Source organism: Streptomyces sp. NPDC058240 (assembly GCF_042882135.1).
Taxonomy (GTDB): Bacteria; Actinomycetota; Actinomycetes; order Streptomycetales; family Streptomycetaceae; genus Streptomyces.
Window position 1 is genome coordinate 1 of sequence record NZ_JBHVWT010000044.1, and the last position, 46,376, is coordinate 46,376.

Sequence of the window (46,376 nt, forward strand, 5' to 3'; positions counted from 1 at the left end):
CTCAACGCCTTCGACATCACCTTCGACGGCCGGCTCTCCGCAGCACGCCAGTAACTCCAACAACCTGAGTTACACCGCTCGTTTGACAGACCCCCGCCAGCGCGCGGAGCGGTCGCCGGTTCTGGAGCACGGAGCCGTCGGGCCACTGTCTCGCCAGCTCGTTCTCGGGGCGCTGACCTGCACGGTCATTCTTCGATGACACAAGCCGTCGTCTGTCAGTCTTCGGTGGCAATCGGTCGGGGTCCGATGGCGCAGGACAGCGAGTGTCCTGTGCGGTTGGAGCTTGATCGTTGATAACGAAGACTGACCTTGCCGATTCGATCCCTACGACATCGACCGGCTCGACTGTGTGTCTGCCTCTTTGAGCTGATACAGCTCGGGCACGGAGACCTTGATCGGCTCTTGGGTGGTCCGAGCGATCACGACGACTGCGGGCTCATTCGGGTCGGGGTTCTCCTCTCGGTGCGGGACGTACGGGGGGACGAGGAAGAAATCGCCTGGGTCGGCGGCGAGCCGTACCTCCTGTGTGCCGTCGTGGTAGACGAACACGGGGTGACCGCTGACCACGTAGATACCAGCCTCCGAATCGCCGTGATGGTGGTTGTCCGTCGAGCTCAGCGGCGGGTTCTCCACCAGGCCCATCCAGAGCTTCTTCGAGCCGACTGTGCCTCCGCTGATAGCGGCGTAACCGTCCAGCTCGCCAGATGCAACGTGGTGGACGCGGTTGTTGATCGGCGCGCGGTCACCGGAGTCTGGTGCGGGCCCGGCGCCTTCATGGGTAGTCATTGTGCAGCCTTTCGGTTTCGATTGCCTTGACCGGAACCAGACTGCAACTCCCTTACTGAAGCATGCAATTACTCTTGCTGTTCCGGCAAGGTGCACACGTCCGGCACATGGGAATCCGATCAGCCAACCCGGTGGTGGTCTCACCTCGAAGCCGATACCGCTGTACGGACGGCGGGGATGTCGAGCAGCAGTACGGTGAGGACGCGGTTGAGCCAGTCGACGATGTCGTCAGCGGTCTGGGGTGGGTGGCAGTCTTCGCCCGCTTCCAGGAGGAGTTCGCCGAGCCCGGAGGCGTCCGGCTCTCCGTCCCGTGCACGCTGCAGGGCGACATGGACTTGCCACAGGGCGTCGTTCCCCCACGCGGGCACCGCTCGGAGAAACACCGTGTCGGTGTTCCTGGGGCCGGTGGCGAGCGAGTCGGCGGGGGCCTGGGGAAGGGGGTGGCGAGGTTGTTGATGGCGTCTGCCGCGGCCCGGTACGGAGCAGCTGAAGAAAGAGCTGTCCACGGCCGCGAAGGCCGCCGCCGGCGGCGCATTGTCGGCGGTAGACGCGTACTGGATGCGCACATTCGGGTTTCGGTGCGCAACGAATACGGAACGTGACTGCTGGTCTGCGGCGGGATGCGGTCTCGGGTGTGCCGTGATCCACTGAAATGAGCAGACGTGATGGCGTCCGTACGAGGGCGTGGGACGAAACAGCCGACCCGTAGGGTGTCGGAAGGGGCGTCCACATGAAGATCGTTGTGGATCTTACGCGGTGCCAGGGATACGCCCAGTGTGCTTTTGCCGCGCCGGATGTCTTCGCGATACGCGGGGACGAGGCGCTGCTGTACGACCCGGATCCGGACCACGCGCAGCGGGAGAAGATCGCGCGAGCAGCGGCGGCCTGCCCGGTCCAGGCCATCTTCCTCGACCGTGAGGACGCCGGGCACCGGCTGCCCGAGGCGCAGGTGGCCGCCCCACGCCCTGAGGAGGCGTGCAAGCGGACCGGCAAAATTGTCATTGTCGGGGCGTCTCTGGCTGGGCTGCGGGCTGGACTGGTGCTGCGCCGGGATGGCTTCACTGGCTCGCTGACCATGATCGGGGACGAGCCTGATCCCCCTTATGACCGGCCGCCGCTGTCCAAGCAGGCCCTCATGGGGCAGGTTGATGCGCGTCGGACCGCACTTCCCCGCCGTGAGGAGTTCGACGCACACTGGCGGCTGGGAGTCGCGGCCACGGAGCTTGACCTGGGCGGCAAGCAGGTGGTTCTGGCCGACGGCGAGAGGGTGGGGTTCGACCGGTTGCTCATAGCCACCGGGGTGCGGGCCCGACCGTGGCCGAATGAGGCAGAGGCCGGGCTCGACGGGCTGTTCGTGCTGCGCACCCAGGCCGACGCGGAAGGGCTGCGGCGGCGGCTGGAAGCACGACCCGGCCGGGTGCTGGTCATCGGTGGCGGCTTCACGGGCTGTGAGGTCGCCTCCGCCTGCCGCGAGCTGGATGTGCCGGTGACGGTCACGGAGCGGGGCCTGACCCCGCTGGTTGGGGCGCTGGGCGCGGTGATCGGCGGCGTCGCGGCGCAGATGCTGCGTGACCACGGGGTCGATCTGCGGTGCGGGGTTCAGGTCGAGGCGCTGGAAGGCGATGGGGCCGGGCGGCTGCGGCAGGCCCGGCTGTCCGACGGCAGCGTCCTGGACGTCGATGTGGTGGTGGCCGCGCTCGGCAGCGTCCGCAACGTCGAATGGCTGGAAGGCTCGGGACTGGCGGCAGGCGTGTGGGGTGTGGCGTGCGATGCGGGTTGCCGCGCTGTCGACGTCAACGGCGTCGTCACCGACGATGTGTTCGTCGCGGGCGACGTGGCCCGCTGCCCGCACCCCGTCTACGACTACCAGTACCTCTCCCTGGAGCACTGGGGCAACGCCGTCGCCCAGGCTCAGATCGCCGCACACAACATGATCAGCGCCGAGGGCGAACGATGGCCGCACCTGGCACTGCCGGAGTTCTGGTCGACTCAGTTCGGCACCGAGATCAAGTCGGTCGGCGTTCCGACCTATGCCGACCAACTCGTCATCGCCCAGGGATCGGTGGCCCAGCGCAGGTTCGTCGCCGTCTACGGCTACCACGGGCGCATCACCGCCGCAGTCGCCTTCAATCAGTCCAAGTGGCTGGAGTTCTACGCGGGGTTGATCGACCGGGCGGCGCCCTTCCCGCCGTCCTTCCGCATCACCGACCAGCCCACCGACGCACGGCCGGTCGCGGCCGAGGTTCCGGACCGGCCCACCCCTCACGCCACCGTTGTGGTGACCGGTCACGGACCGAGCGAGCGGCGGGCCACCTTGGTCCGCAGAACGTACCTGTGACCCATGCGCGAGCCGCTACACGTCCGGACCTCCGAGTTGCGGGAGATGCCCCCATGACCCAGACCAGCACCTGGCAGCAGATCCTCGACTACTCGCACCGTGCCGACCCGTACCCGCTCTACGGCGAACTGCGCAGGACACCCGTGGCACGGATGGAGGACGGGAGCTATGTCGTGAGCACCTACCGGGAGATCGTCGCCCTGCTCCACGACCCACGGCTCAGCTCGGACATGCGAAACCTTCCCGAGTTGGCCGCCGACACGCCGGCCCAAGCGGCCGAAGAGGGCACTCCCATACTCCCGCCCACCTTCATCCAGACCGACCCTCCCGAGCACGACCGACTCCGGCGCCTGCTGACGCGGAACTTCGGCCCGCCCCACCGTCCTGATCGCATCGACAGCATGATTCCCCACCTGTTCGAGATCGTGACGAACGAGATCGACGGCTTCGCGGGGAAGGAGTGGTCGGGCACGACCCGGGTCGACATCGTCGACGACTTCGCCTACCCGTTCCCGGTCACGGTGATCTGCCAACTGCTGGGAGTACCGCGTGAGGACGAAGCACGATTCCAGGCAATGTCCGACGCGGTCGTCCAGGCCACCGACCCGACCACCGGTGGGATCGCGGAGCGGCAGCGCCGACGCGCGAAGGCCATCGCCGACCTCGGTCAGTACTTCGCCGAGCTCCTCGGCGCTCGCCACGGCCAACGGGGCGACGACCTGCTCTCCGGGCTCCTCAGTGGCGACGGCGACGAGGCGCCGATGTCACCCGAAGAGATACTGAGCAATGCGGCACTGCTGCTCGTCGCCGGCCACGAGACGACCGTCAACCTCATCACCAACGGCATGCTCACCCTCCTGCGGCACCCCGAGGTGCTGGACCGGCTACGCCGCCGGGAGGAACCCGATCTGGCTGCCCGGGTGGTCGAGGAACTCCTGCGCTACGAACCACCAGTGCAGTTTCTGTCCAACAACCGGAACACCCTGGACGACATCGAGATCGCCGGCACCACCATCCCCAAGGGCTCACCGGTCACCCTCGTGCTGGCCGCCGGCAGCCGCGACCCCGACTTCGTCCCGGACCCCGACCGTTTCGATCCTGATCGCGAGCACAACGAGCACCTCGGCTTCGGCGGAGGCATCCACTACTGCTTCGGTGCCCCGTTGGCCCGTCCCGAGACGCAGATCGCCCTCGCCGAGCTGACACACCGGCTGAAGAGCCCCCGACTCGTCGCCGACCCACCGCCCTACCGCGCGAGTCCCGGTCTGCGCGGCCCCCGCCACCTTCTGGTCGAGATCGACGGCGTCAACCCCGCCCACCCATGACCGCGCACCGCACCCACCTGCGCACACCCCGCCGTACGTCGACTCCTGGTCCTCACGATGGACGCGTACTGGCAGCTCCCTCCTCGGCTATGACCTCGCTGTCGGCGATCGCGTAGAGATGCCCGACGCGGGCCTTCTTGGCCGCGTAGTCCGGATCGCGGGAGGTCTTCCAGGTCGTCAGGCGTTGAAAGGAGACGCCCTCCTCGCGGAGCAGAAGGTGCAGGCCCTCGTGGCTGATGTCGTCGACCACCCCCTCGGTGACCAGGAAGTCGGCCGGTTTGGTCAGGCCCAGGTCGAGAACGGCAGATCATGCTCGGTCGGCTTGGACTTGGCGATCTTCTTGATCTCGCGGCGCTCGGGCAGCGTGAAGGTCCTCGGCCGGCCGCCGGAGTACTTGGGGCAGAGCGCGTCGAAACCGACGGCGTTGAAGTCGTGGATCACGTCGCGGACCGGTCGTCACTGGTAAATGACACCTCGGCGATCTTCGCGACCGGCATGCCCTGAGCGGACAGCGGCACCATCTGCGCGCCTCGCCAGGTCACCACCGAGCCCGTGCCTCGGCGGACTGTCCGAAGTAACCGCCGGCCCTCGTCGTCATCGATATCGCGAACACGCACTCGTATCGCCACCTGCACAGCTTGGCGGCCCGATGCCGCTGGAGCGTCAGGTTCAGGAGGAGTCGTTGGAGTCGGCCGTGAGCGTCTTCCCTACAGCTCCTGACCGGGTGACGCCGTCGACTGTCACACAGATACCAAAGACACGATCGTGGCTGGTCCAGCCGTTGACGCGGCCACGGTTATTGCTGATCTGCACCCGCTTCCTGGCGAGATCCACGGACGACACCAAGTGCAAGTAGACCGTCCCGGCGACACGGGCGAGGACGATGTCCCCGACCTCCAACTTCGACGGGTCGACCGGAGCAACGACCACCTGCTGCCGACTGCGTATCAGCGGGACCATCGAGGAGCCGCTGGGCCGGAACGCCACGGTGGCCCCGCCAGCAATCCTGCCTGCCACTGCATTCAATGCACCCATCCGATGATCGTGGCAGATTCCCCTGTATCACCCCACCGATTTACTGCTTCGCACTCCACCAGCGAGGCGAACGTTGCCTGACGACAGGGCCTAGCTGTCCTCACCCTGTACCTGACCTGCTCGAACTGAGGTTGAAAAGGCTCACTGCTGGGCCGGTACGAACTGCTCCCACCCGTGCCGCTGCGCGCTTACCCATCGCCCGAGGTCCTCGCCCTGGACGACCACCTTCCCGGCCGCCATGGGCACGGTCCCGCCGCCCTGGACGTGGGCCTGGACGAGTCGGAAACACCGCTGCCACCCTGCATCCCAGGCTGGGCGCCATCCCGGATCGATCTCTTCCAGCACTTCGCGCCGCGCCTCGGGCAGGGCACCCGCGCTGGTCTCGACGGGGAGGCTGGCTTCGCGCCGCTGCGCGATCTGATCCGCGATCCGGGCAGCGAACCGCAGATTCTTGGCCCAGGTCCCGACTGGGTACCCGTGCTCACCGACCGCGGTGGCGGGCGGCAACAGGTGACCATGCACGGTCGCCCAGGCGTGGGCGGCTGCGAGGCCTCCTCGAACGCGACGCCCTGGTGTGACCAGACCATGCCGAGCCCGTCGAGCTGTTTCACCCGCTGTCGCTGGTCGTTTCTTGTGCGCAGCGTGTCCGTACGTGAGCTGGGGTCTTCTCAGTTTTAGCGGCTGGTTGCGTTGTTGAGCGTGGCGGCTGGGGTGGGCGGGGAGAGGTACTTCGGGCTCTCGGCCTGGGGGTGTGCACTTTGTTTGGGTGGTGTGCAGGTGGTCTGGGCCGCTACTTGAGGAGTGGGGCGCTTGCGTTCTCGGTCGGTCGGGGTCAGGAGAGGGAGGCATGCGCCGCCGCCCTCTCCCGCAATCTCGCCGAGCTGGCCGGCGCCCGCTGACCGGCGGGACGGGGTCGTGTCCGCGAGGTCCCGCAGAGATGGTGTCAGTGCGCGAGCGCGCTGTGCCCGCAGCTGAACAGCGGTTCGGAGGTGTCGAACGGGACGTCCTCGCGGGAGTCCTCGACGGCCCGCATGGAGGACGGGAGGTCGAAGGGGAGGCTTCCTTCGGCCACCGCGCGGCCGAAGGCCACGTCGAGGACGATGTCGTCGTCGGCGCCGAAGCTGCCCAGGAGCAGGGCCGCCTTGGTGGCGAGCCCGGTGAGGATCGCGGGCCGGTCGAGGTACACGTCGATGACGGTGGGGACGGCCGCGCACAGCGCCCGCAGCCGGGCCAGTTCGGCGGCGGGAAATTCGAGGGACCCGGCGTGGAAGTGCTGCTCCAGGAATCCCTCCCGCTTCTCGTACGGGGCGGTCAGGCGCAGCACCGCGAGGTCGGCCTCTTCGGGGTGGTCGACGAGGCGGCCGTACCGGGCGACCGTCTCGGGGGCGATGTTCTCCACGTAGAGGGCCGGCACCTCGGGCAGTGTCCTCGAAGTCTTCGCGCGGCCGGTGAGCTGTACGAGGGATCGCAGCTGGACCCGGCGGCCCAGGAGACGGGTCTCGGTCGCGCCGACCAGGGTGCTTGCCTTGTCGGTGTCGACATAGGGATCGTCGAAGAGGCCGAGGCGGAACTTGTCGCGCAGGATGCGGCGTACGGAGGTGTCGATGCGTTCTTCGCTGACGGCGCCGGAGCGGACGGCGTCGACGATCCAGTCGGGGCGGGTCTCGCCGCCGAGCTGGTCGATGTCGGCGTCGAGCTGCATGAGGACCTGCTCGGCGAGGGAGAGGTGTTCCACTCCCCAGTTGCGGGGCGGGAGTTGGACGATGCCGGGGATCTCCATGCCGGTGAGGGAGTTGAAGTCGGTGCACACGACGCCGTCGAAGCCGTAGCGGCCGCGGAGCAGCCCGGTGATCACTTCGCGGTTGAAGTTGGCGGCGACCTCGGGCAGGCCGCTGCCGGTGGGGATCGAGTAGCAGGGCATGACCTGGGCGGTGCCGGCGGCGAACGCCGCTTCCCAGGGCTTGAGGTGGTATTCGAGGTTGTCGCCGTGGAACGCCTGGTACTTGCCGTAGGCGAAGTGGGAGTCCTCCCCGCCCGCCTGCGGGCCGTGGCCGGGGAAGTGCTTGGTCATGCAGGCCACGCTGTCCGGACCCAGGGTGTCGCCCTGCATGCCGCGGATGTAGGCGCCGAGCATTCGCGCGGCGCGGTCGGCGTCCTCGCCGAAGGTGCCGCTGATGCGGGCCCAGCGCGGTTCGGTGGCCAGATCGGCCATCGGATGGATGGCCAAGCGGATTCCGACGGAGCGCAGTTCCCGGGCGGCGGCCGCGGCGAACTCCTCGACGAGTGCCGGATCGTCGGTCGCGGCCAGGCCGATCGGTTCGGGGCCCGGGCTGAATCCGCCGTCGGTGTGGGCCGTCATGGGGTTGGCGGTGAATCCGTGGCGGGGGTCGGAGGAGAGGGTCACGGGGATGCCGAGGCGGGTGGCGGCGGCGAGGTCCTGGACGTGATTGTTCCACGCGGCCATGGTGCCGGCGGAGGGGACCTGGATCATCGCGAAGTGGGTGATGTGCCGCTCGGCTATGAGGTCGGCGCCGGACGGCATGAAGGTGTTGTCGCCGGCGGCCATCCGGCCGTGGCACATCTGACCGGTCTTCTCCTCCAGGGTCATCCGGCCCAGGAGGTCCTCGACGCGGTCGTCGACGGGCAGGCGGGGGTCCTCGTAGGGCTCCATGGTGCCGTTGTGGTTGAGGTCGCGAAACGGTGTGCCGTCGGGGTGGAGGAGGCGGGAGGTCACAGTCGTGCCTTTCGTCGCAGGGCGCAGGGCGCAGGGGTGGGGGTGGCGGGTGTCAGTCGCGGGTGAGGCGGGGGTGCCGGATCAGCGGGGTGAGCGCGACAGCAGCGAGCGCGGCGAGGGTTCCGCCGAGGTAGAGGGCGAAGTAGTTCTTGCCATCGGCCGCCGGTCCGACCGGGTCCGTGCCGAGGCCCAGGAGGAGCGGGGCGAGCAGGGGGGCGATGGACTGAGGCAGGGATTTGGCGATGTTGAACACGCCGAGCCAGCGGGCGGCGTCGGTGCTGGTGGGCATGACGCGCAGGACCAGGGCCATGTCGACGGCGTAGAAAGCGCCGAGACCGATGGCGGCGACGGAGGTGGACAGGTAGATCGGCCACACGGACGCGGACAGCATCTTGATGGTCATGGCGGCAGCCATCAGCAGGCCGGAGCCGACGACGAAGGCCCGGTAGGCGCCGGTGCGGGAGGCCAGCTTCCCGAACACCGCTGCGGCGACGACGTTGCCGGCGACGGAGAGCATGCCGGTGGTCGAGACGAGGGCGGCGGCCTCGGCCGTCGACATCTCCAGGCGGGACATCAGGTAGTAGAGGCCGAACGTGCCGATCAGGGCGTTGGCGCCCTGGAGCAGGAAGCGCTGCAGCCAGACCGCGGTGAAGGCCGGGGAGGTGCGCGGGTCGAACAGCAGGCTGGTGAAGACCGAGCGCAGGCTCACCTGGGTCCGCCCCCCGGCGGGGACGGCCTTCTCGCCGCGCAGCAGGGTCCATGACACGGTGGCGCCCGCGGCACCGGCGATGCCGGGGATCAGCAGCAGGGCCGCGGTGTTGTCGGGTATGAGGCCGACGAGGAAGAAGGCGGGGAAGACGGAGGCGAACTGGGCGGCGCCGAACAGGCCGGACACGGTGGCCTGTTGCGCGGCCGGCACCCGGTCGGCGATCACGGCAGCGAGAGCGGCGAGCGCCGCGTTGTACGCGGCCTGGGCGAGGATCCAGCCCAGCATCAGCTGGGCGGGCGAGGATGCCGTGGCCATCACCACGGCGGCCGGCAGCCCGGCGGCGAGACCGCCGAGAATCCACGGCCTGCGTCTGCCGAAGCGCCCTGTGGTGCGGTCCGACAGATGGCCGAAGACCGGGTTGAGGAGGAACGCGGTGACGGCCCCGGCCGCCATGACGGCGCTCAGCACGCTCTCTTTGGCGTCCGGTGCGATCTCGTTGACCTTCAGGCTGAGCGAGGCGACCAGCGGCATGGCGAAGCCGATCCCGATCAGGAGCTCGGTGAAGACCAGTCCGGCGATGACCCGGCGCGGAGCCGGTACCTCGTGCCCGGGAAGGCGGTCGGAGGGCGGTGGTTCGGGGGCGGGGGTCTTGCGCAGCATGTCAGTCATGCGAGGGGTTCTCCTGCCGGGCGGGAGGGCGATGGGGAGGCGGAGGCGGAGAGGGCGGGCCGAGGCGCCGCAGCGGCGGTCGCGGGCAGGGCGGCCTCGGCGGCAGCCTTGGCACGGAAGCCGTCGATGGCCGCCGCCTCGACCCCGCAGCCCAGCAGGAAAGCCTCGGCGCTGCCGTGACGGACCCGCATGGTCTTCAGGAAGACCTCGATCGCTTCGCGCGGGGCCTGGAGCAGCGGCGCGGGAACGACCGGCCGTCCCGCGGCCCCGTACCCCTCGTCGTCGCCCGCGCCGTCGTTCAGGGCGATGCGGTGCCGGGTGGCGAGAGCGGAGAGGATCTCCGGGAGCGCCGTGGCCGTACGGACGTAGTCGTCGGCGATGTTGTCGTCGGGCACTCCCGCGAGTTCCAGCAGCAGCGCCACCAGGAGGCCGGTGCGGTCCTTCCCCGCGGCGCAGTGCACGAGTGCCGCGCCCGGTCCGGCGGCGGCCCGGACCGCGTCGGCCAGGGCCGTGGGGGCGGACTCGGCGAGGTCGGCGTAGAACCGGCCCAGATCGGCGGAGGTCCGCAGGGAAGCGATGCCCGGGCCGGCGATGGCGTCGGTGTCGTCCGGAGCGACGGGCGCCCGGACGACGGTGATGCCCGCAGCTTCGGCGGCGGCCCAGTCGTCGTCGCCGCGCTCGTCGGGGCTGCGCAGGTCCACTACGACGCGGATACCGTGGGTGTGCAGCTCCCCGACGGTGCCGGCGTTCGCGACGGGATCGGGCTGGGCTGAGCGGAACAGGATTCCCGGGCGGATACGGTCGCCCCGGGGGTCGGCGACGGAGGCCGGGTCGCGGAAGTTCAGCAGCGGCATGGGAGCCTTCCTGAGTCGGGAACTGCACAGAGACGAGCAAGACATCTAGATGTCTATATGCCCTGGGTGGGGTTCCGTGTCGAACTCAGTGGTCGCTCCGCTGAACCTTGGATGAACGGGCGGTCTGCCGGGCCCCCTTCGTGCGCGATCGCGCAGGTCGCCCGCCACCTCGGCTCGTAGATCCAGGGGTGTCGAACCGCAGAAGAACCGCCCCGATCTACCTGCAGCTCGCCCGGAAGATCCAGGACCGGATCGACTCCGGCGACCTCCCGGCCGGCTCCCGGCTGCACAGCGAGCCGGAACTGTGCGAGGAGTTCGACGTCAACCGGCTGACAATCCGCCAGGCCATCGCCGAACTCGAACGCGCCGCTTCGGTCGAGATCCGCAGGGGAGTGGGAACGTTCGTCCGCGCCCCCATCGCGCGGGTCTCGATCGCGGTCGACCCGCGAAGCCAACGCTTCGACCTGGGCAGCCTCACCACTGCCACTCCCCGCGGGGCGGCCGACGCCGGTGACGCAGGGGACAGCGGCGAGCGGATCACCGCCGTCATCCCCGCGCCCCGCACCCCGGCCGACACCGAGGCCGCGAGCCACCTGCGGTGCGACCCCGCCGAACTCTCACGCCTGGAGAGCATCATCGTCATCGGCCCCGAGCCGTGGGGCGTCAGCAGCTATTGGCTGAAGTCCTCTCTCCTGCCCGAGGAGTTGTCCGCCCCCGGACGAGTGGACAACGTCGTCCGAGTCCTGGCCCAGAGCGCCGGCATCGTCCTGGAATACGACTGGCGGGCCTTCAGTGCCATCGGAGCCGACATCGGCGACGCCGACCTCCTCGGCGTCCCGGCGGGCACCCCGCTCCTCGTTCGCGAAGGCGTGAGCTGCACCCCAGACGGGGAGCCCGTGCTGTTCGTACGGCGCCGCATCAACGGCGAACGCGCCCGCTTCGTCCTCAACTTCCGCCCGGACGTCAAGAGTTGATGGAAGGAGCGGGCGGCGGTCTGTCCCACAGGCGCGGACCAGGGCACCCTCGGTGAGCTCCAGATCGAGCGGGGGATCGCCCCGGGGTGCCCGCGTATCCGGGAGCGCTTCTCCGCGCTCGGCTGCCGGCCCTGCCCGGTTCGGGGCGAGTGCATCGACTCAGCTACCGCCACTCGCCGTGAACTGCGGCTGCGGCACTACGATGAGCACCACGCGATCCGTGCGGCCAGGGCAGAACAGCAGACCGGGCCTCGTCACCATCGGCGAGTGAGCCATTTAGGTCGTCGCCCCCGCGCCCGCGGGGATGGTCCGCCCAGTTCTCCATCGGCTACCGCGTCCCACCGAGTCGCCCCACGCCCACCAGCTGCCCCCGGTGAGCGTGCACCGGGGGCAGCTCGTGGGCGTGGTGACGGCCTCTGAGATGACCACCTCGGTCCGCAAATGCTGCAGCGGTCGGACGGGTTGGCACCGAAGTTCCAGTGGAGGAGGGCGCCCCCCCCATACCCCTGCATCACGAGCAGAACGGGAGAGCCTCAAGTGGTCTGCTGCTCGCCGAGGATGGCCGAGTTGAACAGGATCTCGGCCTCCCCGTCGGCCAGCGAGAGCGCCAGTCCAAGTTCTGCGAGGACCGGCTGGCGGGCGTGCTTGAGCATGTCCTTCTCCGCTGAGGAAAGCGCGCGCGCCTCCTGACGTCGCATGAGGTCACGAACGACGCCGGCGGTGAGCAGAAGGTCGCCGACCCGGAGTTTCTCACTGTTGCTCTTGAACCGCCGCGACCAAGCTTCCTCCTGCTCACCTGTGGGAGCCCTCAGGACACCGAGCAACTCTTGTACCTGTGTCGCGGCGTAGACCGATCGCAGTCCCACCTCGTCGGCCTTCTCGACCGGAACGGCGATGCGCAGGTCGGTCCGGTGGATTTGGAACTGGACGTATCGCCTGCTCCTGCCGTTGACCGAGCGATCGAGAACCTCGGTGACGGTGGCCGGACCGTGCTGGGGGTGGATGATTGTCTGCCCCTCGGAGAACTGCATGCTGTTCAACCCTCGCTGTGCGTGCGGCGCCGCGCTCGGCCGTGCCTGAGTGTGTTGCAGGGCGTACGGCCGTCCCACCGCCCAGTCCCGGCCGCAGACGGCCGGTAGCGGGCAAGTGTGGGAGCGCAGAGATCGGCGCGGTCATACGGATGAGCGCGCAAAGCCTCTGCGAACCAGCTCTTCCATTTTCCCACTTCGCCGCGCGTGGCTATGTATGTAATTCCGGTCACATCCTCGGAAACGCACCGGGTCGAAGAAGGAACTCGGGCAGGTCGTAGGCATCAGCGATGAGTCGATGGGAGGTGAGTTGCACCTCAGATGGACGGATCCGGCGCAGAAGACCAGCGCCCGCACGCCTTTGGCGCGGGCCTTCTGCGTCATCAACGTGTGGCGGAAGCTGTTGGCTTGTGCGGCATGGCACTCTGCTTTGTGGTGTCTGTGTACTGAATACCCCTGCGACGCTTGCGTACTGGCCGGACACCTCGCAACAGCCGACTGTGACGCTCTATTGATACTCTGTGAGAGACACGCATATCGATGAGATGCGCCTCACTGCACGCACGCACGTGCGTGCGCGAGTCTTTCTCCTCCGCGTCGGGACCCGCTGTCATGTCCTCCGGGCGACAGCCGTGCGGAGCGAAGAGTGAGAAGTGGGATTGCGCATGGCTGACAGGGACAAAGCGCTGGATCTGGTACTGGCGCAGATTGAACGGCAATTCGGCAAGGGCGCGGTGATGCGCCTCGGTGAGCGGCCGAACGAGCCCATCGAAGTGATCCCCACCGGGTCGACCGCCCTCGACGTGGCCCTCGGCGTCGGCGGCCTGCCGCGCGGCCGTGTGGTGGAGGTGTACGGACCGGAGTCTTCCGGTAAGACGACGCTGACACTGCACGCGGTGGCGAACGCGCAGAAGCTCGGCGGCTCGGTCGCCTTCATCGACGCGGAGCACGCCCTCGACCCCGAGTACGCGAAGAAGCTCGGCGTCGACATCGACAGCCTCATCCTGTCCCAGCCGGACAACGGCGAGCAGGCTCTCGAGATCGTGGACATGCTGGTCCGCTCCGGCGCCCTCGATCTGATCGTCATCGACTCCGTCGCGGCGCTCGTGCCGCGTGCGGAGATCGAGGGCGAGATGGGCGACTCGCACGTGGGTCTGCAGGCGCGTCTGATGAGCCAGGCGCTCCGGAAGATCACCAGCGCGCTCAACCAGTCGAAGACCACGGCGATCTTCATCAACCAGCTCCGCGAGAAGATCGGTGTGATGTTCGGCTCGCCGGAGACCACGACCGGTGGCCGGGCGCTGAAGTTCTACGCCTCGGTGCGCCTCGACATCCGCCGGATCGAGACGCTGAAGGACGGCACCGACGCCGTCGGCAACCGCACCCGCGTCAAGGTCGTCAAGAACAAGGTCGCGCCGCCCTTCAAGCAGGCCGAGTTCGACATCCTCTACGGCCAGGGCATCAGCCGCGAGGGCGGTCTGATCGACATGGGCGTGGAGCACGGCTTCGTCCGCAAGGCGGGTGCCTGGTACACCTACGAGGGTGACCAGCTCGGCCAGGGCAAGGAGAACTCCCGCAACTTCCTCAAGGACAACCCCGATCTCGCCGACGAGATCGAGAAGAAGATCCTGGAGAAGCTCGGCATCGGTGTTCGCTTCGAGGAGTCCGCAGAGCTGGTCCGCCAGGGCGTGGTCGACACTTCATACGCCCAGAACGAGTCCCAGCCCTCTGCCATGCCGATCAGGGCTGCCCTGCCGCACCGCACGGACGTCGCGGCAGAACCATTGCTCACACTTTCTGTGAGAGGTCAAGTGTCACTCATGCGTTCTTCTCGCCGCTTTTTGAATCAACTCAGATTTCCTCTTGTGCGCGCGATGAACTTCTCTGTCAAGGGCGATATTTTCCACGCAGGGCTGGTTCTGGAAAGTGGGCTTGGCGTGTGACGGCACGATGTTACGGTTGGTCTCGGCTAGTTCTCGAAATCGCCTGAGGTTCACGAAGTGATAAATCGGCTCGTCGTCAAGGGTGCACGTCAGCACAATCTCCGTGACGTGTCCGTCGAACTACCCAGGGATGCGCTTATCGTGTTCACGGGCGTATCCGGATCCGGAAAGTCAAGCCTGGCATTCGATACCATATTTGCCGAGGGGCAGCGGCGATATATCGAATCCCTCTCCGCATATGCGCGGCAAGTTTCTCGGGCAGCTCGACAAGCCCGACATCGATGCCATCGAGGGACTGTCCCCGGCGATCGCCATTGATCAGAAGACGTCGAATCGGAACCCGCGCTCCACGGTGGGCACCATCACCGAGGTCTACGACCACCTGCGCCTGCTGTACGCCCGGATCGGCCACCCCCACTGCCCCGAGTGCGGCGAGCCGGTCAGCCGGCAGACACCGCAGCGCATCGTCGACCTGCTGCTGGACGAGGATGAGGGAACCCGCTTCCAACTGCTGGCCCGGTCGTTCGCGACCGCAGGGGCGAACATGTCGAGATCTTCCGGCAGTTGTCAGCCGATGGGTTCAGCCGGGTCCGGGTTGACGGGACGGTTCTTGCGCTGGCCACGCCGCGGCCGGCGGACTCGTGGTGGCCGTGGCAGACCCCGGCCCAGGACGCGAGGTGCTTGGCGGTGGCGAACCGCGTCATGTCCTCGCCGGTCTCCGCGATGATCACTTGGGCTGTGGCCTGGTTGATGCCGGGGATGGTGTCGAGCAGGTCGAGGGCGTCACGAAAGGGTGCCATCGCCTCTTCGATCCGTCCGGTGAGCTGGTCGATCATTGTTGTGAGCTGGTCGTACTGGTCCAGGTGCAGGCGGGTCAGGAACGCGTGGTGTTCGCGGAAGCGTCCGGTCAGGGCCTCGGTAAGTTCGGGGATCTTGTTGCGGAGCTTGCGTTTGGCCAGGTCCGCGAGGATGTGCGGGTCGGCTTCGCCGCGGATGAGGGCTTCGAGCATGGCCCGTCCAGAGACGCCCATGATGTCGGAGGCGACCGCGGAGAGTTTGATGCCGGTGTCCTCAAGCAACTTCTCCACCCGCTGGACCACACGGCCGCGTTCACGGGTGGCGGTGGTCCGGGCGCGGTTCAGGTCCCGCAGTTCGCGCACCGGCTCGGGCGGCACGAAGGAGGGCCTGACCAGGCCGTGGGCTCCGAGCTGGGGCAGCCAGGCCGCGTCCGAGACGTCCGTCTTGCGGCCGGGCAGATTCTTGACCTGCCGCGCGTTGACCAGGATCACGTTCAGGCCCTCGGCCAGCATGTAGCAGAAGGGCTTCCAGTAGTCCGAGGTCGCCTCGATCACCACCAGGGTGACCTCGGCGGAGGGCAGGTGGTCCCGCAGGTCGAGGACCGCGTTCGTGGTCGATCCCCACGTCGTGGTCTCGGTCGTGAAGGAACCCCGCCGCTTCGTACTCGGGGTTCGGACGCACACCTTGGCGTCCTTCTTGCTGATGTCGAGGCCGGCGCAGCGTTCGTGCAGTACGTCCACGGCCTTGCTCCCTCCCTGGCCCTCCCGGACCGACCGTCGTATGCCGTTCCGGGAGGGCCAGGGTGAATCAGGAATTCTGACGCACGTGCTTCGCAGCAACACTCCACGGTTCCCGTGGATGGCCCCCAGCACCACGCTGACCTGCGAGCTCACTGGCATCACAGAGGCATCGGTTTCGGCCGGAACGAACTCCTCCAGCGTCCCGGACGGCAATCAGCCCTCGTAAGGGCAGACAGAAGTACCTTCGGCGCGCGCCACGGGATTTACCACGCCCCCGGCGCGCACCGAAGGTGCGCTGGATCGCTGACCTGCAAAGACTCACGACTTAGTTCGGTTAACGGACCGCTGACCAGCCACGAAATCATCGTCCAGTCCATCGCCGCAACCACCACCCGCACCGGACTGCGCGTGAAGGCCGCACTCGACACCAACACCTACCCCACCGGAGTCCGTATCGCCGACGCGGAGATGGCGGCCCTGCCACTGACCCGGCACGCATTTCACGGCGACTGGAACCATGCCCTGCACCCGCAGCCATGCCCCGCCGTCCCGGCGGCCCGGGCTCCGCAGAAACCGCCCCCGCCGCGGGATCAGGTCCTGCTGTCCGATCCCGCCCTGACCGGGATGTCCCGGCAGCAACTGGACGCGCTCGCAGAGAATCTGGCCCCCGACGGCGATGCCCGGCGCGGCCGACCGCCCCGGCTCACCTTCCCCGAACATGTCCTGGGCACTGTGCTCAGTCTGCGGGCCGCCCTGGCCGCAGAACCTCGCGCCGTCCTGTTCGGCAGCAGCCGTTCCGCGATGCACCGCACTCTCCTGAAGAACAGGAAACTGCTCAAGGCACACGGCATCACCATCCCACCCGCGACGACACCACCCGTCGTCCTCGCGGCCCTCCAGGCGAGGGTCCTCGCCCAAACCGCCGAGTCCCACAACAAGATCAAGACGACGTGTCAATGATCTGCAAGCCCTTTAGTATTTATCTTTCATGATTGGCTGTCAGCTCTGGCTGGCGGCCAATCTGCGTTTGGCGGTGTTCCCCGGGCATGACGGCGACCCGACTGTCGCGTCGGGGGGCCCGCCCGAGCATCTGGGAGTCGGGAGATTTGCGATGCCGCGACACGACGCGGCCCGTACCCGGCTCGGCCCTGCCTCGTCGTCCCCGAGCAGGTGGCGGGGGACGATGGCCGACGTCAGTGTTGCGGAACGGGATCGGCGGGCGACATGAAGCACGGTGAGGGGCAGGACGCCGGGATCCCTGGCCGGCTGGACCGCAGGCTCTTCCTCGCTGCGGCGGCGAGCGGGGTGATGGCTGGCGGTGTGGCGGTGACCGGTTGCCACTCCTCCGGGACCGGCGGGTCCACCCCGCCCGGCGCCGGTCGCCGCGCCGAGAGAGGGGAGAACGCCCGGGCGGGGGACTCCGACTGGCGGGTCCGTTCGATGGGACCGCCCGGGGCCATCGAGGGTTATGCCGACAAGGTGAGTGTGCTGCCGGGCGAGGAGCTCGGCCTGTACGTCTCCACCACCGCCCCGGCGTTCCGGGTCTCGGCCTACCGCGTCGGCTGGTACGACGGGGCGCAGGCGCGACTGGTCTGGCGTTCGCACCGTGTTGCCGGGTCGGTCCAGGGCCGTCCCCGGCTGGTCCAGGCCACCCGTACCGTACGGGCGGACTGGCAACGCACACTCCCCGTCCGCACCAGCGGCTGGCCGGAGGGAGCGTATCTGCTCCGGCTGGACTCGGACGACGCCCACCAGCACTATGTGCCACTGATCGTCCGCTCGGCGAGCGCCGCTGGCAGAATCGTGTTGATGCACGCCCCGGCAACATGGCAGGCGTACAACCTGTGGGGCGGCTACAGCCTTTACCAGGGCGAGAACGGCGCGTACGGCACGCGGTCGCTCGCCGTTAGCTTCGACCGGCCCTACGACGGCAACGGCGCCGAGAAGTTCATGGTTTACGAACGGGCGGTGGTGGTCCTGGCGGAGAAGCTGGGTATCCCGCTCGCCTACACCACGGGCCTGGACATCCATCGCGACCCCGACATTTTCCACAACGCGGCCGGAGCTGTCTCGCTGGGACATGACGAGTACTGGACGCCGCAGCAACGGGCGTACGTCACCCGGGCGCGCGACACAGGCACGAACGTGGCCTTCCTCGGGGCCAACACCTGTTTCCGCAGGGTCAGGCTGGAGCCGGACGCCACCGGCGCCGACCGCACCGTCGTCTGCTACAAGACCAACTACCGGAGCGACCCGTACCTCGCCGACCACCCGGACATGCCGACCAACAACTTTCGCCAGCCACCCGGCGCCTCCCCCGAGTCATCTCTGACCGGTGTCCTCTACGAGGGCTATCCCGTGGACGCCCCGTATGTCGTCCGCCGGAGCGACCACTGGCTCTTCGAGGGGACAGGCGTGAAGCGAGGAGCCTCCTTCGACCATCTGGTCGGGGTGGAGTACGACCGGGTCACTCCCGGCATGCCCACCCCGGCACCGCTCGAGATCATCGCCCATTCCCCCCTCGTTTGTAAGGGCAGGCCCAGTTACGCCGACTCCGCCTACTACACCGTGCCGAGCGGGGCGGGCGTCTTCGCCTCGGGGACGATGCGGTGGGTCGAGGCTCTGATGGCGGGAACCCGCGAGAACGGACGCAACCACGGCATGGACGCTCGTACGGGAGCTTTCGTCACCCGCAGCACGGAGAATCTGCTCCACGCCTTCGCGGCGGGCCCGTGCGGCCGGAACAGGCCAAAGCCCAGGGACGATGTGAGAGACGTGTACGCGTCCGCACCACGCTGACACCAGCGGTACCACCCCGCCGGAGAACACCGTTCCCACGGGCGCGGTCGAGCACGGCCGGATCGTGCGGCCACAGGCCAGCCACCTGCGGGAGGTGAGGACGGTGATCCGGTCGTTGCCGGTCAGCACGGTGACCTGGTGGCCGATCGCGGCGGGGTCGGTGACGACGAACTCCTCGCCGCTCCAGCGCACGACAAGCTCCCGTGCCACGGCCGGACCGAGGCGTTCATGCAGCGCGTGAACGAGGCGGGCGCGGTTCTGGACGCAGCGCACGATGCCCTCCAGCGTCATGGGCAGCTGGCCTTCCGCCTCGCGCAGGACGACGTCGGCGAGCGCGTTGGGCCCGCTGTCGGCCTGCTCTCCGTTGTTCCCCATCCTCGGTTGTTCCTCTGCGTTCGGGGGTTGTGGCCTCATGGTCGGGGCAGGGTGCTCGTCACGGCGGTGCGTTGACCCCTGTGGCCCTGGCAGTGAAGGATTCGAGACCACTGCCACCGGGCAGTCATCGACCTGCAGCAGCTCGCCGACCTGTCGGCCGGTGGTCAGGTTCCGCACCCGCACCGTCTCGTCGGCGCTGCTGGTAACGGCGACCGGGTGTCCGTCCACCGCCGCCGTCGCCATCGAACACATCCCCTTGCAGGACCGCGAAGAACCTGATGGGGCGGCTCGAGTCGCTGCCCCGCTTCGTAGGTGAACCGGTGTTCATCCAGTGCTCATTGACGGTGGTCGTCCGCCGCTGCTGTAATCCACTCGCCCCTGAAAAAACGATGTTCCGCATTGCAGAACAAAGGGAGGGTGGAATCAGATGAAGCTGGGCAGGATCTCGGCGGTCGCGTTAGTCGCGGCCGCGACACTCATCGGGAGTGCGGCGTCTCCCGCAATGGCCGCGACCTGGGCACGGACGGCGGACTATCAGCGGTGGACAGGGCTCAATGCGCTGGAGCGCGGGCAGGGTGTGGCGACGGACGGGTCGTATTTCTACTATGCCGGGCCCGGCGGGATGGTGAAGGCCACCGTCGCCAACGACTCCGAGGTCGCATCATCGGTGGCCCCGATTCCCCGGGAGCTGAGCGGGACGTACGGCAGCGATCACATAGGGGACGTGGAGTACTACGGCGGCTATGTGATCGCGCCGATCGAGGATGGTGACAGTGGCTACCAGCATCCGCTGCTGGCGCTGTACAACGCGAGTGACCTGAGCTACACGGGTCGCTATGTGCAACTGCCCCTTGCGCAGATGCCGGGCGGCGTGCCGTGGGTCGCGGTGGACGCTGCTGCGGGACTGGTCTACACCTCGCCCTGGGATCAGGATGCCGCGCAGGGCACGAACAAACTAGTCGCCTATAGCCTGAACGACCTGCTGAATCTTCCGGCCGGCTCGACGCTTCCTGTGGTGAGGACCGTGACGCTGTCACAGCCCCTGAGTAGGATCCAGGGTGCCGCGATGTGGCAGGGCAAGCTCTATGCCTCCGTGGACGACTCGGCGAAGTCAGTTCACTCGATCGACATCAACTCCGGTCAGGTTGCCTACGAGTTCCATCAGGACGTGGAGTCCGGAGATGAGGTTCAGGGGATCACCGCCTGGGACTTCGGTCCATCGGGCGGTCAGCTGCACATCGTCAACGTGGGTTCGGGCTGGAAGTCGATCTTCCTCTATCTGCAGCACTACACCCAGACCGGCTGAACCGGCGCAGCATCAGGAATTCATGGACGAGCAAGGTGGTGTCCTATATAGCGATCGCGCGTTGTGCTGTCCACGGGGCGGGGCACTTGGAGTTGGATTGTTCCGGACGGGCTGTGGGAGATCGCGAAGCCGCTGATCCCGCCGTCGAGTGTGCGTCCGCAGGGCGGCGGGACGCAGGACACCCCTGATGAGACGCTGTTCGCGGCCATTATCTACGTGCTGGTGAGCGGGTGTGCCTGGCGGGCTCTGCCACCGTGCTTCGGGATCTCGAAGTCCACCGCCGAGCCGGGTGGTCTGAACCTGATCCGGCTGTATTTGGCACTGTCCTGCCCGACTCTGGCCTGCTCCTGACTGTGGATCAGGCCGATGTACGGCGCCAACCTCATGGCAGTGCAACCGATGGCACGCACGTTGCGCACGAATCCGCGTCGCGGTGCGCATGGCGCGAGCAGACGCGAGAGGGGCCTGGATCCACATCGGATCCAGGCCCTCGTGCGTCTGCACCCCATTTGTCTACCAGCGCATACCGAGCGCATCCAGATCCGCCCGGCGCTGCCCGGCGAGCTTCCCGGCCCGTTTGTGGACCGGCCGTCGAGCGGACCTTCGCCTGGCTTCACCAGTTCAAGCGGCTCCGGATCCGCTACGAGATACGCGCCGACCTCCACCTCGGCCTACTCCAACTCGCCTGCAGCATCATCTGCTTGCGACGCCTCCGAACCTCGTTCTGAAACGATCAGTAAGGGCTGTCCCGAACCGGGTCCCGTGCGGTTGTGGCTCCGATCGGCTTGCTGTTGCGTGCCGCCAACTCCTTTGTCGATACCGCCACTTGAAAAAAGTTCTGCCGATGTCGATTCGTTTCCGCAGCTCACCGGAGTGCAGATTGGTCTAGACCACTAACGAACCGGAAAACTGTTTACCGCGCGCACGCCCCTGTGGCTCACTGTGTCGTGTCCGCGTCAATCAACTGCGCGAGATCCCTCTGCGGGAAGCGAGCGGCCGACTCCTCCAGACCGGACGCACACCGACCTTTCTGTTTGCCGCGCCGCTCTCACACTGGTGCGCCGAGATCCACCGCACCGAAGGACCACTCGGCGCCACTGCATTTCCCCCCCCACCAAGCAGGAGGAAGCCTTGTTCCCCCGGAGCCTTTCCCTCAAATCCACACAGCAAAGACTCACTGCGGCCGGTGTTATCGGCATGAGCGCCGCACTGGCCCTCAGTCTGATGTCGGGCACCGCCTCCTCGGCACCGCTGCCGTCGGACGGCGGCGTACCGACGGGTAAGGGCTACATGGGCGTGGGCTACGTCCAGGACAGCAAGGACTTCAAGCCGGACACCCGGCAGCTGCACCTTGACGCGACGCCGGATGCGAACCTCCTGGCGAACCCCGTGGGTGTGGACGTCTCCAGCTGGCAGGGCAGCATCAACTGGGGCGCGGTCCGCGGCGCGGGCATCGAGTTCGCCTGGATGAAGGCGACCGAGGGCACCTCGTACAAGGACCCCACGTTCAGCGCCAACTACCTGGGCGCCTACAACGCCGGCGTGATCCGGGGCGCGTACCACTTCGCGCGGCCCGACGTGTCCGGCGGCGCGGAGCAGGCAAACTTCTTCGCCAGCAACGGTGGCGCCTGGTCCCGCGACAACCTGACGCTCCCCGGCGTGATGGACATCGAGGGCAGTTGCTACGGCAAGACGCCCGCGGCGATGCAGTCCTGGATCCTCGACTTCTACAACACGTACAAGGCCCGCACCGGCCGCGACGTCGTGATCTACACCAGCCCGAGCTGGTGGAACTCCTGCACCGGCGGCTGGACCGGCATGTCCACCAGGAGCCCGCTGTGGGTGGCCCACTGGACCTCCGCAGGCAGCCCCAGCATCCCGCAGGGCTTCCCGTTCTGGACCGTCTGGCAGTACACGTCCACTGGCTCGGTGAGCGGCATCTCCGGGAACGTCGACCGCGACCGCTTCAGCGGCGACCGCTCTCGCCTGCTGGCCCTGGCCAACAACACCCCGTGACAGCGGGTGCCAGTACACGGTGACCACCTCCGGGGGTGTGACCCCGGCGTGATCGGTACCGCGGTCGGAGCAGGTCAACTGACCTGCTCCGACCTGGAGTTCCGGCCGACGGCCCGGCCGGGCGCAATGACAGTTCGCGAAGGAGCAAGTCATGAACCCGACCCCACAGCCCCTCAGCAGGCGCGGCGCTCTGCTCGCCGGAACGGCGGCCCTGGCCGGCGGGCTGGGGCTGGCGGGCAGTACGGACGCGGCCGTGCGAATTCCCGAGAGGTCGCGCTCCCGCTTGCCCGCCCTGACCCCGGCACAGCGCGCCGGGCAGTGCGTCATCCACTCCTACCCGGGACTTACGCCTCCGGCCCGGCTGATGGACGCGATCAGGGAGGGTCGTACGGCCGGGGTGATCTTCTTCGCGGAGAACATCAAGAGCCTGAGCCAGATCGAGGGCGTCATCCAGGCGATGAACGAGGCGAACACCTCCGCCCCTTGAAGACCCCGCTGCTCCTGATGACCGACCAGGAGGGTGGCATGGTGCGCCGCCTGCCCGGCGAGCCCGTAATGTCCGCGAAGGACGTCGGCGCCTCCACGGACCCGGAGACACAGGCGGAGTCCACCGGCAGCGGTGCGGGCATGAACCTCGCGGGCGTCGGCATGAACGTCAACCTGGCGCCGGTGCTCGACGTGTACCGCACGGCCGGCGACTTCACCGACCAGTACGAGCGGTCGTACAGCAAGGACCAGGAGGCGGTCGGCACCTGCGGCTCGGCCTTCATCACCGCGCAACAGAACACCGGGGTGGCGGCCACCGCGAAGCACTTCCCCGGCCTCGGCCCCGCCTCCGCGAACCAGAACACCGACCTGGTCCCGTCACCCTCACCGCGTCCGCGTCCACGCTGCGCAGCGTCGACGAGGTGCCGTACCGAGCGGCGATCTCGGCCGGGACCAAGCTGGTCATGCTGTCCTGGGCCGTCTACCGGGCGTTGGACGCCGACCGGCCCGCCGGCCTGTCCCCGACCGTGGTCGGCGAGCTGCGGAACCGGCTCGGTTTCTCGGGCGTGACGGTCACCGACGCCTTGGAGGCCGGGGCTCTTCGGGCCTATGGCAGCACGGCGGAACGCGCCGTACTGGCTGCCGCGGCCGGCATGGACCTGATTCTGTGCTCGGCCCGCGACGCCGCCCAGGGGGAGGAAGCAGTGACCGCACTGAGCGAGGCCCTGGCGGCCGGCACTCTCGACGGAACCGCCTTCGACGCGGGCGCCGCGCGCGTCAACGCCCTTCGCGCCGGCCTATCCTGACCGGGCACAACACCCACGCCGGTCAGGAATCCTTGGCGCGCCGGGTCAGGCGATGTCGTCCGGTGCGAGGTCGGGGCGCAGCCGGTGGCAGGAGGGTGTCGCAGCAGTCCCGCGCGGGTCCTGGCGGTGTAGCGGACCTCGCCGACCACGCGGGGCAGTACCCACCGCGCTCCGGTCCCCCCAGCGCCTTCTCGAAGGGGCAGTCGTCGATCCCCGCGACTTCGAGCAGGGCGGCGAGTGTCGTGCGTTCGGTGTTGCTCCATCCGGTGCCGACACTGCCCACGTCCCGCAGTCCGCGCCCATACGCCTCTCCCACCAGCAGGGCGCCGGGCAGGCCGGTGAGCCGGGCGCGGCCGGGCGCCCACCCGCCCACGATCACATCGACGGTCCGGACGTGCGGGACCTTGACCACGAGCGGGAGCGGATCCCGGGTCCGTGCACGGACGCAAGCTGCTCCGCGAGCACCCCCTCCAGCCCCGCAGCCGGGGTCATCTCCGGCGCCTGCGTCCCGTGCCCGACGACCGCTGCGGGCGTCGGGCACCGTGCCTCGTCCAGCCCCAGGCCCTCCAGCAGAGTGCGGCCACCGCATTGGAGGCCAAGCAGGACGGGCAGCGGTCCATGGTGTATCTGCCGAACGAGGGGCCCACGGTCCTGCGGTCCCGGTCCGGGGCGGACATCGCCACCGCCTACCCGGAACTCGCAGCACTCGGTTCCGCAGTCGGACAGCCCGCGTTCCCGGACGCGCGCGCCGAGGATGCGCCCGGGGAGCCGAGCCGTCTCACGCGCGCGACAGCATTCTCGGACGGCTTCACGTCCGGTTGTCGCCGGTCACGACGCGTCTCCGCTGGCCGGGAGTTGCAACGAGTGTTCTGGCTCCCGATGGCGGAACAATGCGCGCCGGAATTATCCACAACGTACTTAACTTGAGGTATCTCCGTAGAGGCTAAGGACAGCGCGATGGGCGCATCCACTGATGACGCTTGGGATCGGTCGTTCTCGTTCGACGACATCGCGACGGCGGTGCTCGACGATCAGGGCATCGTGCTGCGCTGGTCCCGGGCGGCCGCAGACCTGCTGGAGCACACAGCCGAGGAAGCCTGCGGCTCCCCGGTGTGGAGCCTCCTCGCCTACCCCTCCCACGGGCGGTGCCAGGACAGCCCCCAACGGTCCGGGATCCCGTTGGCGGGCCGCGCGGTGCTCCGCCGCCCCTCCGGTGACCAGGTCGAGGTCATCTTTCGCGCGGTGCGGCTGGAAGGCTCGTCGCAGAGCCTCGTCCTGGCCCTCCCCGCCCAGCACCTGGACCTGTGGAACCAGAACACCGCCCTCGCGCGGGCACTGTTCGCCCAAAACCAGATCGAGATCGGCATCCACGGCCTGGACCTGGGCACGGTGCGCACCAATGCCGCCACCTCCGGGACGTCCGGCGGTTCCGCCGCGCTCGTGGGCGGCCTCCTGGGGGAGGCGCTGTCCCCCCAGGACGCGGAGGAGGTCGAATCGGTGCTGCGCCGGGTCCTGGACACGGGGGTGCCGCTGATCGGGTGGGAGCAGCGGGTGGGGCCCCCACAGGTTCCCGGCCGACAGTGGTCCCTGTCCGCCTTCCGGCTGGAGGATGCCCAGGGACAGCCGACGGGTGTCGCCACAATGCTCACGCCCTCCGCCGCCCAGCAGCGGGACCTCCACCACCTGGATCTGCTTCACGAGGCATCCGAGCGGATCGGTACCTCCCTGAACGTCCTCCGCACCTCCCAGGATCTGGCCGAAGTCCTCGTCCCGGCTCTCGGTGACATGGCCTGGGTGGAACTCGCGGAGGCCGTGTTCCAGGGCGACGAGCCGCCCAAGCTGGTCGGCGCCGGACTGTGGCACCTGCGCCGCGCCGTGGTGGTCTCGGCCACCGGATCCGTCCCCAGCGGCCTCCTGCAACCGGGCAAGGCCGTCCCTCCGTTGCCTGACCCACCCGTTCTGCGGAAGCTGCGGTGCGGAGAGACCGTCCTGGCCTCCGTGCAGGAGGCGAGCGAGCAATTGGGACCTGAATTGGCTCCCCTGTTCGTCCCCGAGCGCGGTCACTCGGTCCTCTACTCTCCTCTGTTCGCGCGCGGCCTGTTGCTCGGCGCCGTCGTGGTCTGGCGAACCGACCGGCCCGACCCCTTCGTCGAGGAGGACCGGAGACTCCTGGCGGAGATCGCCTCCCGCGCCGCGCTGAGCGTGGACAACGCCCGCCGGTACACCCGGGAGCACCGCGCCTCCGAGGCACTGCAACGGCGCCTGCTGCCCCGTACCACCAGCGACATTCCTGCGGTCGAGGCGGCGGGCAACTATGTGCCCGCCGGAGGCGGGGCCGACATCGGCGGTGACTGGTTCGACGTGATCCCGCTGCCGTCGTTCCGCGTGGCGCTTGTTGTAGGAGATGTCGTCGGCCACGGTCTGCACGCCACCGCGACCATGGGGCGGTTGCGTACGGCGGTGCAGACCCTCGCGGATCTCGAACTGGAACCCGACGAGCTGCTCACCCACGTCGACGACCTGGTCCAGCAACTCGCCGAGGAAGCCGACCCCGCCCAGCCGAGTGTCGCGGGCGCGACCTGCCTGTACGCGCTGTACGACCCGGTCAGCCGCCAGTGCGCGCTGGCCAGCGCCGGCCATCCGCCACCCGTTCTGCTCCACCCCGACGGCACGGCCCAGGTGATCGAGATCGACCCCGGCCCACCCCTCGGGGTGGGCGGCATGCCGTTCGAGGTCACGAACCTCCGACTGGAGCCAGGCAGCATCCTCGCCCTGTACACAGACGGGCTCGTCACCCTCAACGGGCAGGACATCGAAGACGGTATGTCACAGCTGGTCGAAAGTCTCGCGACGCTATGTGATGGCGACGGGGTGCCGTCCCTGGGCGAGGTCGGCCGGTCCCTGCTCTCCCGGGCAACCGAGGTGCCGTCCCGCGACGACGTGGCCCTGCTGCTCGCGCGCACCAGGGCGCTGCCGGACGACTCGACCGCCGCCTGGCAGTTTCCCGCCGACCCGGCCATCGTGGCCGAGGCCCGGGAGGCCGCCACAGGGCAACTGGCTGCCTGGGGTCTGGACCACCTCGCATTCACCACAGAACTCATCGTCAGTGAACTTGTCACCAATGCCATCCGCTACGCGGGCGGCCCGATCGTCCTACGGCTCATCCGCGACAACGTGCTGATCTGCGAGGTGTCCGATCCCAGCAGCACCCAGCCACGGCTGTGCCGGGCCCGCTGGACCGACGAGGGAGGCCGCGGTCTGTACCTCGTGGCTCAGCTCACCACCCGCTGGGGCAGTCGCTACGGCCAGCGGGGCAAGACCATCTGGAGCGAGCAGCCCCTCGCCTCGGCCGTGGAGTAGCCGGCGCGCCGCGTACGCGGCCGCGAGGTCCCCCAGGTGCGTCTCAGTGATGCGCGCAGGCCGATCGCGGCGGCGTCCCCGATTCTCACGAGGGCGAGCTCCGAGGAAGGTGGTGGAAGAGCTGTACCACCCACGAACGCACCTGCCCCCGGTCCTGCGGTGTGTTGAGGGCGAGGGCGGTGGCGAGTGCACGGACGGCGGGGGTGTCGAGCAGCAGGACGGCGAGAACGCGGCTGGGCCGGTCGACAATGTCGGCAGCGGACCGGGGTCGCCTCCCGCAGGACTTCCCTGGCCCGGGCATCGTCGAGCATCACGCGTCCCGATCGGCAGTGCTGCGACGGAGCATGGTGACAGATCATGCCGGCGCAGGATCCGGAGGGCGTGACGACGGTGTCGTGTCCGGTAAAGACCTCTGCGAAGCGGCTCACCGTGGGCAAGGCTTCAGGGCGGTAGCCGGTGATGAAGCGCATCTGCCCGCAGCACGTAGCGCGACCAACGACACACCACCACCAAAGTCACTGGTATTGGTACTAGACGCTGTCCTATGTGGGAGTCGGAGGAGTCGTTTGTAGCAGCAGAGGGTGGCGGCGAGGCCGAGGAATGCCAGGTAGTTGCGGGCGATGCGGACGCCGATATGTTTTCCGCGGAGCCATTTCCGCAGTTCAGGTATGTCGTAGCCCCGGTAGCCCCGGAGAGGGACCCTCGACAGGCTCCAGGGTTCACTGGGTGGGGCCGAGGCGCAGGAGCGGGCGGTGGCGGAGTGTGGTCCTGGCGAGCGGGGCGCCGGATGGGTCCTCGACGTGGTGGACGCGGGTGCTCCCCAAGTGAGCCGAGGGGCTGTTCGGTCGTCACCCGCGCGATCGGGGGCCGCCCGTCGGGATGTGGAAGGTGCGCAGTGAGCGAGGGGCGTCACGGCTCAGGGCCGCCTGGGTCACGGCAGAGACGGCCGACTTCACGGGCCGCGTCGCGCCGTTCACCTTCGCCCCGGCTGACGACGACTGGTGGAGTCGTCGCGTATGCCATTCGGTACCTCACTCGGCCTTGGGAAGCGTCCTGTTCTCTCCCGTTCTGCGGCAGCTCGGGGGCCGTCATGATCTCAACTCGGGGTGACCGCCCCGCGGCCGAGGAGATTCCGTGCCGTGAACCCGAGCAGCCTGCGCGCGGCCGAGGTGTCGACCGGCGCCGTGCGACCCGGCAGCGGGCGTCGCAGCACGGTGGTGGGGTGGTAGCGGCGCAGCAGTTCCTCCGTCGGGTACGGCACGATGATCTCGGGGGCGCAGAGGTGTACCGTGTGCGCCGCACGGCCGGGTACGTCCAAGGCCAGCAGCGCGGCCCTCGCCGCGTCATGGACCTCGAGGTACGTCCACAGGTCCCTTGCCCCCGCGGCCGGGTCGGCCGTGAGCCGGGCGGCGTGCGCGTGCAGCCGTTCCTCGAATCCGCCCACGTACGGATAGCGCAGGCACACCACGCTCATCCCGTGCCGCCGCGCCATCATCTGCGCTGTCAGCTCGTCGACCTGTTTGGACAGGCCGTAGGGGTCGGCCACCTGGGAGGCCATCGCCTCATCGACCGGTGCGTACGGTGGATGCGGATCCTCCGCGTCTGTCCAGGGCAGGCCCGTGACACCCCAGGAGCTCGCCACCGCCGCATGCCGGATCCCGGCCCGACCGGCCTCCTCCAGGACGGTGAAGGTCGAGAGGCTGTTGCCCGCGAAGACCTCGAATGCGGTGTTGCGCGCGGGAGTCGGGATCGCCGCCAGGTGGATGACCGCGTCGGCGCCCTCCAGAGCCGCCCGCACGGTCTTCGCATCGGCGGCGTCACCGGTCACGACCAGGCGCGCCGCGAGATCACCGGGATCATCGAGGACCAAGGCGTTCGCCTCGATCCCGCGCTCGGCGAGCAGCGTGAGGACCGCTCGCCCGATCCGCCCGGCGGCCCCGGTGACCATCGCTCTTCCGACCATCCAGTCACTCTCCTGCGTTGTGCTTCTACTCGTAGGCGCGCACGGCGACGACGTGCGCCGACGCCGCCCCGTTGGTGGCTTCGACGACGACCCGGATCGCCGATGTGGTGACCGGCTCCGCCGGCGTGTGCGTCTCGCGTCGCCGCCGATTCTGCGCCGCACAGGCGATGACGCGCCAGGTGCCGTCAGTATCCAGTGCCTCGACGCGGTAGTCGCGAAGGAGGGTGGGGAGGGTGTCGAAGGGCGTGCGGTGGTGGTGCAGGTTGATCAGGTCCTCGTTGACGTCGTCGTCGGCGATGACCTCGATCCGGCCCAGAGCGACAGGTTCGGGCCAGGCCAACTCGATCCAGGGGGAAGGGGCGTCCGCCAGTGGTGCGGAGACCCACATGTGCGGTCCCGCGTACGGGCGGGCATAGCCGTCGATGGCCTTGGCGGGGGAGTAGGCCGCGGTCTCTCCCGTACGGAAGCAGAAGGTGCGGCGCAGCAGACCCATGTCCGTCCACTCGCGCAGCGGCTGCGGCGATTCGTCCGACGGGCGCAGCGGGACCCGCGTGAAGCACAGGACGCCGGGGGTCGGGCGGTCGGAGCGGTGCAGGGCGAGGGCGTCGTTGGCGCGGACGACCAGGAAGGCGTTGCGCGGGGTTTCGGGAGACCAGTCCAGGCCCGTTTTGAGCCATTGCCGGGCACCGGCGGCGACGGGCAGGGTGGTGGAGGTGACGAGGCGGCGCGGGACGTAGTTCTGGCCGAGTTCGGGGTCGTACAGATCGATCACGATCTCGGTGTCGCGGTCGGCGTCGACGAGCAGCTCCACCCCGGAGAGGTCCGGGTCCGCGGGGAGGACGAGTCCGGCGTCCGCCGCGAGCGGCCATGGCTCGTCGGAGTCCTCGACTGCCAGGCTGCTCAAGGTGGACGATGCCGTGGCCGTCGCCCGCAGGGCCAGGTCCTCCGGGTCCGTCGAGGCGAGGCCGATGAGCGAGGCATCCTGGCACAGCAGCGCCCGGTGCAGCTCGGGTACGGGGAGTTCGCGCGGGGTGACATCCCCGGTGGCGCAGAGCGCCGCCGCCGTGCCGGCCGCCTGGCCGATCGTGGCGCAGGTCGCCATGACGCGGGTCGAGCCGAAGGCGACATGGCTGGCGGAGATGTTGCGCCCGGCGAAGAGCAGGTTCTCGGTGTTCACCGAGTAGAGGCTGCGGTACGGAATGTGGTAAATGCCGTCCGCGTAGAGCTGTCTGGCACCTGCCTCGGTGGCGTACATGCCCTGCGGCGGATGCAGGTCGATCGACCAGCCGCCGAAAGCGACCCGGTCGGCGAACTCGGTCTGGCCGAGGATGTCGCCCTGGTGCAGGACGTAGTCGCCGAGGAAGCGCCGGTACTCCCGTTTACCGGGGATCGAGCCCACCCACTCCAGGGTCATGTTCGCCGCGTCGAACTCGCCGGAGTTCTTGATGTGGTCCCAGATGCCGTGGATCACCGACCACAGCTCGTCGCGGATGCGTTCGTTGTCGTGGACGGTGTCGAGCTCGCCGCCGAACTCGATCCACCAGTACGCGCAGCCGTTGTCGCCCGCCTTGATGATGCGGCGCTGCGGGATGGAGGTCCGGGTGATGTCCTTGGCGAAGTTCGGGGGCACGAACTTGACCGGGTGACCGGCATCCTTCGTATAGAAGAGGAGAGTGGAGCCCAGGGTGATGTCGTCGGCCGTCTCCGGAGCCCATGCCTCGTCGTACTCGGTGCGCGATTCCCGGCCGATGCGGTGGTGGGCGCCCGCCAGGTGGCCGATCAGGCCGTCTCCCGTGCAGTCGAGGAAGAGCGAGCTCTCGAAACGTATCCGTCGCTCCGAGCCCATCATCCAGCCGGTGACCGAGGTGATCCGCCGGGCCTCGTCCGGACCTTCGGCGTCGACCTCGCGCACGTCGGTGTTGAGGTAGAGCGTGATGCCGGGCTCGGCGCGCACGGCGTCCAGGACCACGGCGTCCCAGTAGTAGGGGTTCCCGTCCGGGTTGCGGAACTGGTTCTCCACGAGCAGCTCGCCCATGATGCCGCCCTCACGGGCATGGTGGTTCTTGCCGTGGCCGGTCGCACCGCACACCCAGACCCGGACCTCGCTGCTCGCGTTGCCGCCGAGCACCGGCCTGTTGTTGATCAGCGCGACGCTCCGGCCGAGCCGGGCCGCGGCGATCGCTGCGCAGACCCCGGCCAGGCCGCCGCCGACGACGGTGATGTCGTGCCGTGCGGTTTCATTCCTCATGTCGTACGTCACTTACTTCCAGTCGGGATTGGCGGCGAGCCCGTAGTAGATGCGCGGGGCGCCGTCGAGGGTGAGGGTGATCTTGCTGCCGGAGGCCTTCAAGGAGCGTTCCTGGCCGATGCAGTTCAGCTCCCGCACCGTTCCGTTGACCGTCCCCGAGTGAGCGACGACCGCGGTCCTGGTCGTCCAGGTGTCGATCCAGGGCTCCGGCGACGCGTACCAAGGATCCTCGCCGTGTTCGGAGTTGAGGATGTACCCGTCCTTGCGGCTCCAGAGGATCGACACCGGTCCGCCGGGAGTGGTGAAGAGGAGCCCCTTGATGTCCTGGTCCGCGAAGGCGAGATGCCGGACGAACTCGGCCTCGTCCAGGACCCGGGCGGCGGTCGCGAAGGCGAGGAGCGAGGGCTTGGCGCTGGTGTCGCGGTTCATCAGGCCGTAGTGGTACTCGGGGTTGGCCGGGTCGGCCTCCTGCGGGTGGTAGAGCACCGAGTCGTGCAGCTGGTACCAGTTGACGGCGCGCACCTTCTCGGACTTGGCGAGAGCGAGCGTGAGCAGCGTGTTCTCGGCGGCGTGCCGGTAGGTGTCGCTCCACCACACGTTGGGCCGGGTCGGTGCGTACGCCTCGGTGAGCCAGAGCTCCTTGTCGCCGCCGTACTCTTCCAGGACCTGGTTCGCCTTGCGCAGCGCGCCGAGGAAGTTCCAGTACGAGCCGGCCGACCCCTGCGTCCACTCCTCGGGCGGCGGCGCGAAGTCGGGGGTGAAGTTGCCGCGACCGGGATGGAAGGCGAAGGCGTCGATGAGGTCCCAGCCGCCCGCGTCATGGAAGTTCTTGGTCCATACGTAGTCCATGCCGCCGAGGCCGGCGTTCATGACCTTCATCCGCGAGCCCGCCGCGTCGAGGCGCGTGGTGACCTGGCGCAGACCGTCCCGGACGTAGGCGTCGGCGCCGCGGCCCGACATCCAGGGCTGGTTGACCTCGTTGCTCACCTCGAAGTACGCGGCCTCGGCGTCCAGGGCCTTGGCGACATTCGTGTCGGCCCAGGCCGCGATCTGCTCCGGACTGCCGCCCACGGGGATGCCGCTCAGCTCCACGTTGTGCCCGATGCCGTTCGCGTCCAGAGTCGCGGTGTCGATGCCCGGGGCACCCGCGTAGGCGATGCGGATCCACTTGATGCCGAGCGTCCTGACCAGCCCGAGTACGGCGTCCCTGCCGGGCTTGAGCAGCCAGGGGTAGTTGGCGAGGCCGAACATCGACTCCTTGCCCGCCTTGTACGCGAACTCCGGGAGCACGCTCAGATTCGTGCGGGCCAGCGCCTTGTCACTGCCGCTGACCGCCTCCACCTCGGTGAACACGATGTTCTGCGACGGCGAGGTCAGGGGAAAGGAGGCATTCCAGGCGGCGCCCGCCGCGAGGCTCTTGCAGAGCGTTCCACCGGCGATCTTCTTGCCGCCGAAGTCCCGCGCCCACCACGTCAGGGTCACCTTCCTGGCCGCGGCGGAGCCGTTGACGACCTGCGCCTTGAGCGTCATCGTCTGCCCGGCCGCCTTGTAGAGGTTGAACGGCTGGTCGGTCCACACCTCCACGCCGAGGGGCCTCTTGGCAGCGAGCGCTCCCGCCCCGCGCGGCCGCAGCTCGCCGAGGACCAGATCGGCCTCGGTGACCGCAGTGCTCGCACCGGTCGAGGTACCGGGGGAATGGACCCACGTGGCGTTCGTGCTCGCGGGGTTGGTCGACGAGAGGCAGAAGAAGCCCTTCGATCCCGCCCACGTCTCCACGTACGCGCCGCCCGCGTTCACCTCGTACGGAATGCCACCTCGGGCATCCCGCTCCCAGACGGTCAGCGCTTCGTACGACTCCGCCGCGCTCGCCCCGTACACCGTGCGGGAGAACATGAAGCCGGCCGGTGTGAGCGTGCTGGAGCCGCCGACCTCCCACTTCATGTGTGCCTTGCGAGGGGTGACGTCGAAGGTGCCGCGCACCGTGACTCCGGACGTGCCGCTCGCCATCGTGTACGTGACCTGAATCGCGGGCCGCCCGTCGGGGAGCGTGATCCGGGCGGGCGTACCGCCGAAGGTGCGCTGCTGGCCGAGCGCGGTGTCCTTGATCATGAAGTGGCTGAGCAGGATGCGGTCGGTGCCCGCACCGTCCTGCACGAGGACGCTGCCGTCGCTCCGGCCGACCAGGGTGATGCCGTCGGCCTCGATGGTGACCGGATCCGCGGCGTACGCGGGAACGGTCGGCAGCAGCGCGGCGCCGGTGGCGACGGCCGTGCCCTGGATGAATCTGCGGCGGGCGACTGACATGGAGGTGCCCTTCTCTTGTTCGGGGTGTTCCGGATGCTGCGCATGTTCCGAAGCGGAACGTGCGGTGGGGGAGCCGGGGCTCGGCCGTCGGCTCCGGTGGGACTCAGCCCTTGACTCCGGTGAAGCCGAGCCCGGCGACGATGTACTTCTGGCAGACGACGAAGACGAGCACCGGCGGGGCGACGGCGAGCACCATCGCGGCGATCAGCTGGTCCTGCGGAGCCTGCGTGGCGAGCTGGGCGAGAGCGACGCTGATCGGCTGCTTCTCGGGGTCGGTGATGGCCACCAGCGGCCAGATGAAGTCCTTCCAGGAGTGCATCACCGCGAGCAGACTGATCACGGCGAGCACCGGCTTGCTCATGGGCAGCACGATCTTGGTGAGCAGTTGCCAGGTACTCGCCCCGTCGACCCGCGCCGCGTCGAACAGCTCCTTCGGCAGGGCGTCGAAGAACTGCTTGGCGAGTAGCACCGTGAAGGCGTTCGTGCCGGCCGGCAGCCAGATCGCCCAGTAGGTGTCGCCCAGGTTGAGGTGGAGGAACGGCACATCGATCACGGTCATGAAGAGGCTGACCATGTTCACCGTGTACGGCACGAACATCGTGGCGAGGATCGCCCCGTAGACGACCTTGCCGAACTTCGGCCTGAGTACCGAAAGGGCGAAGCCCGCCGTGGCCGAGACGAAGAGCTGCACGAACCACGATCCGCCGACCACCAGGAAGGTGTTCATCAGATAGCGGCCGACACTCAGATCGGTGTACGCCGCCGAGAAGTTGCCCAGGGCTGGCCGGTCCGGCCAGAGGGCCAGGGGCTGAGTGGTGAGCTCGGTGGGCGGTGAGACCGCGCCCTTGATCATCCAGTACAGCGGTCCGATGCCGATGAGCAGCAGCAGGATCAGGGTGAACACCTGGATGGAGCGCACTGCGGCGCGCACACCGGGGCGCTGGCGGTCGCTGGTGGAGACGAAGGTGGTGAGCGTGGTCATGACGTGCTCCAGCTGCGGGTGGCCCGCAGATACACCGCGGAGAGCAGGGCGAGGGTGAGCACCATCAGGAAGGAGAGCGCGGCGGCCTGGCCGTACTCGCCGTCCTGGAAGGCGTACCGGAAGATCAGCAGCAGGACCGTGAGGGTGGAGTTCTCGGGTCCGCCGCCGGTGAAGATGTACGGCTCGGTGAAGACCTGCACCGTGTTGATCAGCTGGACGAGCAGCAACAGTCCGATGACGGACCGCAGCTGGGGCAGCATCACATGCCAGATCCGCCGCCAGATCCCGGCGCCGTCCACCTCGGCGGCCTCGTAGAGTTCGCCGGGGATGCCGACCATCGCCGCGAGGTAGATCAGGACGGCACCGCCCATTCCCGCCCAGGTGGCCTCCAGGACCAGCGAGAGCATGGCGCTGTCGGAGGACTCCAGCCACGAGTACGGGCCGAGCCCGACCTTGCCGAGGACGTTGTTGAAGAGCCCGCTCCCGGGATCGTAGAACCACTTCCAGAGCAGGATTGCCACCACCGGCGGGATGACCACCGGCAGATACACCAGGAAGCGGTAGACGCCCGCGCCGCGCCGCACCGTCGACATGATCGCGGCCAGGATCAGCGGCGCCGGGAAGCCGATCAGCAGGCCGAGGCCCACGAAGAACAGCGTGTTCCCGACGGCGGTGCCGAGCAGCGGATCGTCGAACAGTGTACGGAAGTTGTCCAGGCCGACCCAGACCGCGGGCTCGACCAGGTTGGTCTTCTGGAAGCTGATCAGCAGGCTGCGTACGATCGGCCACCAGGCGAAGAGCCCGAAGACCAGCAGCGCGGGAACGAGGAACAGCCAGGCCGTGAGCTGTTTGCGGGCGCCGGTGCCACGCCGCTGCTGCGGCAGGGTCGGCGGCACGGGCTTCTTGGACACAGCGGCCGGGCGCCGGGACGGAGTGAGCAGGGCCATGGGCCGGCTACTTCTGGTCCGCGGCGAGCTTGGCATTGACGTCCTTCTCGGCCGAGGCCAGCAGGGAGTCGATGTCGGCGTCGCGCTTGGTGAGCACAGCCTGGACCACCGGGTCGAGCGCGGTGTACAGCTTCTGCGCCTGGTACGGCGGCTCCGGCTTCAGCTTCAGCGTGGAGAGGCCGTCGATGTACGGCTTGAAGTTCTGCAGCTTCACATTGACGTACGGCTTGATCGCGGCGTCGATCTCGGTCTGCCGTTTCTTGTCGAAGACCGGCAGCGTCGGCACGCCCACCGCGGACTTCGGGTCGGCAGAGAGCGCCTTGGCCTGCTCGGCGGCCATGTCGGTGCTGTACTGCGGCTTGGCGTAGGCGAAGGTCAGCCACTTGACGGCAGCTGCCGCATGCTTCTTGTCGGCGGACTTCGGGACCATGTAGATGTCGCCGCCGGTGAGTGTCGCGTCGCCGCCGGACTGCGGCATCGGGGCCGCTCCGAAGGCGTCGGTGTTCTCCATGCCGAACTGCATCTTCGCCAGTCGGTACGTCCCCGGGCTGCCCATGAACATGCCGACCTGCCCAGCCGCGAACTGCTTGATCACGTCGTTCTGATTGTTGAGGAGGGTTTTGCCGAGCGAATCGTCCTTCCAGCGCATGTCCTTGAGCAGCCGCAACCCCTTCTTCGTCGGCTCCCCGGTGAGCGTGGCGGTGTACTTGCCACCCTGCTCCTTCTCCAGCTCGCCACCGAAGGCGTACGACAGCATCGTCAGCTGCCAGCCGCCCTGGTTGTCCTTGGACTCGTGGACGAAGCCCGCGTTGCCGGTACTGTCGCTGATCCTCTTGGCGGCGGTACGGACTTCCGCCCAGGTGGTCGGCGGACTGTCGGGGTCGAGGCCGGCCTTCTCGAAGAGTTCGCGGTTGTAGACCAGACCCTGGGCGTACGGATTCTGCGGTACGCCGTACACGTCGCCGGCGCTGTCGGTGAGCGGCTGGAGGACCTGAGGGTTGAACTCCTTGAAGTGCTTCCACTCCTTGAGCTGCCCGGTGATCGGCTGCACCTGCTTCTGCTGGATGAGCCGCTGCGGCTCGGTCAGCGGCACCTTGATGACATCCTCGACATTGCCGCCGGACAGCTTCGCGGAGAACGTCAGCGGGTCGAAGACCGTGGTCGACCCCTTGACCTTGATGCCCGGGTTGGCCTTCTCGAAGTCGGCCACCTGCTTCTTGAACAGGGCGAGCCCCGGCTTGTCGGTGGCCGGCGGCATGCCCTGCACCCGCAGCAGGAGATCGCCGTCCCCGCCGGCGCTGCTCGGGGTGAGGGAGGAACAGCCCGCGAGGGTCGCGGTCAGCGCCATGCAGCCAAGTATGGCCGCACAGCGGGAGTTTCTGGGCATAACGGCTCCAAGAAGGGCAGGAGTGGGCTCGGTGCTGTGTAGTGCGGTGCTTTGCTCGTTGTGGTGGTGTGCGCCGTGGATCAGTGGGCGGGTGCGGGGCCCGTCGAGGCGCGGGGGATCAGGCGGGAGCCGATCTCCACGAAGGGGGAAGTGACTTCAAGTCCTTTTCCAGTACGTCCTGTTGCGCTCGCGATCGTCTCGATCAGGAGGTCCCCCGCCCGCGTGGCGATCTCTTCGGGGTCGATCCTGATCGTGGTGAGGCTGGGGGTGGAGACGGAGGCGAGCAGCGTGTCGTCGATGCCGATGACGCTGACGTCGCGCGGCACACTTACGCCGAGGTTGGCCATCTGGTGCAGCACGCCGAGGGCGACCAGGTCGTTGTGGGCGATCACGGCCGTCGCATCGTGGGCGGCGACGAGGGTGGCGGCGTGCACGCCCGTCTCGAACCGCGGCTCGTACGGGCCGAGCTCGGACAGGGAGAGGTCGAGCGCTTCGAAGGACTCCTGGATGGATTTGCCGCGGCTCAGCTCGGCGCGGGACGCGTTGATGAAGACGCAGCGCCGATGACCGTACGCCTTCAACTGCTCGGCGGCCTGCGCGATGCCGGCGGACAGTGAGATCCGGACCTCGGGGATGCCCGGCACATGGCGGTTCACCACCACCAGTGGCATCCGGCCCGCGAGTTCATGGAGCCGGTCCTCGGTGAGGGTGGAGGCCCACAGGATCAGGCCGTCGACCCGCTTCGATACGGCCGCGATGGCGGCCAGCTCGTCCCCCTCGCGCTCGTCGCTGTCGGCGACCAGGACCGTGTAGCCCAGGTGCCGGGCGCGGGCCTGCATCGCCTTGATGATCGGCGGGAAAAACGGGTTGGCGATGTCCGGGACGATGAGGCCGAGCGTTCCGGTGCCGCCGCCGCGCAGTGAACGGGCCGCCGGGTTGGGGGAGTAGCCGAGCTTGGTCGCGGCGTCGAGGATGCGCTGCCGCGTCGTCGGCTGCACCTGGTCGGGTGCGGTGAACGCACGGGACACCGTCGACACCGAGACGCCCGCGGCGCTCGCCACCTCCCGGATCGTTACTGCCACGGACGGCCTCCTCGTCGTCTTGAGCCGGGGGACCCCGGTCGCCTCGCATCTGGATCCTGCGAATGCGGTTGATGTTTGCGAACGTTCCCAGGGCGTGTCAAGACGTGTGTCAGGAGTATTTCATCGAGGGAAACCTTCTGCATGCACGGGTCTTGCGCTTCGGCTCGACTGCTGCCGATGATGTGTTCTCAAGAACGGCACTGAAATTGCGGGAACGTTTTCATAGAGGAGTGGAATGAAGATCACCGGCCTGGAAGTGCTGACTCTCCCCGACCACGGCGACAGCATGATGCTGGTCGTGGTCGACACCGACGAGGGCATCCACGGCCTGGGCGAGGTCGGCATCAGGTCGCGCCAACGGGCGGTCGCGGGGGGTCTCGAGCACCTCGCGGAGCTGATCGTCGGCGAGGACCCGCGACGGATCGAGCACCTCTGGCAGGTCATGTTCCGGCGCGGGTTCTTCCCCGCCGACCGTATACTCGGCGCCGCCATCGCAGCGGTGGACGTGGCCCTTTGGGACATCCGCGGCAAGGCACTCGGCGTACCGGTGCATGAGCTCCTCGGCGGCCGGGTGCGTGATCACGTACCCGCCTATGTGCATGTCGGCGACGGCTACCACGACCGCGCGTGGTTCCTGGACCGCTGCCGCGACCTGGTCGCCGAGGGCTGGCGCCACCTGCGGTTCGCCTCGCCGCACGACGCCGACGGCACACTCGACGCCCGCCGCTGCCTGCGCGACTCGGTCGATCTCTTCCACCAGGTGCGGGACGCGGTCGGCGACGAGGTGGAGCTGATCCTCGACGTCCATACGCGCCTGGATCCGCCGGAGGCGCTGACCCTGTGCCGGGAGATCGAGGCGGCCCGCCCGTACTTCGTCGAGGACCCACTGCGCTGTGAGAACCCGGACAGCTACCGCATGCTGCGGGCCCGCACCGGCGTACCACTGGCCGCAGGTGAGCAGTACGGCTCCAAATGGGAGTTCAGGACACTCATCGAGGACGACCTCATCGATTACGCGCGCGTGGATGTCGGGGTGGCCGCGGGCCTGACCGAGGCGAAGAAGATCGCGGCGATGGCGGAGACCCACCACATCAAGCTCGCCACCCACAACCCGCTCGGCCCGGTCACCGCCGCCTCCTCGCTCCAACTCAACCTGGCTTGCCCCAATGTGGCGATCCAGGAGCACCAGACCGACCCCGATCCGGCCATCGCCGCCCTCTTCACCGCGCGGCCGACGATCCTGCCGGGGCGGGTGGAGCTGAGCGAACTGCCCGGCATCGGCGTCGACATCGACCGAGAGGCGGCGCGGCGGTACCAGGCCGCGGCGGCCGAGCGCCCGCACCTGCGCACGGCGGACGGGGCGTTCACCAACTGGTAGCCGCGCAGGGCCGGAATGCGCAGGCCTTTGACGTGGCCACCGGCGCGGGCCCGGACCTGACTCCTTCGCCCCGCCGTATCAGCCGCCGGTGTCCCTGCCGGAACACCGGAGTGGGGACGGCGCCGCTTCGTCTGCGACGTAGTTGTTCCGGTCGTCCTGTCCGGCACCGCCGTACGGGGGCAACAAGCAGTCGATCCGGGCCTGCCTGAAGTCCTTCGGCTCTTCATCGGCGGGCGCAGCCGTACGCGGAGCCAGATATTACGTGTGCATGTCATTAACTGGGAAGTTGCACACCATGATCACGGGACATTCGCATCACCGTCCCGGCGGGCCCATGGCCCGCATCTACACACTGAGCACGATCTCCGACTCCAGAAAGTGAGGCGAGTTCCGTCGTGTCGTTCAGAGGAGCCGCGAGGCCGGTCGAACTGGGCCTTGTCGGCATAGCGTTCATGAGCGTGCTGGTAGGTGCGTCGGCGACGCCGGCCGGCAGCCAGGAACGCGAGAAGCTGCAGGTGACGGCCGTGTCGTCGCGGCCCGGCACGGTGTCGGGAGACGACGCCCTGATACGTGTCGAGGTGCCCGCCTCCATAGCGGTCGACAAAGTCCGGGTCGAGGTGGAGGGCCGGGACGTGACCCCGAGCTTCCGGCCCTCCGGTGACAATGCGCTGATGGGCGTGGTGAAGGAGCTGTCCAAGGGTGACAACAGGCTCACGGCCAGGGCCCAGGGCGCGGACTCTGGACAGCTGACCCTGAAGAACCACCCCATCACGGGGCCGGTGTTCGCCGGGCCGCAGGAGCAGCCGTTCGTCTGTGACACCGCCGAGTTCAAGACGGTCACCGGCGGCACCCTCGGGCAGCCGATCGACAAGGACTGCTCGGTCAAGACCCGCGTCGATTACATGTATCGCACCACGGCCGGCAAGTTCGTTCCGTTGCCCGACGAGAACGTCCGTCCCGCCGACCTGGCGACCGCCACGACGAGCGCGGGCAAGAAGGTGCCGTACATCGTCCGCGTAGAGACCGGCACCATCAACCGCGGCATCTACGAGACGGCCGTGCTGCACGACCCGAACGCCGGTACCCCCGACCCGCTGCAGCGTGGGCCGGGCTGGAACGGGCGCCTCGTGTACGGCTTCGGCGGGGGCTGTAACGGCGGCTGGTACGTCCAGGGCCGCAACACCGTCGGCATCATGAACGACACGTATCTGAGCAAGGGCTACGGCGTCGCATCGTCCACGCTGAACGTCTTCGGCAACAACTGCAACGACCTGCTGGCCGCCGAGACCATGAGCATGGTCAAGGAACGCTTCGTGGAGACGTACGGCGACCCGGCCTTCACCATCGGAAACGGCTGCTCCGGCGGCTCGTACCAGACCCACCAGATCGCCGACAACTACCCGGGTCTGCTGGACGGCATCCTCTCCGGCTGCAGCTTCCCCGACGTCGGCTTCGGGACGATTCAGACGCTCAGCGACGCCCAGCTCCTGAACCACTACTTCAAGGAGGTCGCGCCGGACGCGTTCACCCAGGAGCAGCAGAGGGCGGTCTCCGGGTTCGGCAAGTGGGAGAGCATCGGCAGCCTGGCCCGTGCCAGCGGCCGCATCGACCCCACGGTGTACTGCCCGGGCCAGCTGCCCGAGGGGCAGCGCTACGACCCCGTCACCAACCCGGACGGTGCCCGCTGTGACGTCTACAGCCACACCGTGAACGTCTACGGCGAGGTGCCGGAGACCGGGAAGGCGCGCAGGCCGCTCGACAACACCGGTATCCAGTACGGACTTGAGGCCCTGAACAAGGGGACCATCGACATGGACCAGTTCATCGACCTGAACCGGCGCATCGGCGGCCTCGACGACGACGCCAAGCCCGCCGCGGAGCGCACCGTCGCCGATCTCAAGGCGGTACGGACGGCCTACCGCACGGGCCGCATGCTGAACGGCGGCGGCGGCCTCGCCGACGTTCCGATCATCGACTACCGCGACTACACGGACGACGCGGCGGCCGGCGACATGCACATGCGCTTCCACTCCTTCTCCACCCGGGCGCGCTTGGACAAGGCCAACGGCACCCACGCCAACCAGGTCATGCTCACCCGCTCCAACGGGCACGGATTCACTCTCGCCGGGATGCTGTCCGACATGGATCAGTGGCTTACCGGCATCAAGGGAGACTCCAGCAACGACGCCCCCATCGACAAGATCGTCCGTCACCAGCCGCAGGGTCTCACGGACGCCTGCTGGACCCGTGGCATCGGTGCGAAGAAGATCGCGGAGCCCCAGGTCGAGGGCATCGACAACACCGAGTGCAACACCCTCTACCCGGTGTGGACATCGCCGCGGATGGTCGCCGGAGCCGATGTGGCCAACGACATCGTCAAGTGCCGCAAGCGTCCCGTGATCCGCTCCGACTACCGAGTGCCGGTGACCGATGGCCAGTTCGAGGATCTGAAGGCGATCTTCCGGGACGGTGTCTGCGACTGGTCCAAGCCCGGGGCGGGTCAGCAGGGCCTCGCCGGTACATGGCTCTCCTTCGACCGGAAGTGACAGGATCGCGGCAGGTGACCCGAACTGGGGGCAGGTGCGACCTCTCGCCTTGATGCCAGTGGTGGTGAATTCCCGTGTTCGCCCAGGTCGGCACCTGTTTCCGGGCCGCTGAAGCGTCGTCACACGCGGCTGTTCCCCTCCCTGTTGTCAGTGGGGGTGAGAGCACCGGAGTACGGGGCGGCCTGGCGGCTTTCCCAGCCCTGGCGGGCCGTGTCCAGCGCCCGCCAGGGGACCCGGTTGCGGCGGATGGTGGGAGCGCGGGTTGATGGCTGGGAAGCGGAAAAGTAACGGGTCGGGATCCTCGGACGAGTTCATCCGCTGCTCCGAGCCGAGTGCCGGAGTCGGCCCGCAGCGACGATCAATCCGACTGGACCGCCTGCGCGTGGTGAGCAAGGCGCGCAAGTCCCCACTCGCCTCCCTCCCGCTGCCAGCGCAGTGAGCGTGCGGGCGGACGCCTGAAGGGGGCGGGCCCCGGCATACGGGGCCCGCCAAATCACCCGGCACCCGGCCCTCTCAAGGACCGCCATGGTCGCCGAATCGCGATCGGATCACGCGTGCGCGCGGCAGAACTCGCGGACGGCCTGGTTGAAGTGCTCCGGTTTCTCGAGGTTGCTGACATGGCCCGCGCCAGGCAGCACGACAAGCCTGGCGTCCGGGCGCACGTCGTCCGCCATCGCCGTGAGCAGCGGGACGAACTCGGCGGGCGGGTCACCGGCGAACAGCCCCGGCAGCGAGCCCCCTTCCAGCCGGCGTAGGCATCGGCCAGGACCAGTGTCCTGTACGAACACCAGTGGCGGTCCGTGGCCCACCCGTTCGTAGGCAACGTCAACTCTGCTCACCTGCACCGTCGCCATGCCACAACGCTACGCGCGTCCGCTCGCGCTGTCGCGGCTCCCGTCCCGGAAGCGGTCGGGGGCGGCTGCAGTCATCCCGGACGGCCGCGGCCCCGCGTCCGACGATGCGCGCGAGACCGCCTCGATTGTCCTGGCCCAGCTCACTGACGCAGAGCTGGACGCGGTGCGCGAGCGCACCGGCTACATCAACGAGCTCCTCTCCGGCTTCCTGTCAAGCGGCGACAAGCTGCTGGCGCCGGGCGAATCCCTGCCGCCGTATGCGGCAACGGCCCCAAAGCTGCGGCGGCACGAGCTCGCCGAACCGCAGCAAGCAAGACCGGTGACTGGAACCGCCGGTGGACGCGATCGGGCATCCACCGGAGCGGCTGCCCGAGGGGTGGCAACGAATCACCGGAACGAACAGATCGGTTCCGATCTATCCGGCGAGAGCCGCCTGTCGCCGGTTCTCGAGTGCTTGCTGGACGCGGGCCACATCGGTGGCGTAGGTGCGGTAGAGGAAGGTGAGGAAGGTGCCGTTGACGAGCATGAGTCCGACGAGAACCCACAGGAACACCGAGCGCAGTCCGAAGGCGTCGCCGAGGAAGCCGGCTCCGAGGCTGAACGCGGCGATGGCGACGGCCTCGAAGACGCTGAGGTAGATGGCGAAGGCCGCGCCGCGGAGTTCGGGAAGGGTCACGGCCATGATCATGGGCCGGTTGACGACCGGGTTGATGCCCTGGGTGAGGCCCATGAGGGTGAAGAAGACGGCGAACAGACCGATTCCACCCCAGTCGATCTGGGTGCCGAAGTAGGCGATGATCGCGAAGGCGAACTGGGCGGTCTGGAGAATGGCCACGGGGCCGTTGCGCCGGTTGTGGCGGACGACCCAGTCGGTGAGGAAGCCGCCGAGCACGGTGCCGGTGAAGAAGCCGATGCCCATGGGGAAGAGGATGACGGAGGCGACCTGGGTGCTGAATCCGTAGACGTCCACGAGGAAGATCACGCCGAACGCTGCGGCGAGAAGGTGCCCGGACAGGAGCCGGGAGACGAGCAGGATCACCAGGCTCGGGATCCGGAAGAGTTCAGACACCTGCTTCATGGTGACCTTGGCGTGGGCCTCGCGTGTCTGTGGGTCGAGGCCGACGAGCTGCTGCTCGGAGGCGCCTCTGCCCGGGTCGCGCATCCAGATCAACAGGGCGACGCCGAAGAGGACGTTGACGGCGCCGATGCCCCACAGACCCCAGCGCCAGCCGTCGTCGAAACCAGCGAGCTGTCCCTTCAGGGTGGCGAAGAGGGAAGCGGCGAGGTTGATGACGCCGTACAGCATGCCGACAGCACGGCCCCGGGACTCGCTGTCGAAGAGGTCACCCAGGATTTCCGTGGTGAGAGGTCCGGAGGCGGCGTACCCGGCGGTGAGGATGGTGACCAGGATCAGGAGCTGGGTGAAGTTCTGGGCGAAGCCGGCGGCTATGCCCCACACTCCCCAGAATCCGGTGGCCAGAACCAGGACGCCCTTGCGGGACCAGCGCTGGGCGACCCACACCCAGAACGGGCCGGCGAACACGCCGGCGATCCGGCCCGCGGCGGTCAGGAGGCCGAGCGCGCCGAGCGAGACACCGAGCGAGTGACGGATCACCGGGAACAGTCCGCTGATCAGACTCGCCTCGGTGTTCTCGACGAGCATGGTGCCGCCGAGAAGGGACAGCTGGCGCCAGCGGCCCTTCACGGGGACCCGCTTCATCTCCTGCGTGGTGTCGGCGGGTTCCTCGGTAAGCTCTGGCAAGACGCCACCTCTCTTCTTCGTCTCGTTCTTCGCTGGATGAGTGCGGGGAGAGGAAGGCGAGCCGGTGACGGGGTAGCCGCCCCGTCACCGGCGTTCGCCGGCCCTCAACGGTGGATCCCGTCTGGCGGGTCTCAGAGTTTCGCGAGTTCCTCGGCGACCAGGCGCAGCCGGTCGGGCGGGATCATTCCGCCTGCCATCGCGGCGATATCGATCAGCGGGGTTGGTCCCAGGAATTGCAGAAGTTCCGAGTCGGCGATCCCGGGCAGATGGCGCTTGAGCACCTCCAGCGCCGTCGGATCGCCGATCAGCGTCGCAACCGGCGTACGCAGGGACAGTCGTCCCTCCGGATAGTCCTCGGCGCGCGGCAGCGGCACCGCCGCGCTCTCTGCCTGGTCGCGCTGCGCCCGGACGAGGAGGTGCCCGTCGGTCACGGGGCCTTCGCCGGGAAGGCCGAGGCGTTCGTACTGGCTGGGCGGGGCCTCGGTGCGCCGCATCAGCTCCACGAGGAGTGTCGCGAGCCGCAGCTCCGTGGCGTCGTCGACGAGCGGGTCCAGCTGCTCGGGGTCGTTCTCCAGGTCGAACAGCAGACTGCCGTGGTGGTACGGGTTGACGAAGGTCCGGCCGGCCATCCGCAGGGTGCGGACCCCCTTGGTGAAGCCGAACGGTTCGGCCAGCTCCACGTCGGCGAGTTCGGCCGGGGCGAAGCGGCCGCGCATGTGCGTCGGCATCAACGTGTGCTCCTCCAGCGGGGTATTGCCGGAGGAGACGGGCGCGCGCATGTAGACGTACCGGCCGTCGGTGATGTTCACGTGCCCGCCGTGGATCCCGAACAGTCCGGCCTCGCGTCCGGGGCGGTCCGCAGCGACGGGCAGCGGAGCGCCCTGCATGTCGGCCGGGCGCTCGACGCCGAAGTACTCCAGGAGCGTGGGGGCCAGGTCGATGGTCTGCACGAGGGTGTCGCGCCGCTCGCCCGCACCGCCGGCCCGCGGGTCCCAGGCGAACAGGGGCAGATGGACCAGCTCGTTGTACCAGGGCTGGACGCTCTTGCCCCACCAGCCCTTCTCACCGAGCAGCAGACCGTGATCGGTGTTGACGATCAGGAGCGTGTCGTCCCAGAGCCCGTACTCGTCCATGGCATCGAGGACCCGGCCCAGCGAGCGGTCGCACATGGAGAGCAGGGCGGCGTACTCGTACCCGGCGTGGGCGACCTGTTCGTCCGACTCCACCACGCGCTTGTAGTCGGGCCAGTCGAAGTGCGGACCCTCGTACGCGTGCGGGTACAGGTCCTTGTAGCGCTGGTGGCTGAAGAACGGCTCGTGCGGGTCGAAGGTCTCGATATGCACGAACCAGCGGTCCTCGGCGTGGTTGGTGCGGATGAACTCGAGTCCGGCGTCGAAGGTGAGGGTCTGCGGATGCCGGTCCTCGGTCGCCATGTGCGGGCGGTTCACCCAGTCCTGCCGGTACGCAGCCGAGCGCATCCGCTTCAGGTCGTCGGGCATCTCCGGATCGGCCACCTGCCCCTTCCATGGGTCGCCCTCCTGCCCGCGGAAGAACTCCCAGGAGTTGTAGCGGCCGTGGTACGTGGCGCCGCCGTCCTCCCAGTAGTGCGGATGGTCGCTGGCCAGATGCGTGTACACACCGCTCTGCTTGAGCAGTTCGGGCATCGAGTCATCGAACGGCTCCAGGGGCCCCCAGCTGGGGACTGTAAAACGATCGGTGTAACTCCTGATCAAGGAAGATGCATCGTTGACCAGTGAGAACGTGACCGAGGCCGAGTCCGTCGAGCCGTCCGAGGCGGCTCCGTCGAAGTCTGTGGACGACCGGCTGATTGACGAGCTGGTG

The 46,376-nt window shown here is 68.3% G+C and carries 30 protein-coding genes and 10 pseudogenes; 17 read left to right on the forward strand and 23 right to left on the reverse strand.

Annotated elements, in window-relative coordinates:
* Positions 1 to 324: 324 nt before the first annotated feature.
* Both ACFVX4_RS34915 and ACFVX4_RS34920 read right to left on the reverse strand, forming a co-directional pair.
* Positions 325 to 786, reverse strand: a complete 462-nt coding sequence (locus ACFVX4_RS34915; RefSeq protein WP_389985436.1) for a cupin domain-containing protein — start codon at positions 784 to 786, stop codon at positions 325 to 327.
* Positions 787 to 926: 140 nt separating this feature from the next.
* Positions 927 to 1,292, reverse strand: coding sequence for a hypothetical protein (locus ACFVX4_RS34920; protein ID WP_389985439.1), 366 nt, complete (start codon positions 1,290 to 1,292; stop codon positions 927 to 929).
* 224 nt (positions 1,293 to 1,516) lie between these two features.
* On the opposite strand from ACFVX4_RS34920, the gene ACFVX4_RS34925 reads away from it, so the two are divergent.
* Entirely contained in the window at positions 1,517 to 3,124 is a 1,608-nt protein-coding gene (locus tag ACFVX4_RS34925) for an FAD-dependent oxidoreductase (protein WP_389985442.1), read from the forward strand.
* Between the two features lie 53 nt (positions 3,125 to 3,177).
* Positions 3,178 to 4,449, forward strand: a complete 1,272-nt coding sequence (locus ACFVX4_RS34930; protein ID WP_389985445.1) for a cytochrome P450 — start codon at positions 3,178 to 3,180, stop codon at positions 4,447 to 4,449.
* A gap of 76 nt (positions 4,450 to 4,525) precedes the next feature.
* Here the strand turns inward: ACFVX4_RS34930 and ACFVX4_RS34935 are convergent.
* The 6 genes and pseudogenes from ACFVX4_RS34935 to ACFVX4_RS34960 all read right to left on the reverse strand — a co-directional run.
* Positions 4,526 to 5,078, reverse strand: a pseudogene (locus ACFVX4_RS34935) (transposase); the annotation flags it as partial.
* A 40-nt stretch (positions 5,079 to 5,118) separates the two neighbouring features.
* Positions 5,119 to 5,484 carry a S26 family signal peptidase gene (locus ACFVX4_RS34940; RefSeq protein WP_389985448.1) on the reverse strand — a complete coding sequence of 122 codons (366 nt, stop codon included), beginning with the start codon at positions 5,482 to 5,484 and terminating at the stop codon, positions 5,119 to 5,121.
* A 141-nt stretch (positions 5,485 to 5,625) separates the two neighbouring features.
* Positions 5,626 to 5,991, reverse strand: a complete 366-nt coding sequence (locus ACFVX4_RS34945; RefSeq protein ID WP_389985451.1) for a hypothetical protein — start codon at positions 5,989 to 5,991, stop codon at positions 5,626 to 5,628.
* A 436-nt stretch (positions 5,992 to 6,427) separates the two neighbouring features.
* Positions 6,428 to 8,218: a glycoside hydrolase family 3 protein gene (locus ACFVX4_RS34950; protein ID WP_389985454.1), complete on the reverse strand. Its 1,791-nt coding sequence runs from the start codon at positions 8,216 to 8,218 to the stop codon at positions 6,428 to 6,430.
* Between the two features lie 52 nt (positions 8,219 to 8,270).
* Entirely contained in the window at positions 8,271 to 9,596 is a 1,326-nt protein-coding gene (locus tag ACFVX4_RS34955; protein WP_389985457.1) for an MFS transporter, read from the reverse strand.
* The gene (locus ACFVX4_RS34960) at positions 9,593 to 10,450 is read right to left on the reverse strand and encodes a tyrosine-protein phosphatase (protein ID WP_389985460.1); all 858 of its coding nucleotides are present in this window, start codon (positions 10,448 to 10,450) and stop codon (positions 9,593 to 9,595) included. The genes ACFVX4_RS34955 and ACFVX4_RS34960 overlap by 4 nt, the downstream gene beginning before the upstream one ends.
* 188 nt (positions 10,451 to 10,638) lie before the next feature.
* Here ACFVX4_RS34960 and ACFVX4_RS34965 point away from each other — a divergent pair, with 188 nt between their 5' ends.
* On the forward strand, positions 10,639 to 11,424 hold the full coding sequence (locus tag ACFVX4_RS34965; RefSeq protein ID WP_389985463.1) for a GntR family transcriptional regulator: 786 nt from the start codon (positions 10,639 to 10,641) through the stop codon (positions 11,422 to 11,424).
* 533 nt (positions 11,425 to 11,957) lie between these two features.
* On the opposite strand, the gene ACFVX4_RS34970 is transcribed toward ACFVX4_RS34965, so the two are convergent.
* Positions 11,958 to 12,455 (reverse strand): CarD family transcriptional regulator, encoded by a 498-nt coding sequence (locus tag ACFVX4_RS34970; protein ID WP_389985466.1) that lies wholly within the window; start codon positions 12,453 to 12,455, stop codon positions 11,958 to 11,960.
* A gap of 662 nt (positions 12,456 to 13,117) precedes the next feature.
* On the opposite strand from ACFVX4_RS34970, the pseudogene recA reads away from it, so the two are divergent.
* Positions 13,118 to 14,125 (forward strand): annotated as a pseudogene (recA, locus tag ACFVX4_RS34975) (recombinase RecA); the annotation flags it as partial.
* A gap of 327 nt (positions 14,126 to 14,452) precedes the next feature.
* Positions 14,453 to 15,022: pseudogene (locus tag ACFVX4_RS34980) on the forward strand (excinuclease ABC subunit A); the annotation flags it as partial.
* Here the strand turns inward: ACFVX4_RS34980 and ACFVX4_RS34985 are convergent.
* Positions 14,986 to 15,933 (reverse strand): annotated as a pseudogene (locus ACFVX4_RS34985) (IS110 family transposase); the annotation flags it as partial. The pseudogenes ACFVX4_RS34980 and ACFVX4_RS34985 overlap by 37 nt on opposite strands.
* Positions 15,934 to 16,275: 342 nt before the next feature.
* On the opposite strand from ACFVX4_RS34985, the pseudogene ACFVX4_RS34990 reads away from it, so the two are divergent.
* The 9 genes and pseudogenes from ACFVX4_RS34990 to ACFVX4_RS35030 form a co-directional block, all read left to right on the forward strand.
* A pseudogene (locus ACFVX4_RS34990) lies at positions 16,276 to 16,893 on the forward strand (ISAzo13 family transposase); the annotation flags it as partial.
* A gap of 264 nt (positions 16,894 to 17,157) precedes the next feature.
* On the forward strand, positions 17,158 to 18,732 hold the full coding sequence (locus ACFVX4_RS34995; RefSeq protein ID WP_389985469.1) for a N,N-dimethylformamidase beta subunit family domain-containing protein: 1,575 nt from the start codon (positions 17,158 to 17,160) through the stop codon (positions 18,730 to 18,732).
* A 138-nt stretch (positions 18,733 to 18,870) separates the two neighbouring features.
* Positions 18,871 to 19,182 carry a hypothetical protein gene (locus ACFVX4_RS35000; RefSeq protein WP_389985472.1) on the forward strand — a complete coding sequence of 104 codons (312 nt, stop codon included), beginning with the start codon at positions 18,871 to 18,873 and terminating at the stop codon, positions 19,180 to 19,182.
* A gap of 352 nt (positions 19,183 to 19,534) precedes the next feature.
* A complete protein-coding gene (locus tag ACFVX4_RS35005) occupies positions 19,535 to 20,413 on the forward strand; it encodes a hypothetical protein (protein ID WP_389985475.1) in 879 nt (292 codons plus the stop codon).
* 66 nt (positions 20,414 to 20,479) lie between these two features.
* A pseudogene (locus ACFVX4_RS35010) lies at positions 20,480 to 21,141 on the forward strand (transposase).
* Positions 21,142 to 21,610: 469 nt separating this feature from the next.
* Entirely contained in the window at positions 21,611 to 22,429 is an 819-nt protein-coding gene (locus tag ACFVX4_RS35015; RefSeq protein WP_389985478.1) for a GH25 family lysozyme, read from the forward strand.
* Positions 22,430 to 22,580: 151 nt separating this feature from the next.
* The gene (locus tag ACFVX4_RS35020) at positions 22,581 to 22,916 is read left to right on the forward strand and encodes a hypothetical protein (protein ID WP_389985481.1); all 336 of its coding nucleotides are present in this window, start codon (positions 22,581 to 22,583) and stop codon (positions 22,914 to 22,916) included.
* Positions 22,917 to 22,954: 38 nt separating this feature from the next.
* Positions 22,955 to 23,239: pseudogene (locus tag ACFVX4_RS35025) on the forward strand (glycoside hydrolase family 3 N-terminal domain-containing protein); the annotation flags it as partial.
* A 98-nt stretch (positions 23,240 to 23,337) separates the two neighbouring features.
* Positions 23,338 to 23,721 (forward strand): glycoside hydrolase family 3 N-terminal domain-containing protein, encoded by a 384-nt coding sequence (locus ACFVX4_RS35030; RefSeq protein ID WP_389985484.1) that lies wholly within the window; start codon positions 23,338 to 23,340, stop codon positions 23,719 to 23,721.
* A 45-nt stretch (positions 23,722 to 23,766) separates the two neighbouring features.
* On the opposite strand, the pseudogene ACFVX4_RS35035 reads toward ACFVX4_RS35030, so the two are convergent.
* Positions 23,767 to 24,300: pseudogene (locus ACFVX4_RS35035) on the reverse strand (ATP-dependent DNA ligase); the annotation flags it as partial.
* Positions 24,301 to 24,678: 378 nt separating this feature from the next.
* Here ACFVX4_RS35035 and ACFVX4_RS35040 point away from each other — a divergent pair.
* Positions 24,679 to 27,081: a SpoIIE family protein phosphatase gene (locus ACFVX4_RS35040; RefSeq protein ID WP_389985487.1), complete on the forward strand. Its 2,403-nt coding sequence runs from the start codon at positions 24,679 to 24,681 to the stop codon at positions 27,079 to 27,081.
* On the opposite strand, the pseudogene ACFVX4_RS35045 reads toward ACFVX4_RS35040, so the two are convergent.
* From ACFVX4_RS35045 to ACFVX4_RS35085, 9 genes and pseudogenes are all read right to left on the reverse strand, one after another.
* Positions 27,021 to 27,560 (reverse strand): annotated as a pseudogene (locus ACFVX4_RS35045) (hypothetical protein); the annotation flags it as partial. The gene ACFVX4_RS35040 and the pseudogene ACFVX4_RS35045 sit on opposite strands and share 61 nt — an antisense overlap.
* A gap of 71 nt (positions 27,561 to 27,631) precedes the next feature.
* Positions 27,632 to 27,763 (reverse strand): annotated as a pseudogene (locus ACFVX4_RS35050) (IS5/IS1182 family transposase); the annotation flags it as partial.
* Between the two features lie 414 nt (positions 27,764 to 28,177).
* Complete coding sequence (locus ACFVX4_RS35055; protein WP_389985490.1) at positions 28,178 to 29,044, reverse strand: NAD-dependent epimerase/dehydratase family protein; 867 nt, start codon at positions 29,042 to 29,044, stop codon at positions 28,178 to 28,180.
* Between the two features lie 25 nt (positions 29,045 to 29,069).
* On the reverse strand, positions 29,070 to 31,292 hold the full coding sequence (locus ACFVX4_RS35060) for an FAD-dependent oxidoreductase (protein WP_389985493.1): 2,223 nt from the start codon (positions 31,290 to 31,292) through the stop codon (positions 29,070 to 29,072).
* Between the two features lie 12 nt (positions 31,293 to 31,304).
* On the reverse strand, positions 31,305 to 33,596 hold the full coding sequence (locus tag ACFVX4_RS35065; protein ID WP_389985496.1) for a hypothetical protein: 2,292 nt from the start codon (positions 33,594 to 33,596) through the stop codon (positions 31,305 to 31,307).
* A 103-nt stretch (positions 33,597 to 33,699) separates the two neighbouring features.
* Positions 33,700 to 34,578 (reverse strand): carbohydrate ABC transporter permease, encoded by an 879-nt coding sequence (locus tag ACFVX4_RS35070; protein WP_389985499.1) that lies wholly within the window; start codon positions 34,576 to 34,578, stop codon positions 33,700 to 33,702.
* Positions 34,575 to 35,525 (reverse strand): carbohydrate ABC transporter permease, encoded by a 951-nt coding sequence (locus tag ACFVX4_RS35075; protein WP_389985502.1) that lies wholly within the window; start codon positions 35,523 to 35,525, stop codon positions 34,575 to 34,577. The genes ACFVX4_RS35070 and ACFVX4_RS35075 overlap by 4 nt, the downstream gene beginning before the upstream one ends.
* 7 nt (positions 35,526 to 35,532) lie before the next feature.
* Entirely contained in the window at positions 35,533 to 36,873 is a 1,341-nt protein-coding gene (locus tag ACFVX4_RS35080; protein WP_389985505.1) for an ABC transporter substrate-binding protein, read from the reverse strand.
* 119 nt (positions 36,874 to 36,992) lie between these two features.
* The gene (locus ACFVX4_RS35085; protein WP_389985508.1) at positions 36,993 to 37,994 is read right to left on the reverse strand and encodes a LacI family DNA-binding transcriptional regulator; all 1,002 of its coding nucleotides are present in this window, start codon (positions 37,992 to 37,994) and stop codon (positions 36,993 to 36,995) included.
* Between the two features lie 235 nt (positions 37,995 to 38,229).
* Between ACFVX4_RS35085 and ACFVX4_RS35090 the strand changes: the two genes are divergently transcribed.
* Together ACFVX4_RS35090 and ACFVX4_RS35095 are read left to right on the forward strand one after the other, a co-directional pair.
* Complete coding sequence (locus tag ACFVX4_RS35090; RefSeq protein ID WP_389985511.1) at positions 38,230 to 39,372, forward strand: mandelate racemase/muconate lactonizing enzyme family protein; 1,143 nt, start codon at positions 38,230 to 38,232, stop codon at positions 39,370 to 39,372.
* Positions 39,373 to 39,824: 452 nt separating this feature from the next.
* Positions 39,825 to 41,918 (forward strand): DUF6351 family protein, encoded by a 2,094-nt coding sequence (locus ACFVX4_RS35095; RefSeq protein ID WP_389985514.1) that lies wholly within the window; start codon positions 39,825 to 39,827, stop codon positions 41,916 to 41,918.
* A gap of 548 nt (positions 41,919 to 42,466) precedes the next feature.
* Here ACFVX4_RS35095 and ACFVX4_RS35100 read toward each other — a convergent pair.
* The 3 genes from ACFVX4_RS35100 to ACFVX4_RS35110 all read right to left on the reverse strand — a co-directional run bounded on the left by ACFVX4_RS35100 (position 42,467) and on the right by ACFVX4_RS35110 (position 46,267).
* Positions 42,467 to 42,772, reverse strand: coding sequence for an alpha/beta fold hydrolase (locus ACFVX4_RS35100; RefSeq protein WP_389985516.1), 306 nt, complete (start codon positions 42,770 to 42,772; stop codon positions 42,467 to 42,469).
* 415 nt (positions 42,773 to 43,187) lie between these two features.
* A complete protein-coding gene (locus ACFVX4_RS35105; RefSeq protein ID WP_389985519.1) occupies positions 43,188 to 44,534 on the reverse strand; it encodes an MFS transporter in 1,347 nt (448 codons plus the stop codon).
* A 131-nt stretch (positions 44,535 to 44,665) separates the two neighbouring features.
* The gene (locus ACFVX4_RS35110) at positions 44,666 to 46,267 is read right to left on the reverse strand and encodes a sulfatase-like hydrolase/transferase (protein WP_389985522.1); all 1,602 of its coding nucleotides are present in this window, start codon (positions 46,265 to 46,267) and stop codon (positions 44,666 to 44,668) included.
* Between the last annotated feature and the right edge of the window lie 109 nt (positions 46,268 to 46,376).

Coding starts and splice junctions, on each gene's coding strand:
- ACFVX4_RS34970 (WP_389985466.1), bottom strand. CDS start 12,455: ATGCAGTTCTCCGAGGGGCAGACAATCATCCACCCCCAGCACGGTCCG.
- ACFVX4_RS35020 (WP_389985481.1), top strand. CDS start 22,581: ATGAACCCGACCCCACAGCCCCTCAGCAGGCGCGGCGCTCTGCTCGCC.
- ACFVX4_RS35065 (WP_389985496.1), bottom strand. CDS start 33,596: ATGTCAGTCGCCCGCCGCAGATTCATCCAGGGCACGGCCGTCGCCACC.
- ACFVX4_RS35090 (WP_389985511.1), top strand. CDS start 38,230: ATGAAGATCACCGGCCTGGAAGTGCTGACTCTCCCCGACCACGGCGAC.
- ACFVX4_RS35075 (WP_389985502.1), bottom strand. CDS start 35,525: ATGGCCCTGCTCACTCCGTCCCGGCGCCCGGCCGCTGTGTCCAAGAAG.
- ACFVX4_RS34925 (WP_389985442.1), top strand. CDS start 1,517: ATGAAGATCGTTGTGGATCTTACGCGGTGCCAGGGATACGCCCAGTGT.
- ACFVX4_RS35070 (WP_389985499.1), bottom strand. CDS start 34,578: ATGACCACGCTCACCACCTTCGTCTCCACCAGCGACCGCCAGCGCCCC.
- ACFVX4_RS35060 (WP_389985493.1), bottom strand. CDS start 31,292: ATGAGGAATGAAACCGCACGGCACGACATCACCGTCGTCGGCGGCGGC.
- ACFVX4_RS34930 (WP_389985445.1), top strand. CDS start 3,178: ATGACCCAGACCAGCACCTGGCAGCAGATCCTCGACTACTCGCACCGT.
- ACFVX4_RS34940 (WP_389985448.1), bottom strand. CDS start 5,484: ATGGGTGCATTGAATGCAGTGGCAGGCAGGATTGCTGGCGGGGCCACC.
- ACFVX4_RS35100 (WP_389985516.1), bottom strand. CDS start 42,772: ATGGCGACGGTGCAGGTGAGCAGAGTTGACGTTGCCTACGAACGGGTG.
- ACFVX4_RS34960 (WP_389985460.1), bottom strand. CDS start 10,450: ATGCCGCTGCTGAACTTCCGCGACCCGGCCTCCGTCGCCGACCCCCGG.
- ACFVX4_RS35015 (WP_389985478.1), top strand. CDS start 21,611: ATGAGCGCCGCACTGGCCCTCAGTCTGATGTCGGGCACCGCCTCCTCG.
- ACFVX4_RS35095 (WP_389985514.1), top strand. CDS start 39,825: ATGAGCGTGCTGGTAGGTGCGTCGGCGACGCCGGCCGGCAGCCAGGAA.
- ACFVX4_RS34915 (WP_389985436.1), bottom strand. CDS start 786: ATGACTACCCATGAAGGCGCCGGGCCCGCACCAGACTCCGGTGACCGC.
- ACFVX4_RS35005 (WP_389985475.1), top strand. CDS start 19,535: ATGAAGCTGGGCAGGATCTCGGCGGTCGCGTTAGTCGCGGCCGCGACA.
- ACFVX4_RS34955 (WP_389985457.1), bottom strand. CDS start 9,596: ATGACTGACATGCTGCGCAAGACCCCCGCCCCCGAACCACCGCCCTCC.
- ACFVX4_RS34995 (WP_389985469.1), top strand. CDS start 17,158: ATGAAGCACGGTGAGGGGCAGGACGCCGGGATCCCTGGCCGGCTGGAC.
- ACFVX4_RS35055 (WP_389985490.1), bottom strand. CDS start 29,044: ATGGTCGGAAGAGCGATGGTCACCGGGGCCGCCGGGCGGATCGGGCGA.
- ACFVX4_RS35080 (WP_389985505.1), bottom strand. CDS start 36,873: ATGGCGCTGACCGCGACCCTCGCGGGCTGTTCCTCCCTCACCCCGAGC.
- ACFVX4_RS35040 (WP_389985487.1), top strand. CDS start 24,679: ATGGGCGCATCCACTGATGACGCTTGGGATCGGTCGTTCTCGTTCGAC.